This window comes from Polaromonas sp. (assembly GCF_036676035.1).
Lineage (GTDB): Bacteria > Pseudomonadota > Gammaproteobacteria > Burkholderiales > Burkholderiaceae_C > Polaromonas.
Genome location: NZ_JAKFDR010000097.1, coordinates 57,672 through 106,723, shown reverse-complemented (window position 1 = coordinate 106,723; position 49,052 = coordinate 57,672). Strand labels below are relative to the sequence as shown.

Sequence of the window (49,052 nt, the reverse complement as noted above, 5' to 3'; positions counted from 1 at the left end):
AGCTACTGGCAGGATCTGGCATCAATCAAAGCCTGGAAGGCCCATGCCGAGCATCTGATTGCACAGCAGACCGGGCGCAGCGACTGGTACACCCGCTACAAAACGCGCATCGCCAAGGTCGAGCGGGACTACGGCTTCGACAAGGCCGCCACATAGCCCGCGTGGCCCCGCGCCCGCAACTCGCAACGACGGATAGGAAATCCAACCGCACAAGGCCAAGTATGGCACGTGTTGGACGCGCCAAATCGCCCCCGCACCCTGGAGTTTGAACCGCCGAACCACTGGATTGGCCAATTCCATCGTCGCTAAACCGCGCGGAACCAGTCGCACACACAGCCCTCTCCCCCCAGCTATCTGAATCGCCGTTTCGATCAGTCACCAATTGACGCGCTGGTCCACCTCGTAGTCCGGTGCCGGTTGTGCAGCCAAATCCCAATCCGGCTCGATTTGCACCCCGTCATCCATCTGCGCATCACAGTCCTCCCACAGCGGCGGCCCGCGTGCCGGGGAAATGTGCGGGGGCTGCGACTCCACACCAATGTGATCGAGTATTTGCCTGATATCGGCGCTGTGGGTGATGAACGCAATCAGGCGCATCTGTCCACCGCACAGCGGACACAGCAACGGCAACACCTCGTAGATGCGGGCTATCAACACCGCCCACAGGTAGTGCGCCGGGAAACTCTTGGGTGGCACTGGCTTGGGCGGCACCGGGTTGGCAGGTGCGCCCTCACCCGTGGTGGCTGGCTCGGCCTGCACCGTGGCCGGTTGCGCAGGTGCGGCCTGAGCCAGAGCCGTTACCGCAACCCTGAGCGGCGAGTTCGGTGCCAGCACGCCAAAGTAGCGGTGGCGGTGGGTGCGTGGCGGAGGCACCAGGGCGGCAATGCGCTCTATCAGCTCCAGCGGTGTGAGTGTGATCTCGTCTGCCTTGGCACCGCGCTTGTCATTGGTCGGTTCGCTGCGTTGTTTGGCGCAGCGGTACACCAAGGCCGCGCCCTCTTTACGCAGACGTTCCATGGCGAAGGGTGGGCGGGCGCAATACCGCAGCAGCCGCTCCAGGCCAGCACGGTCGTGTGCCTCTATGCAGACACCCGCGTCCACCGAGAAACCACTGTGCTGGTAGGCCAGCATGTCTTTGGCGTCACAACTCTCGATCAGACCCCGGCCCACGAAGGCGCGCAGGATGCGCCGTCGCAGGGTGGCCTGCACCTGGGCTACCACGGTCTCGTCGACCCCACTGGCCGGGTTGAAGATCACGCCATCAGTACTGCCTGGCACCGCCTCAAGCACCGCCTCAAACACCCCATCGACCACGCACACATGGAAATGCACATGCTCGTTCAGGCTGGAGCCGAAGCGGTGGATAAAAGCCACGGCACCAATGTGCAGGGCCGCCTTGTCCACCGTCGCTGCACCGGGGCTGCTCGATTGCAGGCTTTGCGCGATAACGCGCAGGAAGATGCGCAGCACCATGTCGAGTGTCGCCCCGTCACGCTGCATAAAGTAGCGCAGACGCTTCGGGACCGACAGCACCCACTGGCGCACCGGTAGACGCGGGAAAACGTGATCGCGCAGGTGTGCCGCCGTCTCCACCATGCGCCTCGTATTGCACGAGGGGCAGACGCCACGGCCTTTGCAGGAGAAGGCTACGAAGTAGTCGTGCCCGCAGTCATCACACCGCGCTCGGGCAAAGCCGTGGGCAAAGATGCCGCATTCGAGGTATTTGCGAAAGGCTTGGCGCACAAAGGGCTTTGGCGTGTGGTGGTCGCCCTGCCCGTCGAACTGGCCTGCGCTGGCGAGTTCAAGCCAGGTCTCAAAATGTTCGGCAATGGTTTGGTAGAGCAGCGAACGCTCGGGGTGGCGCGGGTTGTAGAGTTTGGGCTTGGATTTGGGTATGGCCGCAGCTGGCCCACCCGCGTGCGAATGCGTATGCGATTGCGATTGCGATTGCGATTGCGATTGCGGTTGCGGTTGCGGTTGCGGTTGCGGTTGCGGTTGCGCTGAACGTGCGGCGGCAGGCATGGTGCGGTGCCAGCCCGAGCGTGTTTGCACGGGTTGGGTGCATCATGGTACTGTGGTTATATCCAGTTGTACCCACTTGGTATGTTGTTATGTTGTCAGCGCACCAAACGAGCGGGCCGCGCTATTTCGACGGGATCGAGCAGCTTATAGAAGACGTATTCCATCATCCCTTGATCACTGCCGTTTCGATAATAAGCGCTGAAATGCCGCCCTCGGGCGGGTCGCGATCCTCGTTGAACTGCCCATTTCCTCCGTTGCCATTGGAGTCAACCGTTGCAACAGACCCAAAATAACGCTCGTTAATTGAATTTGCTTTTTTTCTCGCGCCAGTTGCGCCAATAGTGCACCTGTTCATGGTGATGTTGTTCCCGCAGGCTCTGCATGCGTTGACCGGCATCGACATGTCGCGCCACGTCAACCGCTTCGTGGCGCTGGACGCCGTGCTGGACGGCCCGTGGCAGGCACTGGCGCAGCAAGTCCTGGACGCGCACGACGACGACGCCCGTGTGGCGCTGGTCGAGCAGTTCCTCGAGCCCCGGTGGCATGCCGCGCGGGCGGCCGGCGCCGCACCCGGCAGTGCGCTGGGCGATTGGGTGAACGGTCTGGCCGGCCATGTGGCGGCAGCCGGCTGGGGCCGCAGTACGCGCAATCTCGAGCGCCGCATCAAGGTTTGGGCCGGGCAGCCGCTGCGCGGGCTGCGCCGCATGAGCCGGGCCGAGCAGTCCTTTCTGGGCACCCGCGCGGCGGTGGAAGCAGGCACGGTCTCGTGGGCCGAGACGGCCGCGAACGGGGGCTTTGCCGACCAGGCGCACCTGTGCCGCGAGACCCGCGCAATCACCGGTCATACGCCGACCGAGCTAGCGCAGCGGGCGATGGACGACGAAAGCTACTGGTTGTACCGGGTCTGGGCCTAGCATTAAAGCCAAATCGACCTCTAGCCCAATAATTATGGACGCAAGTAGCTATTAAAACAATAGCAAATCAGCGCTTTACCGCTGTGCCAACCCTCGTCACAAGGGGCGGCGACGTGCGAAGCGCACCACGGTGACGCCGGCGCGCGCCTGACGCACCGAGGGCATCACCAGCACGCAATCGTCGTAAGGCGTCGTGACCGGCTGGTCTTCGTTCCAGCCGATCACGGTGCCGGCCTGCTCAATCAGCTCCAGCCCCTGAAAGGGCTCCGTGAAGCGGAACTGCTCGCTGCGAGCCACCACCGGGCCGGTGACTTCCAGCACCCACTGGCGCGGCGCATCGTCCTGGAGCCACCCAGGCAATGCACGCCGCAAGGCCTGCGCGTCCAGCGTTCCGGCGGCCTGCAGGAAACGCGCACACATATCCTGCGCCACCGTCCGGCTGGACAGGTCGCCATGAAAGCCGCACTCCAGCAACAGCGAGCGGGTGCCCGGGTCTTGGCCCTCAACCCCGAGTTCGCCAAAACGGCCAAAGTCGCGCATGCGCACGCCGTCTTTGTGCCCGGCATCGACCACGATGTGCTCCGGCGCGCGCAGCTGTTTGGCCAGCGCGAGGTTGCGCGGCTGCATGCCGGCCAGCAGCAGCGGGGCGGCGCGTTCGTGCATCGAATGCAAGTCGAGCAACCAGTCGGCCCGCTCGACAAACGGTCGCAATTCAGCGGCCCGGCGGCGCTCCCGCGTGCTGCCGCTTTCGATGCGCTCCACCAACCATTGACGGTTCAGGTCTTCATCGACAAAGCGCGAGGCATCGTGATTGGCGGGGTCAAAGCGGTCAAACGCGGCCAGGTTGCAAAACGCCAGGGTCAGCCGGCCGCGCTGGAGCTTGAGGCCCGCTTCCAGCAAGCCCTGGAGCGCCCAAGCGCCGCACAGCTCGTTGCCGTGCACCAGCGCGCTGATCATCACGCACGGACCACTGTGCCCGGAGTCAAAGTGCCAGACGCCTTCCACCCCGGTGTTGCCGGCGCGCCAGGCCGAAATGTCCGGCAGCCCCAGTTCAAACGTCAGCACGTCGCTCATTCTTTGATCTTGGCGTAATCAACTGTTTTCTGGTACTTGGCGGTTTCTGCCTCTAGGAATTTCGCCATGTCCACATTGGGCGCTGCCAGCGTGGAGCCGCTTTCTTCCAGCTTCTTGCGCAGCTCAGGCGACTGCATCGCCTCGCCGAAAGCTTTTTTGAGCTTGGCCAGCACGGGCTCGGGCAGCTTGGCCGGGCCCATCAGCGCAAACCACACGCCGATATCGATGCCCTTGAGCTTGTGGTTTTCGGCCAGGGCGGCAACTTCGGGCATCAAGGCCGAGCGTTTGGCTTCCGTGGTGCCCAGCGCGACCAGCTTGCCGCTGCGGATATGCGGCAGTCCGCTGGACAGCACAAACACGCCAAAGTCGATGTTGTCGCCCAGCAGGTCATTGGCCAGAGGCGCCACACCGCGGTAAGGGATGTGGGTCATGAACAGGCCGCCCTGCTCCTTGACCATTTCACCGGCCAGGTGCAGGGCCGTGCCCACGCCGGAGCTGCCGTAGCTGAACTTGCCGGGGTTCTGCTTGACCAGGCTGAGAAACTGCCCCAGGGTCTTGACGCCGCTCTTATGCGAGGCCACCAGCACCAGGGGCTGCGAGGCAATCAGGCCAATCGGCGTGAAATCCTTGATCTGGTACTTCACGGCACTGGACACCAGGCGGCTGATGGCGATTTCGTTATTGGCCCCCACCAGCAATGTGTAGCCGTCGGGCGCCGCATTGACCACCTTTTGGGCGCCAATGGCGCCGCCCGCACCACCCACGTTCTCAATCACCACCGGCACACCCAGTTTTTTCGACAACTCATGGGCCAGCGTGCGGCCGGTCAGGTCGGTGCTGCCGCCGGGCGGATAGCCGATCACGATGGTGATGGGCTTGTTGGGGTAGTGGTCGCCCTGGGCTGCCACCGGGGCAGACACCAGCAGCGCCAGACTGCCCAGCACGGCGGCGCGACGCAGAATATTCAAAGTGGTCATGGCAAATCCTGGATGAAATGAGTCGGCCCATTGTCCGGACTACCAGGGTTTGACTTGGTGCCACTAAAGCACAAGACACTGCCTTATTGGCAATATTTCAAGGCTGGCTCAGCGAGCCTCGAACGCACGCCAAATGCTTTCAGCCAGGGGGCTGAGCCGCCGCTTGGCGCGGTAGATGCGCACTTCAAAGCGTATCTCCAGCCGCTTGTCGCCCACGGGGACCAGCTGCCCGGCCTTGACGGCGCTGGCCGCCATGGACCACGGCAGCCAGGCCACGCCCAGGCCCTTGAGGGCGTATTCGATCAGGGCATCGGCCGAGTCGCACTCCACGACGCGGCGCAAGGCGGGCGCATGCGGATTGTTGGCCAGGTGGTCTTCCACCAGCCGGCCCAGAGCGAGCGTGCCGGCATAGGCTAGATAGGGTGCCGGGCTGCCGGGCTGGAACCGGTGCCGGCCCTGGCCGTGCGCGTTGGCGCGCGTCAGCGGCACCAGCCGGTCCTGGCCCAGCGACAGATGGGCGTACTGCCTGGCATTGAGCCGCAGCGCCAGCAGCGGGTGGTGGTAGGTCAGCATGAAGTCGACTTCGCCGCGCTCCAGCAGCTGCGCCGTGTCCGCCAGGGCGCGCGTCAGGATGCGCAGCTCGCCGCCCGCCTTCACCAGCAAGGGCTGCAGGCGGACCAGCCAGTCGGCGACCAGGGTGCGGGCCAGGGTGCGCCCGGTCGCCAGCGTCACGGTGTTTTCCTGCCTGCCGGCCGCGCCCAGCAACTCCTCCCGCGCATGGCCCAGGCTGCGCACCATTTGCTGGGCGTTGTCCAGCAGGCTGGCACCGGCGGCCGTCAAGGTGACCGGGCTGCTGCCGCGCTCAATCAGCGGCGTGCCGGCCCAGGCTTCCAGCGCCTTGATGCGCCGGCCGAATGCCGGGTGCGTGACATGGCGCAGTTCCGCCGCGCGGCTGAAATTGCGCGTTTGCGCCAGCGCGGCAAAGTCTTCCAGCCATTTGAGTTGCATGGGGGCAGGGTCAGGCCCTGGCCGCCTGCAGCACGTCGCGCGTTTTGAGGGCTTCGCGGCGGGCGGCTTCGGTGAAGTCGTCGCCCGAGGAGGCGTAAAGAATGGCGCGCGATGAGTTCACGATGATGGGCGCAAGCGTCTGCCCGTCCTGCCCGCGCCAGCCGGCTTTCACCGTCGCCACCGCGTCGCCGCCCTGCGCACCCACGCCGGGAATCAGCAGCGGCAGTGTGGGCGCCACGGCGCGCACGCGCTCGATCTCCGCCGGGTAAGTCGCGCCGACCACCAGCCCGAGCTGGCCGTTGAGGTTCCACGGGCCTTGCGCCAGGCGGGCCACATGCTCGTACAACAGCGGCTGGCCATCAATCGAGGCGAAGCGCTGGTTCTGCAGGTCGTCGCCGCCGGGGTTGGAGGTGCGGCACAGCAAAAACGCGCCCTTGCCTTCGTACTTGAGGTAAGGCGCGACCGAGTCAAAGCCCATGAAGGGCGAGAGCGTGACGGCATCGGCGCCATAGCGCTCGAAGGCCTCGATCGCGTACTGCTCGGCCGTGCTGCCAATGTCGCCGCGCTTGGCGTCCAGGATGATGGGCACCTGCGGCGCGACGCGGCGCATGTGCTCCATCAGGCGCTCGAGCTGGCCTTCGGCGCGGTGGGCGGCGAAGTAGGCAATCTGCGGCTTGAAGGCGATCACGAGGTCGGCCGTGGCGTCGACGATGCGCGCACAAAAGTCGTAAATCTTGTTGGCGTCGCCCTTGAGTTTGCCGGGGAATTTGGTGGGCTCCGGGTCCAGGCCCACGCAGAGCATGGAGCGGTTCTGGCGCTCAGCCGCGCCCAGCATGTCGAGAAAGGTCATGAAGTATTTTAAGCCCCCACGCTCCCCACTTCGTGTGGTTCGCTGCCCCCCGAGGGGGCGCTGCGCCTGCGGTCCGGCAAAGCCGGGCCCGCGGCCCCGGCTGGTGAGGAGGGAGCCCCTACTCCCCCGAGGGGCAGGGAGCTTGCGCGTTGTGAGCGACGGTAGGGGGCATGTCTTGTCAAGCAGGGGCCGCGGGTCCGGCTTTGCCGGACCGCAGGCGCAGCGGCCCCCCCGGGGGGCAGGGAGCTACACGAAGTGAGCGACCGTGGGGGCTAACTTCTTATTTGGTCCATGGCCAGGCACAGGTCGTCCCAGGCCTTGGCTTTGTCGGGCAGGCTGCGCAGCAGATAGGCCGGATGGTAGCTGACCACGACCGGCACACCCAGGTAGCGGTGCACCCGGCCGCGCAGCTTGCCCAACGGGATTTTCTGCACGTCGGGCACGCTGGCCTGCAGCAGCGACTGCGCGGCAAAGCGGCCCAGGGCCAGAATGACTTTGGGCTGCAGCAGCTCGATCTGGCGCTTCAGGTAGGGCTCGCACTGCGCCATTTCCGCCGGCTCGGGGTTGCGGTTGGCCGGCGGGCGGCACTTGAGCACGTTGGTGATGAACACGCGGTTTGACATGGCGGCGCCGGCCGGGCTCGCCGCCACACCCGCCTCACCACGCTGCAGCTTCATGGCCTGCAGCATGTTGTCGAGCAGCTTGCCGGCCTGGCCGACAAAGGGCTCGCCGGCCAGGTCTTCGTTTTCGCCGGGCGCTTCGCCAACGATCAGCCAGTCGACGGGGGGGGCCACAGCGGCCTGCGCCGGCAAGGCGGGGCCCACGCCAAACACGGTGTTCCTGCGGCTCTCGCACAGGCGGCAGGCGCGGCAGCCCGCCACGGCCGACTGCAAGGCGGACCAGTCCATCTGGTCAATGCCGGCTGGGCGCGCCGACAGGCCCGTTGACTGAAGCGAGCCCGGTGCAGCAGGGACGGCGGCAGGTCGACTTGACTCATCAAATCGGGCCGTAGCCCGCTCAAATTTTGCATCAACAGCTATCTTATTGATAGCAATTTCCACCCCGGACGCCACCGGCAAGGCTGGCGTCGCGAGCGACACGGGCATTGCGGGCAGCGGCTGCCACAGACGCACACCCATCTCGCGCAGCATGGCGCGCTGGCGTTTGTCGAGGTCCAGGCTCATTGGATAAGCTCCCTCATAGCGCCAGACTCATGACCACCGCGTCTTCGCGTCTGGAGGCTGCGGCCGGGTAATAGTTTTTGCGCGTGCCCACATGGCGAAAGCCGTAGCGCTCGTAAACCGCCTTGGCGCGCGTGTTGCTCACGCGCACCTCCAGCCACAGCCATTGCGCACCCTGCCCGCGCGCCCAGATCGCCAGCGCATCGAGCATCACGCGGGCCCAGCCCTGGCCCTGGTGCGCAGGGGCCACGGTGATGTTGAGCAGGTGCACTTCGTCCACGCCCTTCATGGCGACAAAGTAGCCCAGCAGCTCGGCCTGCTCGCCACTGCCGGCGAGCAGCAGCTGGGCCTGGTAGCCGGCCTTGATCGAATCATTGAAGTTGCCCTGCGTCCACGGATGGCCGTAAGCGCTTTGCTCGATGCGCAGCACGGCCTCGAACCAGGACTCGGTCATGGCTTCGAACTGGGCTTCCAGCGGTGGTGGGGGTTGGAGAACGGCGCTCATGGTGAAACAAGGGTCAAACCGGAGGGGAGGCCCGGGCAGCCTGGGCTTTGACCTGGGCACGCTCTTCGGTGGTTAACGCTACTTTATCGCGAATGTAGAGCGGCAGCGCGTGGTCGGCATCCACGCAGTGGCCGGCGGCGACCAGCGCCGGCGCCAGCCGCAGCATGGCGCTGGCGGCAGGCAGGGCGGTGAGGCGCGGCACCATGGCGGGCCCGGCCGGCGAAGCTGGCGAATGTGGAAAATCTGGAAAATTTGGCAAACGGTCGGCATACACGCCAAACACATTGCCGGCCAGCAACTGCGTCGACGCCTCCACCACCAGGTGCTCCGGCCGGATCAGCTCGCAGTCGGCCAGCGCAGCGCACTGGTCGTCCTTGAATTCAAAGGCTTGCACATACATTTCGTCCATGCGGGCGTCGAGCAGCGCCGTGATGCGCGACAAGGGCGCGTCCGGATGGCTGTGGGCCCACTGAAACCGCGCTTCTTCGGCCACCGCCATCAGCGTGTCCAGCGGCAAAACCTTCAGGCCGGCGCCACCCCTGGCCCCCAGCGCCAGACCCTGCGCCACCGAGCAGGCCGTGCGCAGGCCGGTGAAGGAGCCGGGGCCGCGGCCAAAGACGATCGCATCGAGCGCGTCCAGCGTCAGCCTGGCCTGCGCCAGCAGCGCCAGAATCGCCGGGATCAGCGTGCTGGACGCCTGCGCGCCGCCCGGCCCGCTGAGCTGCCAGACATGCACGCCATCGGTGGCAGCCAGCGACATCACGTCGGTGCTGGTGTCAAAAGCAAGCAGTTTCATGGTTTTTATACATCAAATCGGGCTTTAGCCCACGCCAATTGTGCGCAAACAGCTATTAAAAGAATAGCTAAAAAGCAGGCCCCCGGGGAACCCGCTGCAAAAGCCCATGGTGGATTATCCGGCCTGGGCATTGACCGGCGACAGCGCACTCAAATATCGCTGCCCCGATAATCAGGCCATGGTTTTCAATTACCCCCGCGCGCGCTTGAGCACAAGCCCGGCCCGCCGCCTGGCCGCCGGCCTGCTGCTGGCGCTCTGCGGCAGCCTGGCCATGGCGCAGGCCCTGCCGTCGCAATCGCTGCCGCCTGAAGTCGAGGCCGCCCTGGCGCGCGCCCGGGTGCCGCGCGACACGCTGGCGGCACTGGTGGTCGATGCCGCGCCCGATCCGGGCGGCAAAGGGGCGCCGCTGCTGAGCTACCGCGCCGACGCGTCCGTGAACCCGGCCTCGGTCATGAAGCTGGTGACCACTTACGCCGGGCTAGAACTGCTGGGTCCCTCCTTCACCTGGAGCACGCCGGTGTATGTGGACGGCACCATCAAAGACGGCGTGCTGCAGGGCAACCTGGTGATCCAGGGCAAGGGCGACCCCAAGCTGGTGCTGGAGCGCCTGTGGCTGCTGCTGCGCCGCGTGCAGAGCCTGGGCATCCAGACAATTGCGGGCGACATCGTGCTGGACCGCAGCGCTTTTTTACTGGCCCCGCATAACCCGGCCGACTTCGACGGCGAGCCGCTGCGCCCGCAAAACGCCGGCCCCGATGCCCTGCTGATCAATTACAAATCGGTCGTGATGACGTTTGTGCCCAACCTGGCCACCGGCACGGCCAGCGTGAGCTTTGACCCGCCGCTGGCCGGCGTGCAACTGCAGACCAGTGTGCCGCTGGCCACGGGAAACAATGGCTGCGGCGACTGGCGCGGCGCACTCAAGGCCGATTTTCTGGACCCCAACCGCATCGCCTTCAACGGCAGTTACGCACCGGCCTGCGGTGAAAAAAGCTGGGCCGTGGCTTATATCGAGCCGGCCAGCCACGCCGAGCGCGCCGTGCTGGGCCTGTGGCAGGAGATGGGCGGCAAGCTGACCGGGCGCATCCGCGAGGGCCGGGCGCCGGTGGGGCTCAAGCCCACGTTTGAGCTGGTCTCGCCGACGCTGGCCGAGATCATCCGCGACACCAACAAATTCAGCAACAACGTGATGGCGCAGCAGCTGTTTCTCACGCTGAGCCAGCAGCGGCCACCCGTGGCCGGACCGGGCGGCGTCGGCGGCGGCGGGCTGAACGTGGGGGTGGGCAGCCAGGAGGCGTCGCGCGAGCTGGTGGGCAACTGGTGGCGCGAGCGCTTTGGCGAGCAGGACCTGCCGGTGCTCGACAACGGCTCGGGCCTGTCGCGCAGCGAGCGCGTCACGCCGCAAGGGCTGGCGCGCCTGCTGCAGACCGCTTACATCTCGGGGGCCATGCCCGAGATGATGGCCTCGCTGCCCATCACCGGCATCGACGGCACGCTGCGGCGCAGCCGGTCCCGCGTGTCGCAGGGCTGGGCCCACCTCAAGTCCGGCACGCTGCGCGACGCCACCGCGCTGGCCGGCTATGTGCACACCATCAGCGGCCGGCGCCTGGTGGTGGTGGCCATCATCAACCACCCCAACGCCCCCGCCGCCCGTCCGGCGCTTGAGGCGCTGGTGGACTGGACCGTGAAAGAAGGCAATCAGTGACAGTGAACCTGGGCATCAACAACGCCGAGCTCGTCGGCTACCTGGCCGCCGGCCTGACCACCCTGAGCTTTGTGCCGCAAGCCTGGCTGAGCTTCAAGACCCGCGACGTGAGCGGTGTTTCACTGGGCATGTACAGCGCGTTCACCCTCGGCGTCGCCCTGTGGCTGGGCTACGGCCTGCTGCTCGGCGCCTGGCCGGTGGTGATTGCCAATTCGGTGACGCTGGTGCTGGCGCTGGCGATTCTTGGGATGAAGCTGAGGTATGGCCACGGCATCACCTTGCCTGCGGGACACGACAAGGCACCGGGCAAGCAGGCCTGAGTTGTGGTGCACTGTCACAACCCCAGGGTCTTGCACGTCTTGTCTTGACCATGGACCCCTTGCCCCTCACCGCCGCCTCCGATTCCGCTGACACTTTCCATAGCCACCGCCCGCGCCTGATGGGGCTGGCCTACCGCATGCTGGGCTCGCGCGCCGATGCCGAAGATGTGGTGCAGGATGCGTGGCTGCGCTGGAGCGCGGCGCGGCCCGAAGCGCTGCAAAGCGCCGAGGCCTGGCTGGTCACGGTCGTCACGCGCCTGTCCATAGACCGGCTGCGCGCCGTCAAAGCCGAGCGCGCGCACTACGCCGGCTTCTGGCTGCCCGAGCCGCTGCTCACCGATGGGCCGGACTCGCCGGAGCAGATGCTGGAACTGGCGGGCGACATTTCGCTGGCCTTTCTCGCGGTGCTGGAAAAGCTGACGCCCGACGAGCGCGCCGCCTTTTTGCTGCGCGAGGTGTTTGATGCCGATTACGCCGATGTCGCCCAGACACTGGGCAAAAGCCAGGCCGCCTGCCGCCAGTTGGTGAGCCGCGCCAAAAGCCAGGTCCGCGCCGAAAAAACCCGCTTCAGCGTGAGCCGCGAGCAGCACCTGCAACTGCTTGAGCGATTTGCCGCGGCGGCCCGAACCGGTGACATGAAGGCGCTCAAGGCCCTGCTCAGCGACGACGTGGCCTTGATCAGCGACGGCGGCGGCGTGGTGCCCTCTTTCGGCAAGGTGCTGCGCGGCAGCCAGCGCCTGGCCCAGTATTACTTTGCCCTGGCGCGCCGCCATGGCCCCGCCATGCGGCTGGAGATTGCCGGCATCAACGGCATGCCGGGCTTGCTGCGTTTTGTGGATGGGCAACTGGAGTCGGTGCAGGCGATTTATTTCGAAGCCGGCCGCGTGGCCGAGATTCGCGCGCAGCGCAATCCGCACAAGTTGGCGCGCCTCATGTCACAAATCGGCTAGCTCCTTCGTCTTGCAGGTGAGCGTTCAATTTCTGAATGGTCATTCACAAGGAGTTTTCATGAACACGACTGCACGCCTGCCCTACCCGGAACTGGCTCCCGAAGCTTTTCGCGCCCTGGTGGGCGTCAACACTGCGCTGAACAAATCCACCCTGGGCAAAAAGCTGCTGGACCTGGTGCACCTGCGGGTCTCGCAGATCAACGGCTGCGCCTACTGCGTGGACCTGCATGCGCGCGACCTGCTGGCGCAGGGCGAAGACCTGCAACGGCTCAACAGCCTCATCACATGGCGCGAGGTGTCCTTTTTCAGCGCACGTGAACGCGCCGCGCTCAACTGGGCCGAAAGCCTGACGCTGATCCGGGAGACGCAGGCGCCCGATGCGGACTATGCCGCGCTGGCAGAGCACTTCAATGACCGTGAAGTGGCCGAGCTGACCGTTGCCGCTGCGCAAATGAGCACCTGGAACCGCATTGGCGTGGGTCTGAGGCTGCCGGTGCAGGCGGCACCCCTCAGGCCCTAACCGATGCGGGCGCGTGACTGCCCGCTGGTGCTGGCGTGACAGCCCTGCGCCTGCAGTCAGTCTACTTTCCCGATGCGCTGCACCAGCGATGCCATCGCCCGCGCATCCGCCTGCACGAAGCGCTCGAAATCGGGCGCGTCCTGCGGCTGGAAAGACGTTCCTGCCGAGGTCAACGCCTGCACCGCGCGCGGGTCCTGCGCAGCAAACTTGGCCGCCTGGCGCAACTTCTCGACCACGGCAGCGGGCGTTCCCGCCGGGGCGAACATGCCCGCCCACTGGGAGTACGCGACCGGCACGCCCAGCTCCTTGAAGCTCGGGACGTCCGGCATCACCGCCAACCGCCCCTCTCCCCAATGGGCCAGCGCTCTCAGCTTGCCGGCCTTGATGTGCTGGACGACGCTCGCGGGCCCGGTGGACAGCGCATCCACCTGTCCGAACAGCAGGGCGATCACGGCCGGCCCGGCGCCGCTGTAGGGCACATGCAGCATGTAGCTTGAAGTCGCCGCTTTCAATTGCTCCATCGGAACATGCATGGTTCCATAGTTGCCCGACGATCCGAACGACACCTTGGCCGGATGGGACTTCACGTAGGCGATGAACTCGGCGTAGGTTTTCCAGGGGCTTTCGGCCCGAACCACCAGCACGGTTGGATCGGCCGTGAATCGCGCGATCGGTTTGAGCTGATCCAGCTGGTACATCGGTGAGCGCTTGAGCACCTTGTCCGCCTCCGGCAGCACGACGATGGAGGACAGCGCCATCAGCAGCGTGTACCCATCCGCTTTGGCCCTGGCCACCTGACCCATGCCGATGCCGCCACCGGCGCCGCCCTTGTTCTCGATGATCACCGACTGCTTCAGGTAGCGGCCCATGGCTTCCGCCACCGGACGTCCGACCGTATCAGCCACCCCGCCAGGCGGAAACGGCACCACCATCGTGACCGGATGGCTCGGGTAGTCGTCCTGCGCCATGGCGGGCAGGGCCCCCATGTTCGCCAGCACGGGAAGGCTCAAGGCCTTGAGAATCTTGCGACGTACGTTCATATTTTTGTCTCCTCAGATCACGGGGCAGGGGTTCTGGAACCCCTCTCATTGCTGGAACCGGCCGAGACGGCATCACGCCGCCATGTCAAACGAACTTGTTCTCGATGGCGCCCAGGCCGTCGATCTCGACCCGCACCACATCACCGGCCTTGAGAAAGCGCGAGGGCTTCATGCCGAGGCCCACGCCCGCCGGCGTGCCGGTGGCAATGATGTCGCCGGGGTAGAGCGTGATGCCGCGCGAGACGGTCTCGATCAGCGTGGGGATGTCGAAAATCAGGTTCTCGGTCGGGCCGTCCTGACGCAGTTCGCCATTGACCCAGCAGCGCACACGGGTCCGGGCACCGTCGAGCTCGTCGGCCGTCACAATCCACGGGCCCATCGGACAGAAGGTGTCGAACGATTTGCCCATGTCCCACTGCTGGTGGCGCATCTGCACGTCGCGGGCCGTCACGTCGTTGACCACCGTATAGCCGAACACATGGGTCATGGCATGGTCACGGCTGATGTTCTTGCCGCCCTTGCCGATCACCACGGCCAGTTCGGCTTCGTAGTCGATCTGCTCCGACACGCCGGCACCGGGCACCTGCACGTCGTCATGCGGCCCCACCACGCACTCGGGCACCTTGGTAAATACGATGGGCCAGGACTCCGGGTTGCTATCGTTGTCCTTGAACACCGAGGCTTGCAGTTCCTTGGCATGGGCATGGTAGTTGCGGCCCACACACCACAGGTTGCGCCGCGGTACGGGCAGCGGGGCCTCCAGCCTCACCGACGACACCGGGACAGGAGTCGTTTCCGTGGAGGGCAGCGCGGCACCCGATGCCAGCGCTTCAATCAGCGCCAGTGCACCGCGCTGCGCGCTTTCTTCAGCCAGCCTGAAAGGGGTGAGGTGCTGGCCATCAACGGAAACAATACCAACGTGGCGTTTGCCATTCTGAACATAGGTTGCGATTCGCAAGGGCTACTCCTGAAAGTGGGTGCGCTGACACCCATGGTTTGACATGACGGTTGACTTATTCATCAACCAATAAATACCAATAAGCTCCAATAATAGACCAAAACAAAACCAAGTCAAGCCTCGGCACCAAGGGAGGCTGACTTCTTCTGCGCTTACTTGACAAATTGGTATTATTTGGTCTTCTCGTTTTCAACCTTCCAGCCTCAGGAAATCCGTGGACATCTCCTTCCCCCTTCGTGACGCCATTCTCGAAAACCTGCAATCGGGTAAATGGTCTGCGGGCGACAGGCTTCCCACCGAACGGGAACTGAGCGAGCAGTTCAAGATCAGCCGAACCACGGTCCGCAAAGTCTTCCAGGATTTGAAAGATCGCGGCCTGATCAGCCAGACGGTCGGCAGCGGCACCTACGTCACCGAGCAGGCGGCCTCGACGCTGATGAGCCTGGCCACGGGCGACCCGGTGCGGTTGACCAGTCCGGCCGAACTCATGGAGGCACGGCTGGCGCTGGAGCCGGCGATCATCGACATGGTGGTCGGGAACGCGACCGCCGCCGATTTCGACCGGATGGAGGCGTGCTGCGCCAAGGCCGAGGCCGCCGGCACGGTGGAGGAGTTCGAGCATTGGGACGGGATGCTGCACGAGGTCATCGCCGACGCGGCCCACAATTCATTCGTGACGAACGTGTTCAAGCTCATGAACCAGATTCGTGCCCAGGGCGAATGGGGCATGCTGAAAAAGCGTAGCGTCACCCCTGAGCGCCGCGTCGCCTACCAAAACGAGCATCGCCTGCTCGTCAGCGCCCTCAAGGACCGCGATCTCGCCCGGGCCAGGGACCTGACGGTGAAGCACTTGCTGAATGTGCGCCGCAATCTCCTGAATTTCTGAGCGGCTCACCTACATTCGGATGACGAAGGCACGCTACCGCCTCCCATGTCGAGCCTTCTGATGCCAGTATGCAAATTCTTCTTCATGGCACTCGACATCGACCTCAGTGATACGCGCCGTGAGGCGTTCCTGGACATCCGTCACGGCCTTGTTGTACACGCTGGGACCGACCTCATCCAGAAAGAAACTGAGCAATGCCGCAGCCCGGATGTTGCCAATGTCTTCCTCGAATTCTTCCTGGAAGTAGCGCTCGATTGATTGCACGGCGATTGCCCGTATCTCCTTGCCCAGTTCGATAGACATAAAGCTGCACCTCTGACTTTCTGCGACAAGAATAAAGGATGATCGACGATCGGAAGCGATCGTTCGACGTGAGCGACACCCACGCCCCGACCAGGCAGCGCGACATGACGGCGCTGACAATAGTCGCGGGTTGCCGCCTCGAAAGGGTTGCCCAGCAGTCCGAAAATCGTGCGGCATGCTTTGTCATCCTGAGCCCTTCGACTTCGCTCAGGATGACAGCATGGGTGGCGGCGCCTGCGTTACCTGCACTATAGCGCCCGCGCTCCAGCGGGTTGGCCGTCCCGCTGGAGCGCGTTGTTGGGCCTACTTATCTTTGAAGTCCTTGAAGCCAATATTTGGTCCGGGTAGCTTTGAGGGTAACCCAGTTGGGTCAATGCTCTGCAGTGGGATGGGGCCAATTCGCAATGGCGGCTCTATCTTTGGCCCCGGCAGTATTGTCTGGCCAATTTCTTCGGCAGATAGTCGTTTGATGGATTTCACGATCTCACTGGCTTCATCAGCGAGCACCTCTTCGTCACCCTGAGCTAGCGTCTTGAACTTCAAAGTAACCTTGTGAACTTGGCTCGCAGTAGTCGCGCCCTTCGCCTCAACGATGAACTTCATTCCTACCTCACCCTCAGCCTCAAGCGAGAAGGACGCTTCAAGTTCCACGTCCGTCAAAGCAAAGAAAGGTTCATCACCGCGATTCTTTACGGCCTCGACGAGTTCTTTCTTCACGTCGCGAATAAACTCCCCGAGACTGATTCTTCCTTTTATAGGCATAAAACTCTCCCGTGTTAGTTGGCCCAACTTCGCTCTCACCACAGCGGCTTGCTAAGCCGCTGCGCGAACGAGGTGAACATCAGATTGAAGCTGATGCTGATCCTCTCGTTGTCGCTCTTGTTGGCATCGACGGAGTGCTCCAGGTAGGAGGGGAACAAGAGCAGCGTGCCATCGCGCACCCGGACCACGACTTGATCCGTGTTCTCCGCCGTGAGTTCGGTGACCGGCGGCCTGATGACGCTGGCCTGTAGCCTGGGATCGTGGAAGTTGATGGTGTCGGCGCCCTCGCAGGTGCGGACGTAGTAAACGCCGCTGAGAAAATTGTTGGGGTGGCTGTGAAGCTTGTGGGAGGCCCCGCGCGCCAAAACGGTGGCCCAGCAGCCTGTGATCTCGTAGTCCGCGGCGCCGATCCGCAGGAATCGGAGGACGCCCGTCGCACAGTGGTCGATGCACGAGACGAGCTCGCGCATGGCCTCGTGTTCATGCAGGTTCTGTACCGACTGCCAGCCTTGACCCGGTGCCAGCGGGGGGGCGTCGCGCCTCATGTCGGCCAGCGCCGCCAGGATCTGTGCGCCCATGGCATCGCGCAGGCCCGACTCGATCTCGGTCTTCCAGACCAAGCTGGGGAACATCGGAATGACCTCCGACGCCTCTGACCACCGACGACTGTCTTTGCCCATGGGTCAACGCTCCAGAAGAACCGAGCCCGGTGCCATGAGGTCCGTGGCTCGCGTGCACAAAGGCAGCGCAGAGTGCCACCGCCCTTATTCCCGCCTTTATCTGTCTTCACTTCATCATAGTCGGTTCAGCTGGCGGCCGCGAGCGTTGGGCATCAGCTTTCGGGCCAAGGCCCGGTGATGGCTCTTGCGCACGCCCATCCCACGCCATTCCGGGCCTTGCACTCACCCCGGAGGCGGGCGTAGGATGGGCGTGCCGCGCCACTTCCTCCAGGAGGCCCCATGACCGAACCGGATTTCCCGGCCCTGCGCCAGTCCATGCTCGCGGAAATCGCCGCCAAGACGATTTTTTCCAGCGCGCGGCTGGGCAAAGCGGCGCTGGACCCGCGGGTCATGAACGCCATGGCCAAGGTGCCGCGCCACGAGTTCGTGCTGCTCGAACTGCGGCCCTACGCCTACGCCGACACGCCCCTGCCAAGCGGCTTCGACAAGACGATCTCGCAGCCGTTCATCGTCGCGGTGATGACCGACCTGCTCGATCTGCGCCCGACCGACACGGTCCTCGAGATCGGCACCGGGCTGGGCTACCAGACAGCGATCCTGGCGGAACTCGCGCAGCATGTCTACAGCATCGAAATCATTGAAGAGCTGGCTGTGCAGGCTCGGCAGCGGCTGGCCCGAGAGGGCTATGCCAACGTCGAAATCAAGATCGGCAACGGCTGCGGTGGGTGGCCCGAACACGCGCCGTTCGACAAGGTGATCGTCACGGCGGCTGCCGAGCTGATCCCGCCACCGCTGATCTACCAGTTGAAACCCGGCGGCAAGATGGTGATCCCCGCCGGTCTGCCCGATGACCAGCAACTCATCCTGGTTGAGAAAGACGCCAACGATGCGGTGTCGACCAGGGAGATCCTGCCGGTGCGGTTCTCGCTGCTCGAAGATGCCGAGCCCGACTGAGGCCGACCGGCGTGCGCGCCGGTGCTGAGCATGCCAGCGAGTCAACAAGCGCGATACTGTCAACAAACCCAGCCCTTTGCTGATTGACCCGTGCGTGACCCGTGCGCCATCCGGAGTAGGTATGCTTCATCCAGGACTCGCAATTCAACTGGGTTGCGACGTTCGCAGGCGTGCGTGGGCTCGCCTAAAACCGGTTTCACTGTGTCCATGTTTGCGCAAGCATGACCAGAACGAGGTTCTGGGCGCAAGACAAACAAGGCCGTTCCACGAGAGATGAAGATGTCAGCTGATTTCAAAACCTTGCCGGCGGTTCCCGCTGGCCACTTGGCGCGCCTGACGAACCTGATGAAGGATGGGCGTCGCAAGCTGCTCGGCCTGGTCGGGGCGCCCGGCGCGGGCAAATCAACGCTCGCGCTGGCTTTGCAGCGTGCCTTTCCCGATGTGTCACAGGTGGTGCCGATGGACGGCTACCACTTGGCCAACATCGAGTTGGAGCGGCTCGGGCGCGCCGACCGCAAGGGTGCACCCGACACCTTTGACAGTGCAGGGTACGCGGCACTCCTGCAGCGTCTGCGCCAACAGCGCGACGACGAGATCGTCTATGCGCCCGAGTTCCGGCGCGAAATCGAGGAACCGATCGCCGGTTCCATTCCCGTGTTCCCGCAGACAAAGCTCGTCATCACCGAAGGCAACTACCTCCTGCTCGAAGACGGCCCTTGGGCGAACGTAGCGGCGTTGCTGGACGAAGTGTGGTACGTCGAGATCGATGACGGCCTGCGCACCGGTCGCCTCGCACAACGCCACGAATTGTTTGGCCGTAGCCGGCAGGCCGCACTGGAATGGGTCGCCGGAACCGACGAACCGAATGCCCGTTTGATCGCAACGACAAGGCCGCGTGCGCATCTGATCTTCCATTGGGACGATGCCAATGGCGGTCGGCTGGTGTGAGCGGAGGCTGAAAAGCAGCACAGCGGCCGAATCGGCACCGCGCCCTCTGCCAGGTCAGCCGCCGCTGCCGCCACTGCCATAGGGACGGGTGAGTATCTCGAGGTTGTGGCCGTCAGGGTCGCTCCAGTAGACACCGCGGCCGCCGTCGCCGTGGTTGATCTTGCCGCTCTGGTGGTGGCCGGGATCGGCCCAGTAGGGGAGCCCGCGCTCGCGGATGCGTCCGAAAATCTCATCGAACTCGTCCTCGCTCACGAGAAAGGCGTAGTGCTGCCAGGCGATGTCGCCATCGACACGCATGAAGTCGAGGGTGACGCCGTTGTCAAGCTCGACGCCGTGGAACGGGCCGAATATGACGGGCGCCGGACGGTCGAGAATTTCGGCCAGGAAGGCCGCCGAGGCCCGTGGGTCGCGGGCCGGAACAATCGTGTGATTCAGCTCAATGGACATGGTGCTCCTCGAAGCCAGGCAAATTACAAATGGCGCGGCCCCTTGCGGGACGTTGTCCATGTTAAGACCTCGCCCCTGCCCGAGGTCAAGCGCGGGGCAAAATCCCCTCGCACGCAAAGTGGCCGTGCAAGGGCGGCTACGACCCGTTCTGGCCGATCGTCCGGCATGACTGACCGTTTCAACACCGAACCAGCAACACTAAAAATGCACCAGGCCCCGGGGAGCCGTCAGGCCTTGCTGTAAAACCCCAAATCGGCCCGCACCCCCAGTCTCTGCACGAATGCGGCCGGGTCAAAGCCTTCATCCGCGAACTTCTTCTGCACGACGGCCTGGGCGGCGGCGACCGCCTCGGCGCTCGCCCACTCGATCATGCGCACCACGTTGAACTCGCCGGCACCCCCTGTTTGCGTCAGCAGCAGATCCCGCTGACAGCCCGGCAGGCCGTGCACCGCCCCCTGGATGTGCTGCATTTGCTTGATGAAGGCCGGCAGCGCGTCGGCTGGCACGACGAATTTATCGATACGAAACACGCAAGCGGTGGTGCTGGCGCTGGCTGAGGATTCATTGGGCATGGTGAAAAACTCCTTGAAAGTGCGCGCTGATTTGCTCGCAGGAACCGCAGTCTAAAACCTCAAGTAAAGTTGAGGTCAAGGGGAAACCATGAAAATGACGCTGGAACAAGCCGGAATCTCTCCCACCCTCTCCGTGGGCGAAGTGGCGCGCCGCAGCGGCGTGCCCGTGTCCACCCTGCATTTTTACGAGGCCAAAGGGCTGATCAGCAGTGGCCGCACGCAGGGCAACCAGCGCCGTTATGCGCGCGATGTGTTGCGGCGCGTCGCGTTCATCCGCGTGGCGCAGCGGGTGGGCATAGCGCTGGCCGACATCGAAGCGGCATTGGCCAACCTGCCCGCAACCGCCGCGCCCAGCCGCGCGGACTGGGAACGGCTGTCTGGCGCCTGGCGGGCCGATCTGGATGAACGCATGGCCCAACTCAAGAAGTTGCGCGACACGCTCGACGACTGCATCGGCTGCGGTTGCCTGTCCATCGATCGCTGTCGGCTGCGCAACCCTTACGACAAGCTGGCGGCAAAGGGAGCAGGCCCTCAGCGCCTGTGGGTCGGGCGCCGGGTTATGGACTGATCACGCCGCAGCGATCAAACCTTCACCCGCTACGCCAGCAGTTCAAGCGTCCTCGCATCGTCTTCCCCACTGAAGTACTTTGCCAGCGCCCGGTTAAATACCGGCTCTTGTGGCGCCACCTGCGCAAACAGCGTCATGCACGAGCGGAACTTGAGGTCGTCCGGCGAATGAAAGATCTGCAGCGCCGTCCTGCCTTCCACGGCCACGACAAGCTCGCTGCACGCCTTGAGCCGCGGCCCGAGCACAGGGTGCTGCCAATAGGCCAGTGCCTCGGCCCGGGACGCGATGCCGTAGTGCTGCGCGGTGGCGCTGCGGCCCAGGGCCTTCAGCTGCGGAAACACAAACCACATCCAGTGGCTGGTCTTGGCGCCGGCCGCCAGCTCGGCGCAGACCTGGGTGTAGACCGGGTCTTGCGCCAGGACGAAACGCTGCAGATCGTGAAGGTCGGCCATGGGTTCGGCGCTGGGGCTTGCTGCAGGCTTGCCGCCGGCAGCTATTTGACAAACCGCACAGCCGCCAGCGGCGGCAAATCGCGTGACACGCCATGCCAGGCCTCGCCGGCGTTGGCGCTCAGCCAGAGCCCGCCGGTGGTGGAGGCCATGGCCAGGGTCTGGCCGTCGTTTGTGACGTCCAGCGCATGGCGATAGACCAGGTGATAGGCGTGGCGCAGCGGCAGGCCCTCGGTCAGCACTTTGAAATTGGTGCCGCCGTCGTCGGTGCGGGTGACCACCATCTTGCCGTCGACCGGCACGCGCACCGTATCGGCCTGCGCCGGGACGAACCAGGCGCGCTGCGGGTTGCCCGGGTCGCAGGCCACCGCGAAGCCAAAGCCCGAGGGCTGCGGCGGGGAAATAGCCTGCCAGGTCTGCGCGCCGTTGGTGGAGCGGTAGATGCCGCAATGGTGCTGCACCCACAGCACATCGGGCTGGGCCGCGCATTGCACCATGCAGTGCACGTCCTGGATGTTCTCGTCGAACACGCTTTCTTCGGGCATGTAGTCGGCCTTCATGCCGGCCGCCGTGAGCGCCCAGCTGGCGCCGCCATCGCGTGTTTGCCAGACGCCGCCGGACGAGACCGCCACGGTGAGGTGCCGGGCATCGCGCGGGTCCACCAGCACCGAGTGAATGCCCGGGTGGTCGTAGCCGCCGCCAAACCAGCCTTTGCGCAGCGGCTCTTCCCACAGGGCGGTGTTCAGCGCCCAGGACGCCCCACCGTCCTCGGACTTGAACAGGCCCGCCGGCATGCAGCCGGCCCACAGCGTGCCCGGCTGGTCCGCGCTGCCGGCGGCCAGCGTCCAGATCAGGTCCACGTTCCAGGGCGTCGTGTCATCGGCCCAGGGCCCCTGCTCGGGTTTGGTGGGAAAGGCTGGCGCGGCAATCTCCTGCCAGGTTTTGCCCTGGTCCTGGCTCTTGCGCATCTTGACGCCGAAATGCCCCATGCGCAGCGCGGCGTACCAGGCGCCGTCGCGCGGGTCGGCCAGCACCTGGCTGACCGGGTCGCCGGCGAAGTGGTGCGACACGATGTCCCAGCGCGCGCCCGCGCCGCGAACCACAAACAAGCCCTTGCGGCTGCCAACCAGCAGTGTGTGCATGATGACTCCTTGCAATGTCTGATGTGAAACCGGCCGTCCCGTTCAAGGTTCAGCCGCCGCTCAGGGCCTGAATCACCAGCACGCGGTCACCGGGGTTCAAGGGCTGATTCAAATGGATCCGATCCTGCACCATCTGCCGGTTCACGAACACAGCCACATGCTTGCGCACCGCGCGCTGGTCGTCAAACACATAGTGCGCCAACTCCGGCGCCGCCTTCAGCGCGGCCTCCAGCACCTCGCGCAGGCTGCCTGGCGCAACCGACTGCGGCGCGCACTCCACATGGCGGCGCAGGCTGGGGGCAAATTCCACGGCAACCATTACCGACACGGCGGGTACTGCAACCCGGAAGTAGCGAAACACAATGAAAGTGATGGATTCGTGCCCAGGGCAAGGCGCAAGCTGCAGCGAAGGCTATACGCCTTCGCAAAGGTTGCAACGCCGCCATGGGTACGAAGACGCGCTTTCATGTTTCGATATTTTCGGGTTGCAGTACTTAAGCACCGGACAGAAAGCTCAAAAGCATCGGGAAATTGTCTGGCGCGGGGTTGACCCCGTCAAGTGAGCACAAGGCACCCGTACAAATTGCAACATTGACGGGTTATGGATGCGGGTGAAGTGGCGCCGCCTCCTCCGATTTGGCCACGTGGTGGTGCTCCAGGATGCGGATGACTTCCTTGACGATGGCATACATCACCGCGCGGTCGCGATTGGGGTGATCGGAGAGCGTGACCGTGGTGGCGCCGGCGATCACGACACCGTCAGGGGCGCCTTCCCCTTGCATCTCCTGCTCGTACGCGAGCGCAATCCGGTACTGGGTCAGCAAAGGCCCGCAGGCACGCCAGTCGCGCGTCCACTTTGGCAGGGCCTGCGCGTTGTCCCAGAGCGTCCCGGCGCTTTCATAGCACTCTTCAATATGCTGGTGCCCCAGCAATTGCGCCAGGTGCCGCTCCTTGGCCACACAGCTTCGGAAGTACTGTTCATCGCTGATGCGCATCACGGGCCCCTTTTCGCTATCCGCCAGCTATCCACCATGGTCGGGCAAGAAAACGCCGGGGATGCATTCATGCATCGGCCCCGCGCATTCTCCTGTTTCCTATCGTAAATCCGAATCAGGCCTGGGGGAATTGATTTAATAGCGTCCCATGCTAACCCAAGAGTTCCCTCCACAGCGGGGGCCGCGGAACTGGCTTCGCCAGGCCGCAGGCGCCGTCCCCTGCAAGGGGAAAGGGCTCTACACGCAGTGAGTGCCAATAGGGGTGTTCAGGACATCCAGCCACCGCCCAGTGCACGGATCAGCCCGACCGTGGCCAGGTACTGCGCCGCTTTCACCTGCAACGCCTGGCGGCGGTTACGCAGCTCGCTGCGCTGCGCATCCAGCAGTTCGAGCTGGCTGACCAAGCCGTTGCGGTAGCGCGAGTCCGACAGCACGGTGGCGCGGGTGCTTGAGGCGACCGAACGCGACTGCGCTTCGGACTGATCGGCCAGCAGCCGCAGGGCAGAGAGCTGGTCTTCCACATCCTTGAAGGCCACCAGGATCTGCTCACGGTAATTGGCCAGCGCAATGTCCAACTCGGCATTGGCGTTTTGCACGCCTGCCTCGCGCCTGCCGCCGTCAAACAGCGGCAGCGAGAGCAACGCACCCACGCCCCAGACACGGGTGGACATTTTGAACAGGTCCTGGATCTCGGGGGCTGCATAGCCACCGGTCGCCGTCAACGAAAAGGTGGGAAACCAGGCGGCCTTGGCCACGCCGACGCGGGCCTGTGCGGCCTGCATGGTGCTCTGGGCGGCCGACACATCGGGACGACGCACCAGCACCGTGCTGGGCACGCCGGCCGGTATGACCGGCAAGGCGGTGGCCCATTCACCGGGCGTGACCCGGAAGCTGGAGGCGACTTCACCCACCAGCACCGCCAGCGCATGTTCCAGCTCGGCGCGGCGCCGGTCCAGTGCCAGCGCTTCCGACTCGGTGGAGGCGACTTCGGTGCGCACGCGCGCCACATCCAGCTCGGCCACATCGCCTTCCTTGAAGCGCACTTCGGTCAGGCGCAAGGTGTTGCGGTAAGCCAGCAGCGTGTCACGCACCAGTGCGCGCTCGGTGTCCAGCGCACGAAGGCTCAGGTAGGTCTGGGCCACATCGGCCTGCACCAGCAGTTGCGTGCTGCGCAGCAAGGCTTCGCGTGAAGCGGCGTCCAGCGAGGCCGCGTCCGATGCGCCCGACAGCTTGCCAAACAAATCGACCTCGTACGAGAGGTTGGCGCCGGCGCTCACCACCGTTTTAGGCCTGTTGTTCGCCGCGGCGTCGGTCTGGCGCACGGCGCCGGCGCCCAAGCCCACCTGCAATGAGCGGTTGGCATCGGTCGCTCCCGCAATCGCCCGGGCCTGTGCCAGGCGACCGGCAGCCACCTGCACGCTGTTGTTGTTGCGGCTGGCCTGCTCCACCAACTGGTCCAGCACGGGGTCGGAAAACACTTTCCACCAGGGGCCCTGCGCTTGCGCCTCAGGGGCTGCCGATGCAATGGGTCCTGTGCTTTCCTTGAAGGCAGTCGGTGTGGCCGGCAGGCTGGAAGGATCAATCGATGCGCTGGTGGCGCAGCCGGCCAGCACCAGCGCAGCCACCAGGGGCGCCAGCGCCGTGCGCAGCCTTGAATAAGTGCGGTTCATGATGAACTCCTTTAACTTTCTTGTTTTGTTGTTATTCGTGATGTTTGAGCGGCGCCGCTGGCTGGACATGCGCGGCAGCACCCCCGCTGCCTGCGAAGGCTTCGAGATGCGGCACTTCACCATGCAGCTTGAGCGGGCGGTTGCCCGCGAGGCGGCGCAAGGTCACGTAGAAAACCGGCGTGAGAAACAGGCCGAAAGCCGTGACGCCAATCATCCCGAAGAACACGGCCACCCCCATGGCGTGGCGCATTTCGGCACCGGCGCCGCTCGACAGCACCAGGGGCAGCACGCCCATGATGAAAGCCAGCGAGGTCATCAGGATGGGGCGCAGGCGCAGGCGGCTGGCTTCAATGGCGGCCTGCAGCGGCGTGCGCCCGGCAAACTCCAGCTCACGCGCAAATTCCACAATCAAGATCGCGTTCTTGGCCGACAAGCCCACCAGCACGATCAGGCCAATCTGCGTGAAGATGTTGTTGTCGCCGCCGGTCAGCTTCACGCCCAGCATGGCGGCCAGCAGGCCCATGGGCACGATCAGCACGATGGCGATCGGTAGCGTGAGGCTTTCATACTGTGCGGCCAGCACCAAAAACACCAGCAGCAGCGCCAGCGGGAACACCCACAGGGCCGAGTTGCCGGCAATGATTTCCTGGTAGGTGAGATCGGTCCACTCGTAGCTGATGCCGGGCGGCAAGGTTTCGGCGGCAATGCGGGCGACCGCGTCCTGGGCCTGGCCCGACGAATAGCCGGGCGCGGCGCCGCCATTGATGTCGGCCGCCAAAAAGCCGTTGTAGCGCATGGCGCGTTCAGGGCCGAAGCTCGGCGTCACCTTCATCAGTGCCGACAGCGGCACCATCTCGCCGCTGGTCGAGCGCACCTTGAGCAGGCCAATGTCTTCGGCACGGGCGCGGTAAGGCGCATCGGCCTGGACTCGCACGGAATAGGTACGGCCGAATTTGTTGAAGTCGTTGGCGTACAGGCTGCCCAGGTAGATCTGCATGGTGTCGAACACGTCGGTCACCGGCACACCCAGTTGGCGCGCCTTGGTGCGGTCGATGTCGGCGTAGAGCTGCGGCACATTGACCTGGAAGCTGGAGAACAGGCCGGCCAGCTCAGGGGTCTGATAGGCCTTGGCCATGAAGGCCTTGGTGGCCGCGTCCAGCGCGCCATAACCCAGCGATCCGCGGTCTTCCAGCTGCAGCTTGAAGCCACCGGTCGTGCCCAGGCCTTGCACGGGCGGCGGCGGGAACATCGCGATAAAGGCTTCCTGAATGCCGCCGAACTTGGCATTGAGCTGGCCGGCGATGGCGCCCGCGCTCTGGTCCGCACCGGTACGCTCCGAGAACGGTTTGAGCGACACAAACACAATGCCGGAGTTGGAGCTGTTGGTAAAGCCGTTGATCGACAGGCCCGGAAAGGCAATCGCATGCTCCACGCCGGGCTGCTTCATGGCGATGTCACCGATGCGTCGGATCACGTCTTCGGTGCGGTCCAGCGTGGCGCCGTCGGGCAGCTGGGCAAAACCGATCAGGTATTGCTTGTCCTGCCCAGGCACAAAGCCGCTGGGCACTACCTTGAACAGGGCACCGGTGGCCAGCACGAGCACCAGGTACACGCCCAGCATCACGGTCTTGCGCGAAATGGCATGCTTGACACCGCCGCTGTAGGCCTCGGAGCCACGGCCAAAAGCCTTGTTGAAGGCGCGGAAGAAACGGCCAAATACCTTGTCCATGCCGCGGGTCAGCGCGTCTTTGGGCGCGTCGTGCCCTTTGAGCAGCAAGGCGGCCAGCGCCGGCGACAGCGTGAGCGAGTTGATGGCCGAGATCACGGTGGAAATTGCAATCGTCAGCGCGAACTGCTTGTAGAACTGACCTGACAGCCCGGTGATGAAAGCCAGCGGAACGAACACGGCAATCAGCACCAGCGCAATGGCGATGATGGGCCCGGACACTTCCCTCATGGCACGGTAGGTGGCGTCGCGCGGGCTCAGGCCCGCCGCGATGTTTCGCTCCACGTTTTCCACCACCACAATGGCGTCGTCCACCACAATGCCGATGGCCAGCACCAGCCCGAACAGGCTGAGCGCGTTGATTGAAAAACCAAACAGGTGCATCACCGCAAACGTGCCAATGATCGAGATCGGCACGGCCAGCAGCGGAATGATGGAGGCGCGCCAGGTCTGCAGGAAGACGATCACGACCAGCACCACCAGGGCCACGGCCTCCAGCAGGGTATGCACCACGGCCTCGATGGATGAGCGTACGAACTGGGTGGTGTCGTAGACGATCTCGTAGTCCACGCCTTCGGGCATGTTTTTCTTCAGCTCGCGCATCACGGCCTGCACGTCGTCGGAGATCTGGATGGCATTGGAGCCAGGCGCGGCGAACACCGGCACGGCCACGGCCTGCTTGTTGTCGAGCAGCGAGCGCAGCGCGTAATCGGCCGCGCCCAGTTCCAGGCGGGCGATGTCGCGCAGTCGTGTCACGGCGCCGCCCTTGTCGGTCTTGACGATGATGTCGCCGAACTCTTCTTCGCTTTGCAGGCGGCCCTGGGCGTTGATGGACAGTTGCATGTCCACGCCCGGCAGGCCGGGCGACGCGCCCACCACCCCGGCTGCGGCCTGGATGTTCTGCTCGCGGATGGCGCGCACCACGTCGCCGGCGGAGAGGCCGCGCTCGGCCACCTTTTGCGGGTCCAGCCAGACGCGCATCGAGTAGTCGCCCGAACCGAAGATCTGCACCTGGCCCACGCCATTGATGCGCGCCAACCTGTCCTTGACATTGAGCACCGCGTAGTTGCGCAGGTAGGTCATGTCATAGCGGTCATTGGGCGAGAGCAGGTGCACCACCATCGTGAGGTCCGGGGAGCTCTTGACCGTGGTCACACCGAGGCGGCGCACTTCTTCGGGCAAACGCGGCTCGGCTTGCGCCACGCGGTTTTGCACCAGTTGCTGCGCCTTGTCGGGGTCGGTGCCCAGCTTGAAGGTGACATTCAGCGTCATCAAGCCGTCGGTGGTGGCCTGGCTGCTCATGTAAAGCATGCTGTCCACGCCATTGATGGCTTCTTCGAGCGGTGTGGCGACGGTCTCGGCGATCACCTTGGGGTTGGCGCCCGGGTACTGGGCGCGCACCACCACGGTGGGTGGCACCACGTCCGGGTATTCGGCAATCGGCAGCGAGCGCAGCGCGATCAGGCCCGCAATGAACATGAGCAGCGACAGCACGCCGGCAAAGATGGGCCGGTCAATAAAAAATTTGGAGAGATTCATACGAGTTCTTCTTATTCAAGAGGTCAGGCGCCGAATCAGGACTTGGCCGCGACCTGGACCGGCTTCTCAGACTTGGAGAGTTCCGCCTTCGCGGACATTTCGACCGGCTGCGGCGCTACCAGTGCGCCCGGGCGGATGCGCTGCAAGCCATTGACGACGATGCGCTCGTTGGCCGCAAGGCCCCCCTTCACCACACGCAAGCCGTTGACGGAAGCGCCCAGCGTGACCTCGCGGTACACCGCCTTGTTGTCAGCCCCCACCACCAGCACAAACTTCTTGTTTTGGTCCGTGCCCACGGCGCGTTCGTTGATCAGCAGCGCGGTGCCCTTGGTGGCCTGCCCCATGCGGATGCGTGCAAACTGGCCGGGCATCAACTGCCCGTCCTTGTTGTCGAACACGGCGCGTGCGCGCACCGTTCCGCTCTTCGCATCGACCTGGTTGTCGACCAGTTGCAGCCGGCCTTCGAACGGCGTGTCGGTGCTGGCCGCGGTGCCCATCTGCACGGGAATGCGGTCCAGGTTGCGCGCTCCGGCAGCGCCGACACCTTTCAGCGCCTTGGCCACCACCTGCTCGTCGGCGTCAAAGCTTGCATAAATGGGGCTGACTGAAACGAGCGTGGTCAACACTGGCGCGCCCGGGCCGGCCGCGACCAGGTTGCCCACCGTCACCTCCAGCTTGCCGACGCGCCCGGCGACGGGCGCGCGGACCTGGGTGTAGCCCAGGCTCAGTTGGGCCGTCTGCAGGGCGGCCTGCGCTGCGCGCAGGTTGGCGTCGGCCTCACCCTTGCCGTTGGTACGTTCGTCAAACTCGCGCTTTGAGATGGCCTGCTCGCTCCACAGGCGTTGCGAGCGGTCATGCTCACCTTTGGCCTGCGCGACCCTGGCCTGCGCGGCTGCAACCTGCGCATCGGCGCGCTCCACGTCAGCGGCATAAGGCGCAGGATCTATGGTGAGCAGCAGTTCGCCCTTTTTGACGAGCGCGCCTTCCCGGAAATGAACGGCCTGAATGGTGCCAGCCACGCGCGAGCGGATGTCCACCCGCTCCACCGCTTCCAGCCGGCCGGAAAACTCGTCCCAGGCCGCCACATCGCTCTGCACGACCGTGGCGACGGACACGGGCGTGGCAGGCGGCTCATTGCTACCCGCGCTGGCTTGCGCCTTGGTACTTGGCAGGCCAAAGATGGCCGCGGTCACGGCCGTCAGTGCAGCCACTGCCGCCGCCGCGGCCCAGAGCCGGCGGCGCGGGGAGAAAAGGGAGTTGTTGTTCATGGTTTTGTCCTTTTTGGGGGTGAGTTGGTCCTTCCCGATGAGGTACACCGGGTTGGCGGGATGATGGAAAGCCTGTTGGCGGGGGTTTGTTTATGAAGGTGGCGGGGCGGCCGCCGCGTTGAAGAACGCGCGGAAATGCTGTTGCACCGTGGCCGCGCAAGCGCATTTGGCGCTCACGGTCTCGCACAGCGAGTCGGGCCAGCCGGTAACTGGCAGCACGCCCGAGGTCACGGCAATGCCGGCGCCCTGCAGGCGCTTGGCATAGACCAGCGCTTCGTCATGCATGGGATCGTCCTCGCCGGTCAGCACCAGCGTGGGCGGCAGGTTTGCCAGGCGCCGCGTGCGGCCGGGCACGGCATAGGGGTGCTCGGCGTCCATCGGGCTGCGCAGGTACTGTTGCCAGCCCTCGACCCATTTGCAGCAGGTGACGGAGCCCATGGCTTCGCGCAGCGAGGCCGTCCCCACGCAGGGATCCAGCATGGGCGCCACCAGGATCTGGCCGGCCAGCGGCGGGTAGGCACGATCGCGCGCCACCAGCGCCGTGGCGGCCGCCAGATTGCCGCCGGCTTCCTCGCCGGCCAGGAACACACGGGCGCCGGGACCGGCCAATTTGGCGCGGTGCTTGTACACCCATTCCAGCGCGGCATAACCGGTTTCCACCGCCTGCGGGAAAGGGTGGGCCGGCGCCAGCGGGTAGGCCACCGAGACCACCACCGCATCGGCCGCCGCCAGCAGACGGGCCATGCAGGCACCGCTGTCCAGATCGCCGGCCACAAAAGCGCCACCATGAAAGTGCACCACCAACGGCGCCCCGCCTGCGCGGCGCTGGCCGTAAATGCGCACGTTCACGCTCGCGCCGTCGGCCAGGATGATGGTGGTGTCGGTTTCCACCAGGGTCTGGGCCGGGTCGGCGGGTCGAGATGAAGAACGGGGCGGCATGGTTTTCATGGTTCAGGCATTTGGCCTTGAATTAATGGGCTGTGTAACGAATATAGGCCTACTGGTCTTGCGGATAAATCAGGTGGCTACCAGTTCTCTGTTTCCAGACAAGAAACAATGCCTGTGCAATTTGAAGCCGAACCGGGTGATTCCGACGGGTTTGCTGATATCTCTGAAATTCAAAAGGCTTTTCATATTGTGTACATCGTCCACAATACAATAGCATAGAAAATGGACGGCGTCCACATGAGGAGCTAATCGAATGGCAGACAGCACAATCAGTCCACCGGCAACACGGCACGCGGGCGTGGTCCCCATTTAAGGCAGCGAATCCCTTCTTATCAAAGAGAGAAAAAAAGGAGAGCAGATGGATCAGATTTTGTCCATGCGGGCCTTTGCCCGTGTGGTGGAAGCCGGCACTTTCACCAAGGCGGCGGACTCGCTGAACCTGCCCAAAGGCACGGTGACCAAGCAGATCCAGCACCTGGAGGCGCGGCTGCGCGTCAAGCTGCTCAACCGCACCACACGCCGCGTGACGGTCACCCCCGACGGCGCCGCCTATTACGAGCGCACGACCCGGCTGCTCAACGACCTGGACGACATCGAAGCGAGCATGACGAATGCCCAGGCCAAACCCAGCGGCCGGCTGCGCATCGACGTGGGCTCTTCGGTGGCGCGGCTGCTCATCATCCCGGCGCTGTCCACGTTTTATGAGCGCTACCCCGACATCCAGCTCGACCTGGGCGTGAGCGACCGGCCGGTGGACCTGATCACCGACAACGTGGACTGCGTCATTCGCGGCGGCGAACTGGTCGAACAATCCCTGGTGGCACGGCGCATCGGCAACCTGCAGTTCGTGACCGTGGCCTCGCCCGACTACCTGAAGCGCCACGGCGTGCCGCAGCACCCGAACGACCTGGAAAACGGCCACACCTCGGTAAACTATTTCTCGGCCCGCACCGGGCGCCTGTTTCCGCATGAGTTTGTGAAGGACGGCGAAACCATCGAACTGGCGGGGCGCTACAAGCTGTCCGTCAACGAAAGCAACGCCCATATCACCGCGGTCCTTGCCGGCCTGGGCCTCTCCCAGACCGTGACCTTCACGGCCGCGCCCTACCTGGCCAGCGGCGAGCTGGTGCAGATACTGGCCGACTGGACGCGCCCGCCGCTGCCCGTTTACGTGGTGTACCCGCCCAACCGGCACCTGAGCGCCAAGGTGCGCGCCTTCGTGGACTGGGCGGCCGAGCTGTTTTCGCGCCACCCGCATCTGAGCGGGGCCTGAGATCGGGTGCATCCCGCCCGACGCGGGCACTTTGCCGATTTAGGGCCTGCTCACGCCGCAGCGCGCTCCGCCGGATGTTCAGCGTAGACCATGCCAAAGCGGTTGGCCAGAAAATCCGCCAGTGCAATGTCTTCCTGCCTGACGAGGCCGCGCGCGGGTAGCCGGCCCGCCGCCAGCAGGTCCAGCGCGGCGCAGATGCCCGCGGTGGTGGTGATCTGGATCGCGCTGCGCAGCACGCCATCGACCGGGCGGCTGTAGACCTTGTGCGCATAGGTCTCCTGCATCAGCCGGCCTTCGCGCTGGCCGCTGACCGTCACGAACACGATCACCACGTCCTGCAGCGTCGTCGGCAATGCGTTCTCAAGGATGTCCTTGAGCACATGCCGGCGGTCGCGCAGACGCAGGTCATTGAGCAGCGCCTTCATGATGGCGGCATGGCCCGGGTAGCGAATGGTCTTGTAGTTGAGATTGAGCACCTTGCCCTGCAGCGTCTCGCACAGGGTGCCCAGCCCGCCCGAGGTGTTGAAAGCCTCGTAGGTCACGCCGTCGAGCGAGAACTCCTCGTGCTCGGCCAGCGGCGGCACCTGGCGCAACACCCCCTCGACGATGGCCTCGCAGGGCTCACAGTACTCGTTGATCACACCGTCGGTGCTCCAGGTCAGGTTGTAATTGAGCGCATTCGACGGAAACTGCGGCAGCGCGCCGACCCGCATGCGCACGCTGTGCAGCGTGTCAAAGCGGCGGCACAGGTCGGCCGCCACGATGGAGACAAAGCCCGGCGCCAGGCCGCATTGCGGGATCAGGGCCGAATGCGCCGTTTCGGCCAACTCCCTGACGCGCCGCGTGCTGGCTACGTCCTCGGTCAGGTCCAGATAATGCACACCGGCCGCCACCGCGGCCTCGGCAATTTGCGTGGTGAGGTGAAACGGCGCCGCACTGAGCACGGCGAACTGGCCCTGGAGTGCCGCACGCAAGGCGCCCGGCTCGCGCACGTCCAGCTGGCGCGTGAGCACCCGCGGCCCCTTCTTCACCCTCGCAAGCGCAGCCGCCGCCGCATCCACCAGCGTGACCTCGTAGTCGCCCGTGCCGCCCAGCATGGCCGCAATGGTTGACCCGATCTTGCCCGCCCCGACCACCATGATTTTGTTCATAACCGACTCCTTGTTGCACCTGTGGGCGCCTTGCTGTGTTTGTGTGCGCTTAATTCATTATGGGCAGGAGAGATGTCGGTTCACAGTTCTAATATGTGCAAATCGGAGTCATAATTTAGTTAAATAGACATATAAAACCCTACATTTCGCATGAACCTGGACGCCATAGACCGCACCCTGCTCAACGAGCTGCGGGAAAACGCACGCTGCCCCATGGCGCTGCTGGCGCGCAAGGTCGGGCTGTCACGCACGGCCGTGCAGGCCCGCATCACGCGGCTAGAGCGCGACAAGGTGATCGTGGGTTATGGCGCACGCACCGGCGACGCCTACGAGAGCTCGCTGGTGCAGGCCCATGTGATGCTGACCGTCGGCCCCAAGCTGTCGGGCCCGGTCGAGGCGGCCCTGCGCAAGATCCCCGAGGTGCGCATGCTGCTGTCGGTCAGCGGCACCTTCGACATGATCGCCATCGTGCAGGCCGGCTCCATAGACCGGCTGGACGCGCTGATCGACAGCATAGGCCTGCTCGACGGCGTGGAGCGCACCAACACCTCGGTGGTGTTGTCCACGCGGATTCATCGCTAAGGACACGCCGCAAAACTCCTCCCGTTCGGGCTGAGCTTGTCGAAGCCTATCCCACGCAGCCCTTTATCTTGGTATGGAAGGGGTTTACTCAGCAGTCCGCAACGAAGGCGGCGCCCCCCATGCTGTCATTCTGAGCAACGCGAAGAATCTTGCCAGCATACCGAGATCCTTCGCTGCGCTCAGGATGAGAGGTTAGGTTGCACTCTGGCGAGCACCTGAAGCCCAGAGGATGGGCTTGAATGTTGCCGAATTGTCCATTGGTTGAACACCGATGTCGCTCCTGATTGCGAGCAGCAGTTGTGCCAACAACTCATCATGCCTCGCCGGAGACTTGCTCGTATTGGAAATGGCGTTCTCGGAACGAAAGGCGTTGAGAGCCTCAATGACCGACTGAGGGGCAAAGAGAAGCAAGTTGTTGGTTGCCTTTGCGTAAAGCTTGTGCCCTTCAGGGGTGTCGTCTCCCTCGATGACTCCGCTCAAGCTCTCGACAAAGACTTTGTAGTAGCTGAGTTTCTCTTTGCGCCACTCGGCATCGCGCTCTCGACGTTTCGTCGACCAATACGTGAACGCTGCCACAAGAAGGCCACCGATCAGGCCAACGATAGACGTCGCAAGGGCTGCGGTCATTGATGCAACCTACGTGATTTAGACCGCAAACCTGCGGCATAACATGGCTGACAATTCATACCGGTCACCTCCGCTCTCTGTTGTAAATTATTGGTTTTTATCAGTATTTCCCGATTGCACCAACGCTGAACGCGTCAACAACGACACCCAACCCCGCAAACCCGCCCCCTCAAGCCGCCGCAGCCCGCGCCAGCCGGTCCCGCACGCCTTCCCACTCGGGGGTGTCGGGCGGGGTTTCTATCCAGATCAGCTTGACGCCCTGGGCATCGAAGTCGCGCAGCACGGCAAACAGCTGCTGCGCGGTGGCGGTGGCGTCGTCCGGCATGCGCCGGTACAGCACCTGGCTTGACTTGATGCGCACGATGGCGCGGGCATAGACGGCGATGTGGGTGGCGTCCGCGCCCAGCAAATCAAGCGCGGTTTGCAGCGCGCCGGCGTCCATCAGCCGCACCTTGGCGTCGGGCGCGTAGTGGGCCTGCAGCGTGCCGGAGGCGCGGGGCGTCGGGGCGGCGCTGCCGGCCTGCGCCAGGGCCGCGAACTCGTCTTTGCCCAGCACCGGCTCGCCGCAGGCGGCCTGCAGCTGGGCGCGGGTCAGCACGCCGGGGCGCAGCAGCACCGGGCGGCCGCGCGTGCAGTCGACGATGGTGGATTCGATGCCGACCGCGCACGGCCCGCCATCGAGCACCAGCAAGGTGTCGCCGAACTCCTGCCGCACATGCTGCGCCGTGGTCGGGCTGACGCGGCCAAAGCGGTTGGCGCTGGGGGCGGCCACGCCGGTGGCGCAGGCCTTGAGCAGCGCTTGCGCCACCGGGTGCGCGGGGCAGCGCAGGCCAATGGAGTCTTGCCCGCCGGCGGCGGCGCCGGCCACGCCGCCCTTGCGCGGCAGAATCAGGGTCAGCGGGCCGGGCCAGAAGGCCTGCATCAGGCGGGCCGCAAAAGGGGGCACGCTGCTGGCGTAGTCCGGCACTTGGCTGGCGCTGGCGACGTGAACAATCAGGGGGTGGTCCGCCGGCCGGCCCTTGGCGGCAAAAATGCCGGCCACGGCGCGGTCGCTGGAGGCGTCGGCCCCCAGGCCGTACACCGTCTCGGTCGGAAAGCCGACCAGCTCGCCCGCCTGGATGCGGCGGGCGGCCTCCAGAATCGCTGCCGCGTCATGGCCGGAGCGGATCATCAATGACCTTCCAGCCCCTGCAAGCCCAGAATGGTGGCCGCCTGGCGCGCCGTGGCCTGCACGCCGGCCACATCGGTCCCGGTGATGTTGAGGTGGCCCATCTTGCGGCCGGCCCGCGCGTGCAGCTTGCCGTACAGGTGCAAATGCGCGCCGGGCAGGGCCAGCACGGCCTGCCAGTTGGGGGTGTGCTGCTGGCCGTCGGCCCCAAACCACAGGTCACCCAGCAGGTTGAGCATGATGGCCGGCGAATGCTGGCGCGGCGCGGGCAGCGGCAGGCCGGCCAGGGCGTGCACCTGCAGGTCAAACTGCGAGGCATCGCAGGCGTCCAGCGTGTAGTGGCCGCTGTTGTGCGGGCGCGGCGCCATCTCGTTGACGACCAGGGCGCCGTGCTCGCTGCCATCGTCGATGACGAAAAACTCGACGCACAGCACGCCCACGTAGCCGATCTGGCTTGCTATCGATTCAGTAGCTGCTCGCGCACGTTTGGCTAGGGATGAAGGCATATTTCCTTCATAAGCGTGGGTCACCGCCAGGATGCCGTCGACATGCACATTGCGCTGCGGCGCAAAGCTGACCACCTCGCCGGCCCAGCCGCGCGCGACGATCACCGAGCACTCGGCCTTGAGCGGCAGCAGCTGCTCCAGCACGCAGGGCACTTGCTTGAGTTCGGTCCAGGCGGCCAGCAGTTCGTCACGGGTCTTGATGCGCACCTGGCCCTTGCCGTCGTAGCCCAGGCGCGCGGTTTTCAAAATGCCGGGCAGCAGCGCATCGGGCACCGCCTGCACGGCGGCGGCGCTGTCAATCACGGCATAGGGCGCACAGCTCACGCCCGAGGCGCTGGCGCAAGCCACAAAGTGGGCTTTTTCAGCAATGCGGTCCTGGGCAATCCCCACGGCGGCGGCGCCCGGCGCCACCGGGCGCGTTGCGGCCAGCGCGGTCAGGGCCTGGGCGGGCACGTTTTCAAACTCGGTGGTGATGGCGTCGCACTGCGCGGCCAGCTGCGCCAGCCCGGTGGCATCGTCGTAGGCGGTTTGAATGAAGTGGTGGCTCACATAGCCGGCCGGGCTGTGCGGGTCCGGATCGAGCACGGCAGTGAAGTAGCCCAGCCGCTGCGCGGCATGCACGAACATGCGGCCCAGCTGGCCGCCGCCCATCACGCCCAGCGTGGCAGGCTGGCCCGAGGCCGAAACCGTGCCGGGGAAAATCGGAGAGACCGGCAAAGTCGGCGAAATTGGCGAAATCGGAGTGGGGCTCATGTGGGCGGCAGCGTCATGGCGCGGGCGGCGGCGGTTTGCTCCGCGCGGAAGGCCTGCAGCTTGTCGGCCAGCGTTTTGTCGTGCGTCGCCAGCATGGCCACGGCAAACAGCGCGGCGTTGGCGGCGCCGGCGTTGCCAATTGCAAAGGTGGCCACCGGCACGCCCTTGGGCATTTGCACAATGCTGTGCAGCGAGTCGACCCCCTGCAAATGGTTGCTGGCCACCGGCACGCCCAGGATGGGCACGGCGGTTTTGGCGGCCAGCATGCCCGGCAGGTGCGCCGCACCGCCGGCGCCGGCAATGATGGCCTGCAGGCCACGCCCGGCGGCTTGCTCGGCATAGGCAAACAGCTCGTCGGGCATGCGGTGGGCCGAGACCACGCGCGCCTCATGCGCCACGCCAAACTGCTGCAGGATTTGCACGGCATGCTGCATGGTGGTCCAGTCGCTGCTGGAGCCCATCACCACGCCCACGAGGGGAGTTTTCTGATCTGTCGTTGTCATCGTTTGCCTTCCGGGCCCGCTGTGCCGCCCATGATTACCTGCCAATAGCAATAGCGATTTTACGGGCTGCCCATGCAGCGCTCTCCCACGTACACTTCAGGCGGGCCACGTCATCACGCTTATCTGGGTGCACAGGGAGGTTTTTTGGACACGTCATCACTTTCACCGGCTGCAAGCCAGTCTGCATCGGGTTACAGGATTCGGGGCATTGAGAAACACCGCGTCCGCTTCACCGGCAAGGGCGGCGCCTACTTTCGGCTCTGGCTGGCCAACCTGCTGCTGATCATCGTCACGCTGGGCATTTACACCCCCTGGGCGCGCCGGCGCCGCATCCAGTATTTCTACCGCAACACGCAGCTGGGCCAGGACCCTCTGGACTTCGTCGCCTCGGGCAGCAGCATGGCCAAAAGCTTTTTGCTGGTGGTGCTGGTGTATGCACTGATCAACATCATGTCGTCGCAGGGGCTGAACACGGCCGTCAACGTGATCACGCTGCTGATAGCGGCGGTGGTGCCCTGGCTGTGGCGCAGCGCGATGCGCTTTCGCCTGGGCAGCACCACCTGGCGCGGGCTGCGGTTTGAGTTTCATGCCAGCACCCGCGAAGCCTACACCGCCGCCTGGCCGCTGCTGGGCGTTGCGCTCCTTCCCTTCCTCCTGTTCCTGCTGCCGGAGTCCGCGCCCCCCGGTGCCCGGGGCCGGGGCAATTTTGCGTGGACAACGGCGCTGGGCGTGGGCCTGGCGGTCATGCTGCTGGGCGGCGTCGTACTGATACGGCTGCGCTTCAATTTCCTGCGGCTGCAGATGACGCGCACCTCGCTGGGTGGCCAGATGGGCGGTTTCAAGGCAGATTTCAGTGATTTCCTGAAGGTCGGGCTGGTTTGCCTGGGCGTGGCCATGCTGGCCTGCCTGGCCGTGGTCGGGCTGGTGTTTGGCGCCACGGCCGGGCTTGGCGGCCTGATGCGCAGCGCCGGCATGGCCAGCAAGGCCATGATGGTTGCGCTGGGCCTTATCCTCGCCATCCCGATGCTGCTTATCCCGGTCTACATCACGCTGTCCGTCTGGCAGGCGCTGGTGTTTCGCACGGTCTGGAATCACGCCGGCCTGTCCGGCATGGCGCGCAGCAAATGCAAGCTGAAGACCCGCAGCTTTGTGCTGCTGCGGACCAAAAACATCTTTCTGACGCTGCTGACGCTGGGGCTGTACCGACCGTTTGCCGCCCTCAGCGAGTACCGCATGAAGGTTGACTCGGTGCGCCTCTACACCCGCGGCGACGTGAATGCACTGGCCAGCCGGCTGGCCCAGCAGAAAAGCAGTGCGCTCGGCGACGCGGCGGCCGATCTCGCCGGTTTTGACCTGGCCTGAAGCGCACCCCTTGCCGCGAATGCCATGCCAGACAGCCCGCTGATCCGTGCCCGCTTTTTTGATGGCCGCAGCAGCCAGCCCATTGCCTGCCTGCTCAGCCTGTTGCCGACCCGGGGCAAGCGCGGCGTGGCCCTGCGCCTGCATGCGCTACCGGGGCAGCCGGGGGCGTCAGGCCCGCACGCCACGCGGGGCCTGGCCCTGCGCGAGTTTTCTGCCTCGCAAATCGAGTGGCCCGATGCGGGCGACACCCGCGTGGCCGTGATCCGGTTTTCAGACGGCAGCCAGGCGCAGACCGACGACCCGCAAGGCCTGGCCAGCGCACTCAGGGCCGCCGGCTACCGGCGGCAGGGGCTGCACGCGCTGGCGCATGTCATGGCGGGCAGCTGGCGCGCACTGCTGGCCGGCGCGGCCGTGTGCACGGTACTCACGCTCGGGCTGTGGCTCTATGGCGTGCCCCTGGGCGCCCGCGCCATCACCCACTTCATACCCGAGCGCTGGGACACCGAACTGGCGGCGCGGGCGCTGCAGACACTGGACCAGGCCTGGCTCAGGCCCTCCAAGCTGAGCGCAGAGCGGCGCGCGCAGATCGGCAGCGAATTTGATGCCCTGGTTAAAAAAGCCTGGCCCGATGGCTCGGCGCCACGCTACAGGCTGGAGTTTCGCTCCACCCGCTTGGGCCGGGGTGGCGCCAACGCCTTGGCCCTGCCCGGCGGCACCCTGGTGATGACCGATGAGCTGGTGGCGCTGGCCGAGCCGGCCGCCCTCATGGGCGTGCTGGCGCACGAGCTGGGGCACGTGAAGGGCCGGCACGCCACCCGCATGGCCGTTGAAGGCTCGCTGCTGGGCGCCACCGTGGCGGTGATCACCGGCGATATCACGTCCGTGCTGGCCACCGCCCCGGTGCTGCTGGCCACGCTCTCGTTCTCTCGCAGCCACGAGACCGAGGCCGACTGTTTTGCACTGCAAACCCTCGCGCGGGCAGGCCAGAGCGCCGAGCCGCTGGCCCGGCTGCTGGAAACCATTGCCGGCAAGCAGAAGGCAGGTGCCGCAAGCGTGCTATCTTCCCATCCAAGCACGCCAGCGCGCGTGCAGCTGATACGTGATGCCGCCGCCGCAAAACGCCAATGCGGCTGAAAGGCCAAGCGACTGCGAAGCCGGCGCTGCCCTGCCACTTGTTGAAAACCCTTTTCCGACCCTTATCTCCTCAGTACCATGATCGACGTCACCATTGCCAACTTTGAACAGGAAGTCGTTGCCGCTTCCATGACCACCCCCGTGCTGATCGACTTCTGGGCGCCCTGGTGCGGGCCCTGCAAGTCGCTCGGGCCGATTCTGGAAAAGGTGGAAATCGAGTACGCCGGGCGCTTCAAGCTGGTCAAGATTGATTCAGACCAGGAGCAGCAGCTGGGCGCGGCCTTCGGCATCCGCAGCATCCCGACCTGCATCCTGATGATGAACGGCCAGCCGGTGGACGGCTTTGCCGGCGCCCTGCCCGAAGGCCAGGTCAAGGCGTTTCTCGACAAGCACCTGCCACCGGCCGAAGAACTTGAGGCACCGCAAGAGGAGCTACCCGCCGCCGAGGCCGACACCAGCCCCGAAGCCGTTCTGGAAAAGCTGCAGCACGCGGTGGCAACCGACCCGGCCAATGACAATGCGCGCTTTGACTATGTGAAGCTGCTGCTGCAGCGCGGCCAGACGGCCGAGGCCAAAACCGCGTTTGCACCGGTGGCCAGCAAAGCCGCGCAGGACCGCCGCTTTGGCGCCCTGCAGTACTGGCTTTCCGCTATTGATTTAATAGCTTCTCACGCTGATCCATCAGGGGTGAAAGCCGGATTTGATGCAAGAATTTTGGCCAACAAGCGCGATTTTGAAGCCCGCTACGGCCTGGCCCAGCTGCACATGGCCGGCCAGCAATGGACGACGGCCATGGACGAGCTGCTCGAAATCCTGATGCGCGACCGCAGCTGGAACGACGAGCTGGCGCGCAAGACCTATGTCGGCATTCTGGAAATCATCGAGCCCCCCAAAGTGAAGGTGGCCGACGGCCAGATTCCGCCCGATGACCCGACGGTGGCGACCTACCGGCGCCGCCTGAGCAGCGTGGTGCTGAGCTGAGAAAGCGCAGGCCCCCTGCGCGAGTTCATGGCGGAAAGAAGCCTCAGCTGCGGGCCGGCGCCAGCATCCATTCGTGAGCCGGGTCGTTCTTGAAGACCCAGAAACGATTCGGTCCGGCCATCACGTTGAGGTAATACAGGTCGTAGCCATGCGGCGCGACCACCGGGTGGTAGCCGCGCGGCACCATCACCACGTCGTGGTTTTCCACGGCGCAGGCTTCGTCCAGGCTGCGGTCGTCGGTGTAGACGCGCTGAAAGGCGAAGCCCTGCGGCGGATTGAGACGGTGGTAGTAGGTTTCTTCGAGTTGGGTTTCGAGCGGCGGCTGCTCGATGTCGTGCTTGTGCGGCGGGTAGCTTGACGAGTGGCTGGCGGGCGTCATGACCTCTACCACCAGCAGGTGGGCAGCGGTGGGGTCGTCGTGCGGCAGGATGTCGCACACGTAGCGGGTGTTGGTGCCTTGGCCGCGCACGCTGCGGCGCATGCCGGCGGGGGCTATCACACGCACCTGGCGCACCTCATTGCCGCCGGGCGCTGTGCACAGCGCTACCTCCGCATCACGTTCGGCGCGCACCGACACGGTCTTCCCTGTCGGCACGTACACAGCGGCAGGGGACACCTCATCAAACACGCTGTTGCGCGTGCCCAAATGGCTGAAGGTCTGGCCATCCACCGTCACCTCGATGGTGCCGGTGAGCACCACCAGGCACAGCTCGCGGCTGCCGGTTTGCACGGTTTCGGTTTCACCCGCAGCCAGGCGAATGGCACGAAAACCCACATGGGTCCAGCCGGCGCGCTCGGGTGTGACGTTGACGATTTCGCGCCCGCTGGGCGCGGCCTTGACGAGCAGTGGGCTGACCATATCAAGCCTTCTCGCTCAGGCGGTCAACAATGCCGCGCAGGGTGTCATAACCCTTCTTGGCATATTCGTAGCTCGGGGCCACCGCCGGGTCCTGCTCGGCCTCAACCACCAGCCAACCCTCGTAACCGGCGTTCTTCAGCGTGGACAGCACGGCATCGTAGTCAAGTGCGCCGTCGCCCGGCACGGTGAAGGTGCCGTTGATGACGCCATTCAAAAAGCTCCAGCCGTCGTTGCGCGCCTGCGCGATCACCTTGGTCCGCACATCCTTGCAGTGCACATGCACCACGCGCTTGACGTGTTTTTTGAGCAGCGCAGTCGGATCGGCCGCGCCACCAAAGTAGGCGTGGCCGGTGTCAAACAGCAGGAACACTTTGCCGGGGTCGGTCAGTTCCATCAGCTTGTCCACATCGGCCGGTGACTCAACATAGGCGCCCATGTGGTGGTGGTAGGCCAGCTTGATGCCGTAGGTCTTGAGCAGGTGCTCGCCGAAGGCATTGAGGCGCTCGGCATAGGCCTGCCACAGCGCGTCACTGGCAAAGCGCGGGCGCTTGGACACGGGGGTGTCAATCTGGCCCTGGATGGTGTCGGCGCATTCGCCGTACACCACAACTTTCACGCCGTTGTACTGCAGCTTGCTCATGTGGGCCTGACAACGCGCTATCTCGGCCTGCACCGTGTCGTTGCCCAAGAAGCCGGAGTACCAGCCCGACACGCAGGCCAGGCCGAACTCGTCGAGCTTGGCTTTCAGGCCCGGGCCATCCTTGGGAAATTTGTTGCCCAGCTCGAAGCCTTCGTAACCGATTTCCTTGCCCTCTTTCAGCGCGGTTTCCAGCAAGGTTTCGCCGCCCAGCGAGGGCAGGTCGTCGTTCATCCACGACAGGGGGTTGATGCCGATGCGGACGTTCCAAGTCATGACAGGTTCTCTTTCAGATAAGGTTTCAAGGGCGTTGTTCTTGCTTGGCGGCGACGTAGCGCGCATGCGCATCGTTCACCTCGGTGCGGGTGGAGACTTCGGGGATCGCCACCTCCCACCAGCAACCGCCGTCTTCGGTGGTGCGGCTGTGGGTGGTGTCTATCACCAGCACCTGCGTGCGCGTGGCGGCGCGGGCGCGGGCCATCGCCGCTTTGAGTTCAATCACGTCCTTCACATGCACCGCCTCGGCGCCCATGCTGCGCGCGTGCATGGCAAAGTCGATCTGGCTGGCGTTGCCGCCTTCGGGCACGCAGTCGTCGAGCATGTTGTTGAAGCTGGGGCTGCCAGAAGCAAGCTGCAGCCGCTCTATGCAGCCGTAGCCCCGGTTGTCGAGCACCACGATGATGAGCTTTTTACCCAGCAGCACCGAGGTGGCGATTTCGGAGTTCATCATCATGTAGGAGCCATCGCCCACCATGACAATCACCTCCTGCTCGGGTCGGGCCATCTTGACGCCAAGGCCACCGGCAATCTCGTAGCCCATGCACGAGTAGCCGTACTCCACGTGGTAATTGCCCGGCAGGCTGGCGCGCCAGAGTTTGTGCAACTCGGCCGGCAAGGTTCCGGCAGCGCAAATCACCACATCCCGGGTGCCACTGTCGCCGCCCGCGTCATTGAGTGAGTCGCGCACGGCGCCTATCACTTCCGCGTCATACGGCAACACGTCCTTGGCGACAGCGGTGGTGAGTTCGGTGACACGGGCCAGCCAGCCTGCGGCTTGCGTTTGGGCGCGTGCCGTCCAGCCGGCATCGGCCTTCCAGTCGCCCACGGCGGCGCTGAGCTGACCCAGGCCCACGCGGGCATCGGCCACCAGTGACGCGCCGTGCCATTTGGCGGCATCGACGCTGTGCACGTTCAGACTCAACAGTCTGGCATTGGCAAACAGGCTGTGTGAGCCGGTGGTGAAGTCCTGCAACCGTGTACCAATGGCCAGGACGACATCGGCATCGCGCGCCAGCGCATTGGCAGCGGGTGAGCCGGTCACGCCGACTGCGCCCAGATTGAGCGGGTGGTCCCACGGCAGGCTGCTCTTGCCCGCCTGCGACTCAAGCACGGGCACGCCATGGACTTCAGCGAAGGCACGCAAGGCGTCCCAGGCCTGGCTGTAGAGCACACCGCCACCGGCCACGATGACCGGTTGCCGGGCAGTGCGCAACAGGCCCGCCGCACGCTCCAGCTCGCGGGCGTCCGCCGGAGGACGGCGAAAACGGAGCACCTCGGGCTGCAAAAAGCTCTCCGGACAGTCGAAGACGTGGGTCTGCACGTCTTGCGGCAAGGCCAAACACACCGGGCCGCAGGCGGCCGGGTCGGTCATCACCTGAATCGCCCGGGGCAAGGCCGTGAGGATCTGCTCGGCGCGGGTGATGCGGTCGAAATAGCGGGTCACCGGCCTGAACGCATCGTTGGCCGTCAAGTCACCCTGCGAGAAGTCTTCAATCTGTTGCAGCACCGGGTCGGGCGCGCGGGAGCTGAAGGTGTCTCCGGGCAGCAGCAACACCGGCAGGCGGTTCACATGGGCCAGTGCAGCGGCCGTCACCAGGTTGGTGGCACCGGGTCCTATGCTGGTCGTCACGGCCATGATGCGCTGGCGGAACTGCGCCTTGCTGTAGGCAATCGCTGCATGAGCCATGGCTTGCTCGTTGTGTGCCCGGGAGATGGGCAGCTCATGGCGGCTGGCCCAAAGCGCCTCGCCCAGGCCGGCCACATTACCGTGGCCAAAAATCGAGAACACACCAGCGCAATAGGGCTGGATGCTGCCATCGTTCAATTCAACGCGCAGCGCGGCCAAATGTTGAACCAGCGCTTGCGACATCGTGAGTCGTTGGGTTTTCATGGGACGGTGTTTCGAGGGTTGAGGTCAAGCGGCCGCACGCACCGCACTGTGCCGGTTGCGCCAGGCATCCACCAGCGTAGCAAAGTTGTGAGCGACCTCGCTCACAAAGCTGTCATCGTCCAGCTCGCCCTTGAGCCATCGCAGCGAGGCGTCGGCCCACAGCGTGCGTCCCACCATGAAGCCTTTGACGATGGGGTTGGTGGCCAGCGTAAAGCTGTCGGCCAGAACTTGCAAGGGTTGGTTCAAGCCCAGAATGACCGCTCCCCTGCAATGCGGGTCCCGCTCGACCACCAGCGCCGCCAGGGCAGACCAGCCCGGCGCCTGCATGGGCGCGAGCTTCCACCACTCGGGCTTGACGCCCAGGTTGTAAAAGCGTTTGACGGTGCGCAGCACCGCCGCGTCTTCGGTGCCTGCTGGCGTCAGTGCCTTCGGCGTGATGATTTCCAGCAGCAGCTCATTGCCGCTTTCGCGCGTGGCCTCCCACAGCTCCAGCACTTTTTGCTCCTGCTCCAGGCGCAGCTCAAACGCGTCGTCGGGGTGGTAATGCACCAGGCACTTCACCACCTGCTCCGTGGGCCAGTGAATCAGTGCGCTGCCAATGGAGCGCGTGCCATCGAAGCGCAAGGGCCGCGAGCCGGGCAGCTCGATCGGGCGCCCCACCCACCAGCCACGGCCGGTCGCGCTGGCCAGCGCGTCGGCACCATAGTCGCCGCCATCAATCAGCACACCGGTATGGCCTTGCAGCTGGTGGCTGCGCTCGACCTGTTCGGCGGTCTTGACCAGCAATTTTTTAAGCTCGGGAATACGCGACTCGCTGGCGCCCGCTTCGCGTGCAAGGTCGAAAAACTGGCTGCGGTGGTCAAAGGCCATCACGCACAGCTCGCGCCAGTCGGGCCGCGCCGCCGTCACGCGGTGCAGGTGCGCCAGTTGCTGGTCGGCATCGACCTTGGGGTTGCGGCTGCCACCGAACCAGTGGGCCAGCTCGGCCGGCGTGGGCATGGCGGCGGAGCAGGCGTGGCGCGACACCACCATCGCGCCGCAGGCATTGGCCGTCCGGGTGGACTCCGCCCAATCCTTGCCCTGCAGCAGGCTGGCCATCAAGCCGGACAGGAACGCATCACCCGCACCCAGCACATTGAGCACCTCGACCCGTTCGCCGCGGAAGGTGGGCGCATCGTCGATGTTTGTCGGAATAGCCCCCTCGATCACGCTGCAGCCTAAAGCGCCCCGTTTGACCACCAGGGTCGCGGCACTGACCGCGCGCACCGCACGCAGGCTGGCCATGAGGTCACCGGCCACGCCGCCCGCAATAAAAAACTCTTCTTCGGTACCGACCAGCAGGTCGAACGCGGGCAGCATCTCCTGCAACTGTTGCGTGACGTGGGCGTCCGCCACGTAGCGGTTTTCGCCGGCGCCGCGCGAGGTCAAGCCCCACAGCACCGGCCGGTAGTCAATGTCCAGCACACGGACAACTCCGTGCTGTTTCGCATACATCAGCGCCGCCTGCGAGGCCCGGCGCGTGCCCGGTGTGGACAAATGTGTGCCGGTAATGGCCAGCGCCCGGCACTGGGCAATGAATTGCTCGTCAATCTGGTCGGCATCCACCGCCATGTCGGCGCAGTTTTCACGCATGAACAGCAGCGGGAACGTGTCGCGGTCTTTCAGGCCCAGCAAGACCTGCGCCGTGAGGCGCTCCGGGTCCACCTGCACCTGACTGGTGTCGCAACCTTCCTGCTGCAACGTTTCCGTCAGGAATCGCCCCATCTGCTCGTTGCCGACGCGCGAGATCATGGCGCTCTTGAGGCCCAGACGCGCCACGCCAAAAGCCAGGTTGGCCGAACTGCCCCCCAAGTACATGGCCATGCTGCGCGCATCTTCCAGCCGGCTGCCGAACTGCTGGGCGTAAAGATCAACCGCCAGACGCCCCAGACAGGCCAGGTCGATGCGGCGGTGCGCGGGAAATTTCAATATTGTCATCAGTGGCCTCAAATCGTTACGCCATCGAGATCAGCCATGAGCTTTTGCATCTCTTCGCCGCCAGCCATCATGTCCAGTACCTCTTCTTTACTCACCTCCTGCTTCAGGTAGGTGCCCAGGGACTTGCCGCGGTTGAGAAGTGTGAAGCTGTCGCCAATCGGGTACGCATGGTTCACGTTGTGCGTGATGAAAATGACCGAAATGCCGCGTGACCGTGCCTTGGAAATCAGCTTGAGCACATTGACGGACTGCTTGACCCCGAGCGCCGCTGTAGGCTCGTCAAGAATCAACACCTTGGCACCGAAGTGGATGGCGCGTGCGATCGCCAGGCATTGCCGCTCACCCCCGGACATGGTGCCTATCATCTGGTCGGCGTCCCGAATCCGGATGCCCATTTCTCTCAGTTTTTCGCTGGCCGTTCTGGCGGCCAGTTCGTGGTCCATGACAGGCAGCAGGCCGAAGATTTTCTTGATCGGCTCCCGGCCCATGAAAAAGTTGCGGGCCACGCTCATCAGTGGCACCAGTGCCAAGTCCTGATAAACGGTAGCGATGCCAAGATCGAGTGCCTCACGCGGCGAGCAGAAGCGCACGGCCTTGCCCTCCACCAGGTACTCGCCCTTGTCCGGTGCATGGACGCCGGCCAGTGTTTTGATGAGCGTGGATTTGCCCGCACCGTTGTCGCCCAGCAGGCAATGCACTTCGCCACGGCGCAGGCGCAGTGTTACGCCGTTGAGGGCGATCACGGAGCCAAAAAACTTGCTGACGTCCTCGAGTTGAAGAATATGGTCGTTCATGCTGTGTCTCCGTGGTGCTTAGCGCTTGCCCTGCGCAAATCGTGTGCGGATGAAATTGTTGAAAAGCACCGCAACCAAGAGCATCAATCCGAGAAAAACCCGGTACCAGTTGTTGTCGATGCTGGTGTAGCCGATGCCGATTTGCACCATGCCGAAAATCAGGGCGCCAAATGCGGCCCCGATGACCGAGCCATAGCCGCCGGTGAGCAGGCAACCCCCGATGACCGCGGCAATGATGGCCTCAAACTCTTTTTGCAGGCCCCGGTCCGCCGCCGCCGACCCGGCGTCCGCGACTTGCAGAATGGCGAAGACCGTGGCGCAGAACGCCATCAACATGAACAGGCCAATCTTGACCCGCGCCACCGGAATGCCCACGTTCTTGGCGGCGTTGGCATCACCGCCTATGGCCTGAATCCAGTTGCCGACACGCGTGCGGGCCAGCACAAATGCACCTGCGGCTGTCAGCGCCAGCCACCACAGCACGGCCTTGGGCAGACCAATGGCCAGTGCCCTGCCATCATCGCGAACGGCCAACATGCCGGCACGGGCCAGGGCATCGAACAAGCCGGTCAAAGTGTAGCCATGAAACAGGAAGGAGATCAGCGGATCGTGGGCAATCATGTCACGCAAGACCAGATCGCCATGGGTGCTGAGGATGGTCTTGCCCGTGAAAATGACCGATACGGCGAGCGACAGGCCGCGCAGGATGAAGAAAAAAGCCAGTGTCACGATGAATGAAGGCAGCCCGGTGCGCACCACAATCCAGCCGTTGAGCCAGCCCAGACACAGGGCCACCCCAAAGGTGAAAATGGCGGACAGCCAAATGGGCCAGCCCCAGTAGAGGGCGGGGATCGCAAACAGCATGCCGCCGAAGCCGATCATCGACCCCACCGAGAGGTCGAATTCGCCGGCAATCATCAGCAACGCCGCCCCTACGGCCAGCACGCCCAGGTAGGCGGCGACGGTGCTCCAGTTGATGATGCCCTCGGCGCTGAACATGCCCGAGCCGCCGGCGCTCAGACCAAAAATGGCAAACACCAGAACGGTGCCGGCGAGCGCGCCAAACTCGGGGCGGGACATCAGCTTGCGCAGGGGGCTTAGCTGCCGCACCCGGTCATCGTCCAATGCCGTGGACGCGGGTTTCGTGGCTTGTTGGTTCATGGTGGTAGCAGTCATTGGTTGTCAGACCTTGGTTGCAGGCAAAGCGCGCTGGTGGCCTTGCCTGCGGTTTGCAAATTAGCGGTATTGACCGGCGTATTTTTCGACCTTGCCAATGTTGTCCTTGGTCACGAAGCCCGGACCGGAGCCGATGTGGCGGGCACCGTAGGCCGGGGCCAGTCCGTACTCGTTGAACCGGGCCATGGTCTTGCTGTTGGCCTTGACAGCGGCGGCCACCTTTGCGAGGTCCGTGCTGTTGCTCGCTTTCATGGTGGCCAGCACGGCCACCGGTATGTAGCCCTGGAGGTAGGGTTGCTGGTCGATGCCGAACTTCACAGAACCATCCTTGATGCCTTTGGAAATTTCATCCGACAGGTCGAAACTGGCCATCCACAGCTTGCCCTTCTGGCCGTTTTTCTCCAGGGCCTTGAGCGTTGGGTGGGCAGAGGTTGGGCCCAGGGTGAGCACGGCATTGGTGCCGGGATTCTGGCGCATATAGGCGGAAACCTTGGCTTCGACGCCGGTCGGATCGTCGCCCGAGTCGATGGTGCTTTTCTTGAAGTCCGCCCCGATGGCATCGGCAAAGCCGCGGCAACGCTCGAAGGAAGCGGGGTTGGTGGCGTAGTGATTGACGCACAGGAAGCTCTTGACACCATCGGCCTTGGCGCGCTCGCCGGCGCCTTTGCCGGCGGCATATTCAGGCTGGCCGACATGCATGACGGCGCCCAGCTTTTCGCTTT

The 49,052-nt window shown here is 64.6% G+C and carries 50 protein-coding genes (1 of these 50 only partly in view); 14 read left to right on the top strand and 36 right to left on the bottom strand.

The genetic code is table 11. The features are described from left to right. Nucleotides 1–375 precede the first annotated feature (375 nt). Nucleotides 376–2,052 carry a transposase gene (locus V6M61_RS14280; protein WP_332777239.1) on the bottom strand — a complete coding sequence of 559 codons (1,677 nt, stop codon included), beginning with the start codon at nt 2,050–2,052 and terminating at the stop codon, nt 376–378. 133 nt (nt 2,053–2,185) lie between these two features. Beyond that, complete coding sequence (locus tag V6M61_RS14275) at nt 2,186–2,377, bottom strand: hypothetical protein (protein ID WP_332777238.1); 192 nt, start codon at nt 2,375–2,377, stop codon at nt 2,186–2,188. Here V6M61_RS14275 and V6M61_RS14270 point away from each other — a divergent pair. Further along, entirely contained in the window at nt 2,376–2,936 is a 561-nt protein-coding gene (locus tag V6M61_RS14270) for a hypothetical protein (protein ID WP_332777237.1), read from the top strand. The two genes, V6M61_RS14275 and V6M61_RS14270, sit on opposite strands and share 2 nt — an antisense overlap. A gap of 96 nt (nt 2,937–3,032) precedes the next feature. Here V6M61_RS14270 and V6M61_RS14265 read toward each other — a convergent pair whose 3' ends face one another. From V6M61_RS14265 to tsaB, 7 genes are all read right to left on the bottom strand, one after another. Then, complete coding sequence (locus tag V6M61_RS14265; RefSeq protein ID WP_332777236.1) at nt 3,033–4,010, bottom strand: succinylglutamate desuccinylase/aspartoacylase domain-containing protein; 978 nt, start codon at nt 4,008–4,010, stop codon at nt 3,033–3,035. Beyond that, a complete protein-coding gene (locus V6M61_RS14260; protein WP_332777235.1) occupies nt 4,007–4,987 on the bottom strand; it encodes a Bug family tripartite tricarboxylate transporter substrate binding protein in 981 nt (326 codons plus the stop codon). Before V6M61_RS14260 ends, V6M61_RS14265 begins: the two co-directional genes overlap by 4 nt. 108 nt (nt 4,988–5,095) lie before the next feature. Further along, entirely contained in the window at nt 5,096–5,995 is a 900-nt protein-coding gene (locus V6M61_RS14255) for a LysR family transcriptional regulator (RefSeq protein WP_332777234.1), read from the bottom strand. 10 nt (nt 5,996–6,005) lie between these two features. Continuing rightward, the gene (gene pyrF / locus V6M61_RS14250; RefSeq protein ID WP_332777233.1) at nt 6,006–6,845 is read right to left on the bottom strand and encodes an orotidine-5'-phosphate decarboxylase; all 840 of its coding nucleotides are present in this window, start codon (nt 6,843–6,845) and stop codon (nt 6,006–6,008) included. Nucleotides 6,846–7,117: 272 nt separating this feature from the next. Beyond that, nucleotides 7,118–8,029, bottom strand: coding sequence for a uracil-DNA glycosylase (locus tag V6M61_RS14245; protein WP_332777232.1), 912 nt, complete (start codon nt 8,027–8,029; stop codon nt 7,118–7,120). A gap of 13 nt (nt 8,030–8,042) precedes the next feature. Continuing rightward, entirely contained in the window at nt 8,043–8,531 is a 489-nt protein-coding gene (rimI, locus tag V6M61_RS14240; RefSeq protein ID WP_332777231.1) for a ribosomal protein S18-alanine N-acetyltransferase, read from the bottom strand. A gap of 13 nt (nt 8,532–8,544) precedes the next feature. Then, the gene (gene tsaB / locus V6M61_RS14235; RefSeq protein ID WP_332777230.1) at nt 8,545–9,327 is read right to left on the bottom strand and encodes a tRNA (adenosine(37)-N6)-threonylcarbamoyltransferase complex dimerization subunit type 1 TsaB; all 783 of its coding nucleotides are present in this window, start codon (nt 9,325–9,327) and stop codon (nt 8,545–8,547) included. Between the two features lie 178 nt (nt 9,328–9,505). Here tsaB and V6M61_RS14230 point away from each other — a divergent pair, with 178 nt between their 5' ends. From V6M61_RS14230 to V6M61_RS14215, 4 genes are read left to right on the top strand one after another with little or no spacing between them, the layout of a single operon-like run. Then, on the top strand, nt 9,506–11,032 hold the full coding sequence (locus tag V6M61_RS14230; protein ID WP_332777229.1) for a D-alanyl-D-alanine carboxypeptidase/D-alanyl-D-alanine-endopeptidase: 1,527 nt from the start codon (nt 9,506–9,508) through the stop codon (nt 11,030–11,032). A gap of 14 nt (nt 11,033–11,046) precedes the next feature. Further along, nucleotides 11,047–11,352, top strand: a complete 306-nt coding sequence (locus V6M61_RS14225; protein ID WP_332777246.1) for a SemiSWEET transporter — start codon at nt 11,047–11,049, stop codon at nt 11,350–11,352. A gap of 50 nt (nt 11,353–11,402) precedes the next feature. Next, nucleotides 11,403–12,302: an RNA polymerase sigma-70 factor gene (locus tag V6M61_RS14220; protein WP_332777228.1), complete on the top strand. Its 900-nt coding sequence runs from the start codon at nt 11,403–11,405 to the stop codon at nt 12,300–12,302. A 58-nt stretch (nt 12,303–12,360) separates the two neighbouring features. Next, a complete protein-coding gene (locus V6M61_RS14215) occupies nt 12,361–12,822 on the top strand; it encodes a carboxymuconolactone decarboxylase family protein (RefSeq protein ID WP_332777227.1) in 462 nt (153 codons plus the stop codon). Between the two features lie 56 nt (nt 12,823–12,878). Here the strand turns inward: V6M61_RS14215 and V6M61_RS14210 are convergent, their stop codons facing one another. After that, nucleotides 12,879–13,862, bottom strand: coding sequence for a Bug family tripartite tricarboxylate transporter substrate binding protein (locus V6M61_RS14210; RefSeq protein WP_332777226.1), 984 nt, complete (start codon nt 13,860–13,862; stop codon nt 12,879–12,881). Nucleotides 13,863–13,947: 85 nt separating this feature from the next. Further along, nucleotides 13,948–14,820, bottom strand: coding sequence for a fumarylacetoacetate hydrolase family protein (locus V6M61_RS14205; protein ID WP_332777225.1), 873 nt, complete (start codon nt 14,818–14,820; stop codon nt 13,948–13,950). 214 nt (nt 14,821–15,034) lie between these two features. On the opposite strand from V6M61_RS14205, the gene V6M61_RS14200 reads away from it, so the two are divergent. Then, a complete protein-coding gene (locus tag V6M61_RS14200) occupies nt 15,035–15,706 on the top strand; it encodes a FadR/GntR family transcriptional regulator (RefSeq protein ID WP_332777224.1) in 672 nt (223 codons plus the stop codon). A 33-nt stretch (nt 15,707–15,739) separates the two neighbouring features. On the opposite strand, the gene V6M61_RS14195 is transcribed toward V6M61_RS14200, so the two are convergent. The 3 genes from V6M61_RS14195 to V6M61_RS14185 form a co-directional block, all read right to left on the bottom strand. Beyond that, entirely contained in the window at nt 15,740–16,009 is a 270-nt protein-coding gene (locus V6M61_RS14195) for a DUF2164 domain-containing protein (protein WP_332777223.1), read from the bottom strand. A 303-nt stretch (nt 16,010–16,312) separates the two neighbouring features. Continuing rightward, a complete protein-coding gene (locus V6M61_RS14190; RefSeq protein WP_332777222.1) occupies nt 16,313–16,771 on the bottom strand; it encodes a trypco2 family protein in 459 nt (152 codons plus the stop codon). Between the two features lie 35 nt (nt 16,772–16,806). Continuing rightward, the gene (locus tag V6M61_RS14185; protein WP_332777221.1) at nt 16,807–17,451 is read right to left on the bottom strand and encodes a 2OG-Fe(II) oxygenase family protein; all 645 of its coding nucleotides are present in this window, start codon (nt 17,449–17,451) and stop codon (nt 16,807–16,809) included. A 279-nt stretch (nt 17,452–17,730) separates the two neighbouring features. On the opposite strand from V6M61_RS14185, the gene V6M61_RS14180 reads away from it, so the two are divergent. Both V6M61_RS14180 and V6M61_RS14175 read left to right on the top strand, forming a co-directional pair. After that, nucleotides 17,731–18,405, top strand: coding sequence for a protein-L-isoaspartate(D-aspartate) O-methyltransferase (locus V6M61_RS14180; RefSeq protein WP_332777220.1), 675 nt, complete (start codon nt 17,731–17,733; stop codon nt 18,403–18,405). A 279-nt stretch (nt 18,406–18,684) separates the two neighbouring features. Continuing rightward, nucleotides 18,685–19,353, top strand: a complete 669-nt coding sequence (locus tag V6M61_RS14175) for a nucleoside/nucleotide kinase family protein (RefSeq protein ID WP_442957784.1) — start codon at nt 18,685–18,687, stop codon at nt 19,351–19,353. Between the two features lie 54 nt (nt 19,354–19,407). On the opposite strand, the gene V6M61_RS14170 is transcribed toward V6M61_RS14175, so the two are convergent. Then, entirely contained in the window at nt 19,408–19,800 is a 393-nt protein-coding gene (locus tag V6M61_RS14170; protein ID WP_332777218.1) for a VOC family protein, read from the bottom strand. Between the two features lie 227 nt (nt 19,801–20,027). Then, nucleotides 20,028–20,372, bottom strand: a complete 345-nt coding sequence (locus tag V6M61_RS14165; RefSeq protein ID WP_332777217.1) for an antibiotic biosynthesis monooxygenase — start codon at nt 20,370–20,372, stop codon at nt 20,028–20,030. A gap of 88 nt (nt 20,373–20,460) precedes the next feature. Between V6M61_RS14165 and soxR the strand changes: the two genes are divergently transcribed. Beyond that, on the top strand, nt 20,461–20,940 hold the full coding sequence (gene soxR, locus V6M61_RS14160) for a redox-sensitive transcriptional activator SoxR (RefSeq protein WP_332777216.1): 480 nt from the start codon (nt 20,461–20,463) through the stop codon (nt 20,938–20,940). 29 nt (nt 20,941–20,969) lie between these two features. On the opposite strand, the gene V6M61_RS14155 is transcribed toward soxR, so the two are convergent. The 8 genes from V6M61_RS14155 to V6M61_RS14120 all read right to left on the bottom strand — a co-directional run bounded on the left by V6M61_RS14155 (nt 20,970) and on the right by V6M61_RS14120 (nt 30,668). Beyond that, nucleotides 20,970–21,392, bottom strand: coding sequence for a DUF1810 domain-containing protein (locus tag V6M61_RS14155; RefSeq protein ID WP_332777215.1), 423 nt, complete (start codon nt 21,390–21,392; stop codon nt 20,970–20,972). 41 nt (nt 21,393–21,433) lie between these two features. Further along, a complete protein-coding gene (locus V6M61_RS14150) occupies nt 21,434–22,531 on the bottom strand; it encodes a WD40/YVTN/BNR-like repeat-containing protein (RefSeq protein ID WP_442957783.1) in 1,098 nt (365 codons plus the stop codon). A gap of 49 nt (nt 22,532–22,580) precedes the next feature. Next, the gene (locus V6M61_RS14145; protein WP_332777244.1) at nt 22,581–22,850 is read right to left on the bottom strand and encodes a MoaD/ThiS family protein; all 270 of its coding nucleotides are present in this window, start codon (nt 22,848–22,850) and stop codon (nt 22,581–22,583) included. A 280-nt stretch (nt 22,851–23,130) separates the two neighbouring features. Next, nucleotides 23,131–23,526, bottom strand: a complete 396-nt coding sequence (locus V6M61_RS14140; protein ID WP_332777214.1) for an aminoacyl-tRNA synthetase — start codon at nt 23,524–23,526, stop codon at nt 23,131–23,133. Between the two features lie 266 nt (nt 23,527–23,792). Next, the gene (locus V6M61_RS14135; RefSeq protein WP_332777213.1) at nt 23,793–25,196 is read right to left on the bottom strand and encodes an efflux transporter outer membrane subunit; all 1,404 of its coding nucleotides are present in this window, start codon (nt 25,194–25,196) and stop codon (nt 23,793–23,795) included. A 31-nt stretch (nt 25,197–25,227) separates the two neighbouring features. After that, entirely contained in the window at nt 25,228–28,461 is a 3,234-nt protein-coding gene (locus tag V6M61_RS14130; RefSeq protein ID WP_332777212.1) for an efflux RND transporter permease subunit, read from the bottom strand. A gap of 35 nt (nt 28,462–28,496) precedes the next feature. Further along, nucleotides 28,497–29,729 carry an efflux RND transporter periplasmic adaptor subunit gene (locus V6M61_RS14125; RefSeq protein ID WP_332777211.1) on the bottom strand — a complete coding sequence of 411 codons (1,233 nt, stop codon included), beginning with the start codon at nt 29,727–29,729 and terminating at the stop codon, nt 28,497–28,499. A gap of 90 nt (nt 29,730–29,819) precedes the next feature. Then, the gene (locus V6M61_RS14120; protein WP_332777243.1) at nt 29,820–30,668 is read right to left on the bottom strand and encodes an alpha/beta hydrolase; all 849 of its coding nucleotides are present in this window, start codon (nt 30,666–30,668) and stop codon (nt 29,820–29,822) included. Nucleotides 30,669–31,035: 367 nt separating this feature from the next. Here V6M61_RS14120 and V6M61_RS14115 point away from each other — a divergent pair, with 367 nt between their 5' ends. Beyond that, nucleotides 31,036–31,950 carry a LysR family transcriptional regulator gene (locus tag V6M61_RS14115; RefSeq protein WP_332777210.1) on the top strand — a complete coding sequence of 305 codons (915 nt, stop codon included), beginning with the start codon at nt 31,036–31,038 and terminating at the stop codon, nt 31,948–31,950. Between the two features lie 50 nt (nt 31,951–32,000). Here the strand turns inward: V6M61_RS14115 and V6M61_RS14110 are convergent, their stop codons facing one another. Beyond that, on the bottom strand, nt 32,001–33,101 hold the full coding sequence (locus V6M61_RS14110) for a saccharopine dehydrogenase family protein (protein WP_332777209.1): 1,101 nt from the start codon (nt 33,099–33,101) through the stop codon (nt 32,001–32,003). 150 nt (nt 33,102–33,251) lie between these two features. Here V6M61_RS14110 and V6M61_RS14105 point away from each other — a divergent pair, with 150 nt between their 5' ends. Then, on the top strand, nt 33,252–33,683 hold the full coding sequence (locus tag V6M61_RS14105) for an Lrp/AsnC family transcriptional regulator (RefSeq protein ID WP_332777208.1): 432 nt from the start codon (nt 33,252–33,254) through the stop codon (nt 33,681–33,683). Between the two features lie 192 nt (nt 33,684–33,875). Here the strand turns inward: V6M61_RS14105 and V6M61_RS14100 are convergent, their stop codons facing one another. The 4 genes from V6M61_RS14100 to purE form a co-directional block, all read right to left on the bottom strand. Then, nucleotides 33,876–34,310, bottom strand: a complete 435-nt coding sequence (locus V6M61_RS14100; RefSeq protein WP_332777207.1) for a hypothetical protein — start codon at nt 34,308–34,310, stop codon at nt 33,876–33,878. Nucleotides 34,311–34,479: 169 nt separating this feature from the next. Then, on the bottom strand, nt 34,480–35,481 hold the full coding sequence (locus tag V6M61_RS14095) for an L-threonylcarbamoyladenylate synthase (protein WP_332777206.1): 1,002 nt from the start codon (nt 35,479–35,481) through the stop codon (nt 34,480–34,482). Continuing rightward, on the bottom strand, nt 35,481–36,737 hold the full coding sequence (locus tag V6M61_RS14090) for a 5-(carboxyamino)imidazole ribonucleotide synthase (RefSeq protein WP_332777205.1): 1,257 nt from the start codon (nt 36,735–36,737) through the stop codon (nt 35,481–35,483). Before V6M61_RS14090 ends, V6M61_RS14095 begins: the two co-directional genes overlap by 1 nt. Then, a complete protein-coding gene (purE, locus tag V6M61_RS14085) occupies nt 36,734–37,240 on the bottom strand; it encodes a 5-(carboxyamino)imidazole ribonucleotide mutase (protein ID WP_332777204.1) in 507 nt (168 codons plus the stop codon). Before purE ends, V6M61_RS14090 begins: the two co-directional genes overlap by 4 nt. A gap of 144 nt (nt 37,241–37,384) precedes the next feature. Between purE and V6M61_RS14080 the strand changes: the two genes are divergently transcribed. The 3 genes from V6M61_RS14080 to trxA all read left to right on the top strand — a co-directional run bounded on the left by V6M61_RS14080 (nt 37,385) and on the right by trxA (nt 40,717). Next, complete coding sequence (locus V6M61_RS14080) at nt 37,385–38,602, top strand: YjgN family protein (RefSeq protein WP_332777203.1); 1,218 nt, start codon at nt 37,385–37,387, stop codon at nt 38,600–38,602. 24 nt (nt 38,603–38,626) lie between these two features. Next, nucleotides 38,627–39,736: a M48 family metallopeptidase gene (locus tag V6M61_RS14075; RefSeq protein WP_332777202.1), complete on the top strand. Its 1,110-nt coding sequence runs from the start codon at nt 38,627–38,629 to the stop codon at nt 39,734–39,736. Between the two features lie 78 nt (nt 39,737–39,814). Then, the gene (gene trxA / locus V6M61_RS14070; protein ID WP_332777201.1) at nt 39,815–40,717 is read left to right on the top strand and encodes a thioredoxin; all 903 of its coding nucleotides are present in this window, start codon (nt 39,815–39,817) and stop codon (nt 40,715–40,717) included. A 43-nt stretch (nt 40,718–40,760) separates the two neighbouring features. Here the strand turns inward: trxA and iolB are convergent, their stop codons facing one another. The 7 genes from iolB to V6M61_RS14035 form a co-directional block, all read right to left on the bottom strand. Next, the gene (gene iolB, locus V6M61_RS14065; protein ID WP_332777200.1) at nt 40,761–41,576 is read right to left on the bottom strand and encodes a 5-deoxy-glucuronate isomerase; all 816 of its coding nucleotides are present in this window, start codon (nt 41,574–41,576) and stop codon (nt 40,761–40,763) included. 1 nt (nt 41,577) lies between these two features. Further along, nucleotides 41,578–42,489 (bottom strand): myo-inosose-2 dehydratase, encoded by a 912-nt coding sequence (gene iolE / locus V6M61_RS14060; RefSeq protein WP_332777199.1) that lies wholly within the window; start codon nt 42,487–42,489, stop codon nt 41,578–41,580. A 25-nt stretch (nt 42,490–42,514) separates the two neighbouring features. Next, on the bottom strand, nt 42,515–44,383 hold the full coding sequence (iolD, locus tag V6M61_RS14055) for a 3D-(3,5/4)-trihydroxycyclohexane-1,2-dione acylhydrolase (decyclizing) (RefSeq protein ID WP_332777198.1): 1,869 nt from the start codon (nt 44,381–44,383) through the stop codon (nt 42,515–42,517). A 24-nt stretch (nt 44,384–44,407) separates the two neighbouring features. After that, complete coding sequence (locus V6M61_RS14050) at nt 44,408–46,360, bottom strand: bifunctional 5-dehydro-2-deoxygluconokinase/5-dehydro-2-deoxyphosphogluconate aldolase (RefSeq protein ID WP_332777197.1); 1,953 nt, start codon at nt 46,358–46,360, stop codon at nt 44,408–44,410. 8 nt (nt 46,361–46,368) lie between these two features. Continuing rightward, entirely contained in the window at nt 46,369–47,154 is a 786-nt protein-coding gene (locus tag V6M61_RS14045; protein WP_332777196.1) for an ATP-binding cassette domain-containing protein, read from the bottom strand. Nucleotides 47,155–47,172: 18 nt separating this feature from the next. Continuing rightward, nucleotides 47,173–48,315, bottom strand: a complete 1,143-nt coding sequence (locus V6M61_RS14040) for an ABC transporter permease (RefSeq protein WP_332777195.1) — start codon at nt 48,313–48,315, stop codon at nt 47,173–47,175. Nucleotides 48,316–48,390: 75 nt separating this feature from the next. Then, nucleotides 48,391–49,052: the 3' portion of a sugar ABC transporter substrate-binding protein gene (locus V6M61_RS14035; protein WP_442957782.1), read on the bottom strand. It continues 376 nt past the right edge of the window; 662 of the gene's 1,038 nt are visible here — the last part of the coding sequence; the start codon falls outside the window, past its right edge; its stop codon occupies nt 48,391–48,393.

Excerpts from the sequence above, each read along its gene's own strand:
- V6M61_RS14165 (WP_332777217.1), bottom strand. The coding sequence starts at position 20,372 with ATGCCCAATGAATCCTCAGCCAGCGCCAGCACCACCGCTTGCGTGTTT.
- V6M61_RS14095 (WP_332777206.1), bottom strand. The coding sequence starts at position 35,481 with ATGATCCGCTCCGGCCATGACGCGGCAGCGATTCTGGAGGCCGCCCGC.
- V6M61_RS14155 (WP_332777215.1), bottom strand. The coding sequence starts at position 21,392 with ATGGCCGACCTTCACGATCTGCAGCGTTTCGTCCTGGCGCAAGACCCG.
- V6M61_RS14040 (WP_332777195.1), bottom strand. The coding sequence starts at position 48,315 with ATGAACCAACAAGCCACGAAACCCGCGTCCACGGCATTGGACGATGAC.
- iolD (WP_332777198.1), bottom strand. The coding sequence starts at position 44,383 with ATGAAAACCCAACGACTCACGATGTCGCAAGCGCTGGTTCAACATTTG.
- V6M61_RS14050 (WP_332777197.1), bottom strand. The coding sequence starts at position 46,360 with ATGACAATATTGAAATTTCCCGCGCACCGCCGCATCGACCTGGCCTGT.
- V6M61_RS14125 (WP_332777211.1), bottom strand. The coding sequence starts at position 29,729 with ATGAACAACAACTCCCTTTTCTCCCCGCGCCGCCGGCTCTGGGCCGCG.
- V6M61_RS14045 (WP_332777196.1), bottom strand. The coding sequence starts at position 47,154 with ATGAACGACCATATTCTTCAACTCGAGGACGTCAGCAAGTTTTTTGGC.
- V6M61_RS14215 (WP_332777227.1), top strand. The coding sequence starts at position 12,361 with ATGAACACGACTGCACGCCTGCCCTACCCGGAACTGGCTCCCGAAGCT.
- V6M61_RS14265 (WP_332777236.1), bottom strand. The coding sequence starts at position 4,010 with ATGAGCGACGTGCTGACGTTTGAACTGGGGCTGCCGGACATTTCGGCC.
- V6M61_RS14115 (WP_332777210.1), top strand. The coding sequence starts at position 31,036 with ATGGATCAGATTTTGTCCATGCGGGCCTTTGCCCGTGTGGTGGAAGCC.
- V6M61_RS14100 (WP_332777207.1), bottom strand. The coding sequence starts at position 34,310 with ATGACCGCAGCCCTTGCGACGTCTATCGTTGGCCTGATCGGTGGCCTT.
- V6M61_RS14120 (WP_332777243.1), bottom strand. The coding sequence starts at position 30,668 with ATGCCGCCCCGTTCTTCATCTCGACCCGCCGACCCGGCCCAGACCCTG.
- V6M61_RS14230 (WP_332777229.1), top strand. The coding sequence starts at position 9,506 with ATGGTTTTCAATTACCCCCGCGCGCGCTTGAGCACAAGCCCGGCCCGC.
- V6M61_RS14210 (WP_332777226.1), bottom strand. The coding sequence starts at position 13,862 with ATGAACGTACGTCGCAAGATTCTCAAGGCCTTGAGCCTTCCCGTGCTG.
- trxA (WP_332777201.1), top strand. The coding sequence starts at position 39,815 with ATGATCGACGTCACCATTGCCAACTTTGAACAGGAAGTCGTTGCCGCT.
- V6M61_RS14170 (WP_332777218.1), bottom strand. The coding sequence starts at position 19,800 with ATGTCCATTGAGCTGAATCACACGATTGTTCCGGCCCGCGACCCACGG.
- V6M61_RS14140 (WP_332777214.1), bottom strand. The coding sequence starts at position 23,526 with ATGCGCATCAGCGATGAACAGTACTTCCGAAGCTGTGTGGCCAAGGAG.
- purE (WP_332777204.1), bottom strand. The coding sequence starts at position 37,240 with ATGACAACGACAGATCAGAAAACTCCCCTCGTGGGCGTGGTGATGGGC.
- V6M61_RS14190 (WP_332777222.1), bottom strand. The coding sequence starts at position 16,771 with ATGCCTATAAAAGGAAGAATCAGTCTCGGGGAGTTTATTCGCGACGTG.
- V6M61_RS14185 (WP_332777221.1), bottom strand. The coding sequence starts at position 17,451 with ATGGGCAAAGACAGTCGTCGGTGGTCAGAGGCGTCGGAGGTCATTCCG.
- pyrF (WP_332777233.1), bottom strand. The coding sequence starts at position 6,845 with ATGACCTTTCTCGACATGCTGGGCGCGGCTGAGCGCCAGAACCGCTCC.
- V6M61_RS14260 (WP_332777235.1), bottom strand. The coding sequence starts at position 4,987 with ATGACCACTTTGAATATTCTGCGTCGCGCCGCCGTGCTGGGCAGTCTG.
- iolB (WP_332777200.1), bottom strand. The coding sequence starts at position 41,576 with ATGGTCAGCCCACTGCTCGTCAAGGCCGCGCCCAGCGGGCGCGAAATC.
- rimI (WP_332777231.1), bottom strand. The coding sequence starts at position 8,531 with ATGAGCGCCGTTCTCCAACCCCCACCACCGCTGGAAGCCCAGTTCGAA.
- tsaB (WP_332777230.1), bottom strand. The coding sequence starts at position 9,327 with ATGAAACTGCTTGCTTTTGACACCAGCACCGACGTGATGTCGCTGGCT.
- V6M61_RS14175 (WP_442957784.1), top strand. The coding sequence starts at position 18,685 with ATGTCAGCTGATTTCAAAACCTTGCCGGCGGTTCCCGCTGGCCACTTG.
- V6M61_RS14245 (WP_332777232.1), bottom strand. The coding sequence starts at position 8,029 with ATGAGCCTGGACCTCGACAAACGCCAGCGCGCCATGCTGCGCGAGATG.
- V6M61_RS14180 (WP_332777220.1), top strand. The coding sequence starts at position 17,731 with ATGACCGAACCGGATTTCCCGGCCCTGCGCCAGTCCATGCTCGCGGAA.
- V6M61_RS14110 (WP_332777209.1), bottom strand. The coding sequence starts at position 33,101 with ATGAACAAAATCATGGTGGTCGGGGCGGGCAAGATCGGGTCAACCATT.
- V6M61_RS14275 (WP_332777238.1), bottom strand. The coding sequence starts at position 2,377 with ATGAACAGGTGCACTATTGGCGCAACTGGCGCGAGAAAAAAAGCAAAT.
- V6M61_RS14195 (WP_332777223.1), bottom strand. The coding sequence starts at position 16,009 with ATGTCTATCGAACTGGGCAAGGAGATACGGGCAATCGCCGTGCAATCA.
- V6M61_RS14135 (WP_332777213.1), bottom strand. The coding sequence starts at position 25,196 with ATGAACCGCACTTATTCAAGGCTGCGCACGGCGCTGGCGCCCCTGGTG.
- V6M61_RS14150 (WP_442957783.1), bottom strand. The coding sequence starts at position 22,531 with ATGCACACACTGCTGGTTGGCAGCCGCAAGGGCTTGTTTGTGGTTCGC.
- V6M61_RS14075 (WP_332777202.1), top strand. The coding sequence starts at position 38,627 with ATGCCAGACAGCCCGCTGATCCGTGCCCGCTTTTTTGATGGCCGCAGC.
- V6M61_RS14220 (WP_332777228.1), top strand. The coding sequence starts at position 11,403 with ATGGACCCCTTGCCCCTCACCGCCGCCTCCGATTCCGCTGACACTTTC.
- V6M61_RS14270 (WP_332777237.1), top strand. The coding sequence starts at position 2,376 with ATGGTGATGTTGTTCCCGCAGGCTCTGCATGCGTTGACCGGCATCGAC.
- soxR (WP_332777216.1), top strand. The coding sequence starts at position 20,461 with ATGAAAATGACGCTGGAACAAGCCGGAATCTCTCCCACCCTCTCCGTG.
- V6M61_RS14105 (WP_332777208.1), top strand. The coding sequence starts at position 33,252 with ATGAACCTGGACGCCATAGACCGCACCCTGCTCAACGAGCTGCGGGAA.
- V6M61_RS14145 (WP_332777244.1), bottom strand. The coding sequence starts at position 22,850 with ATGGTTGCCGTGGAATTTGCCCCCAGCCTGCGCCGCCATGTGGAGTGC.
- V6M61_RS14090 (WP_332777205.1), bottom strand. The coding sequence starts at position 36,737 with ATGAGCCCCACTCCGATTTCGCCAATTTCGCCGACTTTGCCGGTCTCT.
- V6M61_RS14130 (WP_332777212.1), bottom strand. The coding sequence starts at position 28,461 with ATGAATCTCTCCAAATTTTTTATTGACCGGCCCATCTTTGCCGGCGTG.
- iolE (WP_332777199.1), bottom strand. The coding sequence starts at position 42,489 with ATGACTTGGAACGTCCGCATCGGCATCAACCCCCTGTCGTGGATGAAC.
- V6M61_RS14255 (WP_332777234.1), bottom strand. The coding sequence starts at position 5,995 with ATGCAACTCAAATGGCTGGAAGACTTTGCCGCGCTGGCGCAAACGCGC.